At 69.6% G+C, this 54,554-nt stretch carries 55 protein-coding genes; 27 read left to right on the plus strand and 28 right to left on the minus strand.

The genetic code is table 11. The features are described 5' to 3' along the window. Together ABT304_RS28570 and ABT304_RS28575 are read left to right on the plus strand one after the other, a co-directional pair. A partial coding sequence (locus ABT304_RS28570; RefSeq protein WP_350720506.1) for an HNH endonuclease signature motif containing protein occupies positions 1 to 810 on the plus strand: 810 nt, incomplete at its 5' end. Between the two features lie 673 nt (positions 811 to 1,483). After that, positions 1,484 to 2,053: a Uma2 family endonuclease gene (locus ABT304_RS28575; protein ID WP_160024038.1), complete on the plus strand. Its 570-nt coding sequence runs from the start codon at positions 1,484 to 1,486 to the stop codon at positions 2,051 to 2,053. Here the strand turns inward: ABT304_RS28575 and betT are convergent. The 3 genes from betT to ABT304_RS28590 all read right to left on the minus strand — a co-directional run bounded on the left by betT (position 2,034) and on the right by ABT304_RS28590 (position 7,497). Then, complete coding sequence (gene betT, locus ABT304_RS28580) at positions 2,034 to 4,181, minus strand: choline BCCT transporter BetT (RefSeq protein WP_350720508.1); 2,148 nt, start codon at positions 4,179 to 4,181, stop codon at positions 2,034 to 2,036. The genes ABT304_RS28575 and betT overlap by 20 nt on opposite strands. Positions 4,182 to 4,252: 71 nt before the next feature. Beyond that, positions 4,253 to 5,989, minus strand: a complete 1,737-nt coding sequence (betA, locus tag ABT304_RS28585) for a choline dehydrogenase (protein ID WP_350720510.1) — start codon at positions 5,987 to 5,989, stop codon at positions 4,253 to 4,255. 5 nt (positions 5,990 to 5,994) lie between these two features. Further along, positions 5,995 to 7,497, minus strand: coding sequence for an aldehyde dehydrogenase family protein (locus ABT304_RS28590; protein ID WP_350720512.1), 1,503 nt, complete (start codon positions 7,495 to 7,497; stop codon positions 5,995 to 5,997). Positions 7,498 to 7,664: 167 nt separating this feature from the next. Between ABT304_RS28590 and ABT304_RS28595 the strand changes: the two genes are divergently transcribed. The 5 genes from ABT304_RS28595 (at position 7,665) to ABT304_RS28615 (ending at position 13,702) form a co-directional block, all read left to right on the plus strand. Beyond that, positions 7,665 to 8,237, plus strand: coding sequence for a TetR family transcriptional regulator (locus ABT304_RS28595; protein ID WP_350720514.1), 573 nt, complete (start codon positions 7,665 to 7,667; stop codon positions 8,235 to 8,237). 150 nt (positions 8,238 to 8,387) lie between these two features. Continuing rightward, a complete protein-coding gene (locus ABT304_RS28600) occupies positions 8,388 to 10,400 on the plus strand; it encodes a family 20 glycosylhydrolase (protein WP_350720597.1) in 2,013 nt (670 codons plus the stop codon). Between the two features lie 98 nt (positions 10,401 to 10,498). Beyond that, positions 10,499 to 11,698 (plus strand): NAD(P)/FAD-dependent oxidoreductase, encoded by a 1,200-nt coding sequence (locus ABT304_RS28605; protein WP_350720516.1) that lies wholly within the window; start codon positions 10,499 to 10,501, stop codon positions 11,696 to 11,698. A 117-nt stretch (positions 11,699 to 11,815) separates the two neighbouring features. Beyond that, positions 11,816 to 12,673: a phosphatidylinositol-specific phospholipase C/glycerophosphodiester phosphodiesterase family protein gene (locus tag ABT304_RS28610; protein WP_350720518.1), complete on the plus strand. Its 858-nt coding sequence runs from the start codon at positions 11,816 to 11,818 to the stop codon at positions 12,671 to 12,673. Positions 12,674 to 12,754: 81 nt separating this feature from the next. Beyond that, positions 12,755 to 13,702: an RNA polymerase sigma-70 factor gene (locus ABT304_RS28615; RefSeq protein WP_350720520.1), complete on the plus strand. Its 948-nt coding sequence runs from the start codon at positions 12,755 to 12,757 to the stop codon at positions 13,700 to 13,702. A gap of 160 nt (positions 13,703 to 13,862) precedes the next feature. Here the strand turns inward: ABT304_RS28615 and ABT304_RS28620 are convergent, their stop codons facing one another. The 3 genes from ABT304_RS28620 to ABT304_RS28630 form a co-directional block, all read right to left on the minus strand. Beyond that, on the minus strand, positions 13,863 to 15,194 hold the full coding sequence (locus ABT304_RS28620; RefSeq protein ID WP_350720521.1) for an MFS transporter: 1,332 nt from the start codon (positions 15,192 to 15,194) through the stop codon (positions 13,863 to 13,865). Between the two features lie 85 nt (positions 15,195 to 15,279). Beyond that, the gene (locus ABT304_RS28625; protein WP_350720523.1) at positions 15,280 to 16,140 is read right to left on the minus strand and encodes a shikimate dehydrogenase; all 861 of its coding nucleotides are present in this window, start codon (positions 16,138 to 16,140) and stop codon (positions 15,280 to 15,282) included. Between the two features lie 133 nt (positions 16,141 to 16,273). Continuing rightward, complete coding sequence (locus ABT304_RS28630; protein WP_160024052.1) at positions 16,274 to 16,897, minus strand: TetR/AcrR family transcriptional regulator; 624 nt, start codon at positions 16,895 to 16,897, stop codon at positions 16,274 to 16,276. Between the two features lie 83 nt (positions 16,898 to 16,980). Between ABT304_RS28630 and ABT304_RS28635 the strand changes: the two genes are divergently transcribed. Next, positions 16,981 to 18,765, plus strand: a complete 1,785-nt coding sequence (locus ABT304_RS28635; protein WP_350720525.1) for a bifunctional sugar phosphate isomerase/epimerase/4-hydroxyphenylpyruvate dioxygenase family protein — start codon at positions 16,981 to 16,983, stop codon at positions 18,763 to 18,765. Between the two features lie 171 nt (positions 18,766 to 18,936). Here the strand turns inward: ABT304_RS28635 and hppD are convergent, their stop codons facing one another. After that, positions 18,937 to 20,142, minus strand: coding sequence for a 4-hydroxyphenylpyruvate dioxygenase (gene hppD / locus ABT304_RS28640; RefSeq protein ID WP_160024054.1), 1,206 nt, complete (start codon positions 20,140 to 20,142; stop codon positions 18,937 to 18,939). Positions 20,143 to 20,261: 119 nt separating this feature from the next. Here hppD and ABT304_RS28645 point away from each other — a divergent pair, with 119 nt between their 5' ends. Continuing rightward, positions 20,262 to 20,732 (plus strand): Lrp/AsnC family transcriptional regulator, encoded by a 471-nt coding sequence (locus tag ABT304_RS28645; protein WP_160024055.1) that lies wholly within the window; start codon positions 20,262 to 20,264, stop codon positions 20,730 to 20,732. An 8-nt stretch (positions 20,733 to 20,740) separates the two neighbouring features. Here the strand turns inward: ABT304_RS28645 and ABT304_RS28650 are convergent, their stop codons facing one another. Continuing rightward, complete coding sequence (locus ABT304_RS28650; RefSeq protein WP_350720527.1) at positions 20,741 to 21,826, minus strand: sensor histidine kinase; 1,086 nt, start codon at positions 21,824 to 21,826, stop codon at positions 20,741 to 20,743. A gap of 10 nt (positions 21,827 to 21,836) precedes the next feature. Beyond that, on the minus strand, positions 21,837 to 22,502 hold the full coding sequence (locus ABT304_RS28655; RefSeq protein ID WP_350720529.1) for a response regulator transcription factor: 666 nt from the start codon (positions 22,500 to 22,502) through the stop codon (positions 21,837 to 21,839). 85 nt (positions 22,503 to 22,587) lie between these two features. Between ABT304_RS28655 and ABT304_RS28660 the strand changes: the two genes are divergently transcribed. Both ABT304_RS28660 and ABT304_RS28665 read left to right on the plus strand, forming a co-directional pair. Next, positions 22,588 to 23,718 carry a lipid II:glycine glycyltransferase FemX gene (locus ABT304_RS28660; RefSeq protein WP_350720531.1) on the plus strand — a complete coding sequence of 377 codons (1,131 nt, stop codon included), beginning with the start codon at positions 22,588 to 22,590 and terminating at the stop codon, positions 23,716 to 23,718. A gap of 37 nt (positions 23,719 to 23,755) precedes the next feature. Then, positions 23,756 to 24,331: a VanZ family protein gene (locus ABT304_RS28665; protein ID WP_350720533.1), complete on the plus strand. Its 576-nt coding sequence runs from the start codon at positions 23,756 to 23,758 to the stop codon at positions 24,329 to 24,331. A 39-nt stretch (positions 24,332 to 24,370) separates the two neighbouring features. Here the strand turns inward: ABT304_RS28665 and ABT304_RS28670 are convergent, their stop codons facing one another. Further along, positions 24,371 to 24,850: a DUF6194 family protein gene (locus ABT304_RS28670; RefSeq protein ID WP_350720535.1), complete on the minus strand. Its 480-nt coding sequence runs from the start codon at positions 24,848 to 24,850 to the stop codon at positions 24,371 to 24,373. A gap of 39 nt (positions 24,851 to 24,889) precedes the next feature. On the opposite strand from ABT304_RS28670, the gene ABT304_RS28675 reads away from it, so the two are divergent. Further along, positions 24,890 to 25,663: a MerR family transcriptional regulator gene (locus tag ABT304_RS28675; protein ID WP_350720537.1), complete on the plus strand. Its 774-nt coding sequence runs from the start codon at positions 24,890 to 24,892 to the stop codon at positions 25,661 to 25,663. On the opposite strand, the gene ABT304_RS28680 is transcribed toward ABT304_RS28675, so the two are convergent. Beyond that, complete coding sequence (locus ABT304_RS28680; protein WP_350720539.1) at positions 25,613 to 26,947, minus strand: UDP-N-acetylmuramoyl-tripeptide--D-alanyl-D-alanine ligase; 1,335 nt, start codon at positions 26,945 to 26,947, stop codon at positions 25,613 to 25,615. The genes ABT304_RS28675 and ABT304_RS28680 overlap by 51 nt on opposite strands. A gap of 196 nt (positions 26,948 to 27,143) precedes the next feature. Here ABT304_RS28680 and ABT304_RS28685 point away from each other — a divergent pair, with 196 nt between their 5' ends. Genes ABT304_RS28685 through vanX form a run of 3 tightly spaced genes read left to right on the plus strand, consistent with a single transcriptional unit; the run spans position 27,144 to position 29,798 of the window. After that, entirely contained in the window at positions 27,144 to 28,139 is a 996-nt protein-coding gene (locus ABT304_RS28685; protein WP_502890449.1) for a D-isomer specific 2-hydroxyacid dehydrogenase family protein, read from the plus strand. After that, positions 28,132 to 29,187 (plus strand): D-alanine--(R)-lactate ligase, encoded by a 1,056-nt coding sequence (vanA, locus tag ABT304_RS28690; protein ID WP_350720541.1) that lies wholly within the window; start codon positions 28,132 to 28,134, stop codon positions 29,185 to 29,187. The genes ABT304_RS28685 and vanA overlap by 8 nt, the downstream gene beginning before the upstream one ends. Then, entirely contained in the window at positions 29,184 to 29,798 is a 615-nt protein-coding gene (vanX, locus tag ABT304_RS28695) for a D-Ala-D-Ala dipeptidase VanX (RefSeq protein WP_350720543.1), read from the plus strand. The genes vanA and vanX overlap by 4 nt, the downstream gene beginning before the upstream one ends. Positions 29,799 to 29,815: 17 nt before the next feature. Here the strand turns inward: vanX and ABT304_RS28700 are convergent, their stop codons facing one another. Together ABT304_RS28700 and ABT304_RS28705 are read right to left on the minus strand one after the other, a co-directional pair. Then, entirely contained in the window at positions 29,816 to 30,658 is an 843-nt protein-coding gene (locus ABT304_RS28700; protein ID WP_350720545.1) for a CHAD domain-containing protein, read from the minus strand. A 10-nt stretch (positions 30,659 to 30,668) separates the two neighbouring features. Next, positions 30,669 to 31,664 (minus strand): hypothetical protein, encoded by a 996-nt coding sequence (locus tag ABT304_RS28705; protein ID WP_350720546.1) that lies wholly within the window; start codon positions 31,662 to 31,664, stop codon positions 30,669 to 30,671. A gap of 114 nt (positions 31,665 to 31,778) precedes the next feature. Between ABT304_RS28705 and ABT304_RS28710 the strand changes: the two genes are divergently transcribed. Then, positions 31,779 to 32,405 (plus strand): TetR/AcrR family transcriptional regulator, encoded by a 627-nt coding sequence (locus ABT304_RS28710; protein WP_350720548.1) that lies wholly within the window; start codon positions 31,779 to 31,781, stop codon positions 32,403 to 32,405. Here the strand turns inward: ABT304_RS28710 and ABT304_RS28715 are convergent. From ABT304_RS28715 to ABT304_RS28730, 4 genes are all read right to left on the minus strand, one after another. After that, positions 32,381 to 32,875, minus strand: coding sequence for a class III extradiol ring-cleavage dioxygenase family protein (locus ABT304_RS28715; protein ID WP_350720549.1), 495 nt, complete (start codon positions 32,873 to 32,875; stop codon positions 32,381 to 32,383). The genes ABT304_RS28710 and ABT304_RS28715 overlap by 25 nt on opposite strands. Then, positions 32,872 to 33,732 (minus strand): dihydropteroate synthase, encoded by an 861-nt coding sequence (folP, locus tag ABT304_RS28720; protein ID WP_350720551.1) that lies wholly within the window; start codon positions 33,730 to 33,732, stop codon positions 32,872 to 32,874. Before folP ends, ABT304_RS28715 begins: the two co-directional genes overlap by 4 nt. After that, positions 33,732 to 34,646 (minus strand): glucosyl-3-phosphoglycerate synthase, encoded by a 915-nt coding sequence (locus tag ABT304_RS28725; RefSeq protein ID WP_350720553.1) that lies wholly within the window; start codon positions 34,644 to 34,646, stop codon positions 33,732 to 33,734. The genes folP and ABT304_RS28725 overlap by 1 nt, the downstream gene beginning before the upstream one ends. A gap of 103 nt (positions 34,647 to 34,749) precedes the next feature. Then, positions 34,750 to 35,454: an SGNH/GDSL hydrolase family protein gene (locus ABT304_RS28730; RefSeq protein ID WP_350720555.1), complete on the minus strand. Its 705-nt coding sequence runs from the start codon at positions 35,452 to 35,454 to the stop codon at positions 34,750 to 34,752. A 66-nt stretch (positions 35,455 to 35,520) separates the two neighbouring features. On the opposite strand from ABT304_RS28730, the gene ABT304_RS28735 reads away from it, so the two are divergent. Further along, positions 35,521 to 36,132, plus strand: coding sequence for a TetR/AcrR family transcriptional regulator (locus ABT304_RS28735; protein ID WP_350720557.1), 612 nt, complete (start codon positions 35,521 to 35,523; stop codon positions 36,130 to 36,132). A gap of 53 nt (positions 36,133 to 36,185) precedes the next feature. Here the strand turns inward: ABT304_RS28735 and ABT304_RS28740 are convergent, their stop codons facing one another. Genes ABT304_RS28740 through ABT304_RS28750 form a run of 3 tightly spaced genes read right to left on the minus strand, consistent with a single transcriptional unit; the run spans position 36,186 to position 39,150 of the window. Then, a complete protein-coding gene (locus ABT304_RS28740) occupies positions 36,186 to 36,698 on the minus strand; it encodes a DUF3830 family protein (RefSeq protein ID WP_350720559.1) in 513 nt (170 codons plus the stop codon). Beyond that, positions 36,695 to 38,158 carry an amidase gene (locus ABT304_RS28745; RefSeq protein WP_350720561.1) on the minus strand — a complete coding sequence of 488 codons (1,464 nt, stop codon included), beginning with the start codon at positions 38,156 to 38,158 and terminating at the stop codon, positions 36,695 to 36,697. The genes ABT304_RS28740 and ABT304_RS28745 overlap by 4 nt, the downstream gene beginning before the upstream one ends. Then, complete coding sequence (locus tag ABT304_RS28750; protein ID WP_350720563.1) at positions 38,155 to 39,150, minus strand: D-2-hydroxyacid dehydrogenase; 996 nt, start codon at positions 39,148 to 39,150, stop codon at positions 38,155 to 38,157. Before ABT304_RS28750 ends, ABT304_RS28745 begins: the two co-directional genes overlap by 4 nt. Positions 39,151 to 39,244: 94 nt before the next feature. Here ABT304_RS28750 and ABT304_RS28755 point away from each other — a divergent pair, with 94 nt between their 5' ends. From ABT304_RS28755 to ABT304_RS28770, 4 genes are all read left to right on the plus strand, one after another. Further along, on the plus strand, positions 39,245 to 39,955 hold the full coding sequence (locus tag ABT304_RS28755; RefSeq protein ID WP_350720564.1) for a maleate cis-trans isomerase family protein: 711 nt from the start codon (positions 39,245 to 39,247) through the stop codon (positions 39,953 to 39,955). Further along, a complete protein-coding gene (locus ABT304_RS28760) occupies positions 39,952 to 40,671 on the plus strand; it encodes a maleate cis-trans isomerase family protein (RefSeq protein ID WP_350720566.1) in 720 nt (239 codons plus the stop codon). Before ABT304_RS28755 ends, ABT304_RS28760 begins: the two co-directional genes overlap by 4 nt. 170 nt (positions 40,672 to 40,841) lie before the next feature. Then, positions 40,842 to 42,215 carry an MFS transporter gene (locus tag ABT304_RS28765; protein ID WP_350720568.1) on the plus strand — a complete coding sequence of 458 codons (1,374 nt, stop codon included), beginning with the start codon at positions 40,842 to 40,844 and terminating at the stop codon, positions 42,213 to 42,215. Positions 42,216 to 42,378: 163 nt separating this feature from the next. Beyond that, positions 42,379 to 43,035, plus strand: coding sequence for a GntR family transcriptional regulator (locus tag ABT304_RS28770; RefSeq protein ID WP_350720570.1), 657 nt, complete (start codon positions 42,379 to 42,381; stop codon positions 43,033 to 43,035). Positions 43,036 to 43,048: 13 nt separating this feature from the next. On the opposite strand, the gene ABT304_RS28775 is transcribed toward ABT304_RS28770, so the two are convergent. Next, positions 43,049 to 44,515 carry an NAD-dependent succinate-semialdehyde dehydrogenase gene (locus tag ABT304_RS28775; RefSeq protein ID WP_350720572.1) on the minus strand — a complete coding sequence of 489 codons (1,467 nt, stop codon included), beginning with the start codon at positions 44,513 to 44,515 and terminating at the stop codon, positions 43,049 to 43,051. Between the two features lie 104 nt (positions 44,516 to 44,619). Here ABT304_RS28775 and ABT304_RS28780 point away from each other — a divergent pair, with 104 nt between their 5' ends. From ABT304_RS28780 to ABT304_RS28790, 3 genes are read left to right on the plus strand one after another with little or no spacing between them, the layout of a single operon-like run. Next, on the plus strand, positions 44,620 to 45,876 hold the full coding sequence (locus tag ABT304_RS28780) for an aspartate aminotransferase family protein (RefSeq protein ID WP_350720574.1): 1,257 nt from the start codon (positions 44,620 to 44,622) through the stop codon (positions 45,874 to 45,876). 17 nt (positions 45,877 to 45,893) lie between these two features. Further along, complete coding sequence (locus ABT304_RS28785) at positions 45,894 to 46,079, plus strand: hypothetical protein (protein ID WP_160024081.1); 186 nt, start codon at positions 45,894 to 45,896, stop codon at positions 46,077 to 46,079. 43 nt (positions 46,080 to 46,122) lie between these two features. Then, entirely contained in the window at positions 46,123 to 46,770 is a 648-nt protein-coding gene (locus ABT304_RS28790) for a GNAT family N-acetyltransferase (RefSeq protein WP_350720576.1), read from the plus strand. Between the two features lie 6 nt (positions 46,771 to 46,776). Here the strand turns inward: ABT304_RS28790 and ABT304_RS28795 are convergent, their stop codons facing one another. The 3 genes from ABT304_RS28795 to ABT304_RS28805 form a co-directional block, all read right to left on the minus strand. After that, positions 46,777 to 47,529 carry a DoxX family protein gene (locus ABT304_RS28795; RefSeq protein ID WP_350720578.1) on the minus strand — a complete coding sequence of 251 codons (753 nt, stop codon included), beginning with the start codon at positions 47,527 to 47,529 and terminating at the stop codon, positions 46,777 to 46,779. Between the two features lie 33 nt (positions 47,530 to 47,562). Next, positions 47,563 to 48,657: an FAD-dependent oxidoreductase gene (locus tag ABT304_RS28800; RefSeq protein ID WP_350720580.1), complete on the minus strand. Its 1,095-nt coding sequence runs from the start codon at positions 48,655 to 48,657 to the stop codon at positions 47,563 to 47,565. A 93-nt stretch (positions 48,658 to 48,750) separates the two neighbouring features. Continuing rightward, positions 48,751 to 49,473: a polysaccharide deacetylase family protein gene (locus tag ABT304_RS28805; protein ID WP_350720582.1), complete on the minus strand. Its 723-nt coding sequence runs from the start codon at positions 49,471 to 49,473 to the stop codon at positions 48,751 to 48,753. Positions 49,474 to 49,604: 131 nt separating this feature from the next. Here ABT304_RS28805 and ABT304_RS28810 point away from each other — a divergent pair, with 131 nt between their 5' ends. Genes ABT304_RS28810 through ABT304_RS28820 form a run of 3 tightly spaced genes read left to right on the plus strand, consistent with a single transcriptional unit; the run spans position 49,605 to position 50,455 of the window. Continuing rightward, on the plus strand, positions 49,605 to 49,904 hold the full coding sequence (locus ABT304_RS28810; RefSeq protein WP_350720584.1) for a hypothetical protein: 300 nt from the start codon (positions 49,605 to 49,607) through the stop codon (positions 49,902 to 49,904). After that, positions 49,877 to 50,020, plus strand: coding sequence for a hypothetical protein (locus ABT304_RS28815; RefSeq protein ID WP_350720586.1), 144 nt, complete (start codon positions 49,877 to 49,879; stop codon positions 50,018 to 50,020). Before ABT304_RS28810 ends, ABT304_RS28815 begins: the two co-directional genes overlap by 28 nt. Positions 50,021 to 50,068: 48 nt before the next feature. Further along, positions 50,069 to 50,455 carry a nuclear transport factor 2 family protein gene (locus ABT304_RS28820; protein ID WP_350720588.1) on the plus strand — a complete coding sequence of 129 codons (387 nt, stop codon included), beginning with the start codon at positions 50,069 to 50,071 and terminating at the stop codon, positions 50,453 to 50,455. Positions 50,456 to 50,460: 5 nt separating this feature from the next. On the opposite strand, the gene ABT304_RS28825 is transcribed toward ABT304_RS28820, so the two are convergent. From ABT304_RS28825 to ABT304_RS28840, 4 genes are all read right to left on the minus strand, one after another. Continuing rightward, positions 50,461 to 50,772, minus strand: coding sequence for a hypothetical protein (locus tag ABT304_RS28825; RefSeq protein ID WP_350720590.1), 312 nt, complete (start codon positions 50,770 to 50,772; stop codon positions 50,461 to 50,463). 36 nt (positions 50,773 to 50,808) lie between these two features. Beyond that, positions 50,809 to 52,077 (minus strand): extracellular catalytic domain type 1 short-chain-length polyhydroxyalkanoate depolymerase, encoded by a 1,269-nt coding sequence (locus ABT304_RS28830; RefSeq protein WP_350720591.1) that lies wholly within the window; start codon positions 52,075 to 52,077, stop codon positions 50,809 to 50,811. A gap of 131 nt (positions 52,078 to 52,208) precedes the next feature. Continuing rightward, entirely contained in the window at positions 52,209 to 52,832 is a 624-nt protein-coding gene (locus ABT304_RS28835; protein ID WP_350720593.1) for a flavin reductase family protein, read from the minus strand. A 55-nt stretch (positions 52,833 to 52,887) separates the two neighbouring features. After that, positions 52,888 to 54,162, minus strand: a complete 1,275-nt coding sequence (locus tag ABT304_RS28840; RefSeq protein WP_350720595.1) for an HNH endonuclease signature motif containing protein — start codon at positions 54,160 to 54,162, stop codon at positions 52,888 to 52,890. Positions 54,163 to 54,554: the final 392 nt, after the last annotated feature.

Here is a 54,554-nt window from a genome sequence, read left to right on the forward strand (position 1 = left end):
GTCGACTACGCCTCTCGGCTGACCGCGAACGAACTCCGCATCGTCGGACGACGGATCCTGCGTGAGATCGACCCCGCCCGGTTCGACGACGCCGAGGCCAAAGCCCTCCTCGCCGAAGAGGAACGGGCCCAGCAGAAGACCGCGTTGCGGGTCTGGGACAACCACGACGGCACCGTCGGCTTCGACGGCGTCCTGCCGACCTCGATCGGGATGCGGTTCAAGCGACTGGTCGAGGCCTGGGCCCAACCCCGCAAACAACAACTGGTCGCCAAGGGTGCCCCGCTGCCGCCGTGGGAACGACTCATGGGCCAGGGCTTCGCCCGACTCCTCGAGACCATCGACCCGGCCGCGCTGCCCCGCCACGGTGGCGACGCCACCACCATCAACGTGGTCATCAGCCTCGAGGAGCTCCGCAAAGACCTCGGCATCGCCACCCTGGGCTACGACGAGACCAACGGCACCACCATCACCGCGGCCGAGGCCCGCAAGTTGGCGTGCAACGCGACCATCATCCCCTGGGTACTGGGTGGTGACAGCGAGGTCCTCGACGCCGGCCGGGGCAGCAGGTTCTTCCAGCCCATCCAACGCAAAGCGCTCCGGCTCCAGCAGAAGTGCTGCCAAGCCGAAGGGTGTGACATGCCACCGGAATGGTGCGATGCCCACCATCTAGAACCCTGGGCCGCCGGCGGGAAGACAGATCTGAAGGACGGGGCGCTGCTCTGCCCCCATCATCATCGCTTGGCGCACAACGCGGCGTACGTTCATGAGCGACTACCCGACGGCACCATCAGGTTCACCCGCCGCCCCTAACCGGCCGGGCGGGGAATCCACTTCACCTGGTCCCGGCCGCGAGGCGAGGACCCCAACCGTCGACCGGTGTCGGCTCTTGCTGAAGGCGCCTGTCTGGTGCCCAGATGAGCGTTCCGGCCACCCTTCTCGACTCCACGCCCGCCGCTCCCCACTCACGGGGACGCTTCCCCACCGCAGCGAAGGTGGCCCACGCTCCGGGGTGCGGGGAAGCTCTGCGCCCGGGGGGGGGGGAACTCTCCGGATCAGTGGGGAACTGATGACCCGCCTTGACCGAACCCGACCCGGCCAGAGCGACGGCGACCTTGTGAACGATTCACAAGGTCGCGCCCACTGCCGTAGGCACCCACGAGGCACTCGGACTCCCGCGCACGGCCAGCTCACGACCCCAGGCCCGTGCCCAAACTAATCCGCTGCGCCAGACCCTGCCGCCGACCCGATAGCCAGCCAAAATTCTCGGCGGAGCCCGGTGTCAAGGATCGCCGAAGGCGACCGGCGAAGCCGGCGGCCGAAGGCCGTCCTTGACTCCGGGGTTCGGCGAGAACACCCTCCCATAACGGGTCGGCGGCAAACACCGAAACGAACCCACGGCAACCTTCGCGCGCCCGCCCGTGACCAAACCAAGACTCGGCAAAGCCCGACCCCCGACACCAGAAACAGGCGGTATCCTCGAAGCATGACCGCGTTGCCCGACTGGATGCACCCTCCCCGTGAGGAGGGTTGGTACTCCGAAGACCTCGACATGCTCGTCGAGGCGCCGCGTCATACCGAACTCATCGACGGAGCCCTGGTCTTCAATATGTCACCGCAGCGCCGCTGGCACAGTCGGCTCGTCACGGCCCTGACCAACGCGCTGACGGCGCAGGCGCCGGACGGGTTCGAGGTGGATCGGGAGCTGACGGTGGTGCTCGACAGGCGCAACCGGCCGGAGCCGGACGTGCTGGTGAGCACGGCACGGATCTCCGACCAGGCCTCGTTCTACGATGCTGATTCTGTCGTCCTGGTGGTCGAGGTGGTCTCGCCGGAGTCCGAGCACCGCGACCGGGCGGTGAAGCCGCAGAAGTACGCCGAGGCGGGGATCACCCACTACTGGCGCATCGAGAACGAGGACGGCGCGCCCGCGATCCATGTCTACGAGCGCGACGACCTCACCAACGCCTACGTCCCGATCGGGATCTTCCGCGACCGGCTCGACGTCCCGGTGCCGTTCCCGATCAAGATCGACCTCACCGACCTGCTCCGCTGACGTCCGTCGTCGGCACCTCGGGTACCTCGGCGGGCAGCTGCTCCTGCTGGACGAGGTGGAGGTAGGAGAGGTGGCGCTCGTACTGGTCGAGGACATCACCCATCAGCTGCTCGCGTGAGTAGCCGTTGACGTCGTAGCCCTGGGTGCCCTCGGCGAGGTGTACCTCGGCGCGGAAGTAGACGTCGCCGGTGACTCGGCCGACAGCGAAGGTCGGAGCGGGGCAGGGCATCGGGGTGACCTTGTAGACGAACGCAGGCGCATCCTCCAGATCGGTGTGGATCTGGACACCGGCGACGCCGCGTACGGCCTTGGTGTCGGTCACCACCGACGTCAGCCCGTGCGAGCAGAGCTCGGCGGCGACCTCGTCGAGGACCGGCTTCGCGACCGTGCCGATGAAGCGCTCGGTGTCCCTGGCGGTGGGATAGGTGACCGAGCGGCGCAACCGCTGCGCGAGCGAAGGACGTACGCCGCCCTCGCCCGCCCCGGCCAGGCGGGCCGAGGAGATCGCGCCCGGGAACGAGTAGCGTGCGCTCGCGGACTTGAACGACTCCAGCCGTAGCGAGCGGTGGAGTCCCACGGCGACCAGGGCGAGCACGACCGAGAACGGCAGGCCCATGATGATCGTCGCGTTGGTCAAGGTCGTCAGCCATGCATCACCGCCGGCGAACATCAACGCCAGGGTCAGCGCGCCGATCGCCACCGACCAGAAGATCCGCACCGGGATCGAGCAGTCGGCCATCGGGTGCGGCAGCCGCGAGGTGAAGTTGCCCATCACCAGCGCGCCGGAGTCGGCCGAGGTGACGTAGTAGAGGAACCCGGTCATGGTGGCGAGCGCGACCAGCGCGATCGCCCCCGGGTAGTTGTCGAGGAAGGCGTAGAAGCCCTGCGCGTAGTTGGCGCTGGTCAGCTCACCGAACTCGGCGTCGCCGCCGCGGATACGGCCGAGCGCGCTGTTGCCGAAGATCGAGACCCACAGCAGGATGAAGCCGAACGGGATCATCATCACGCCGACCAGGAACTGCCGGATCGTCCGCCCGCGCGAGATCCGCGCCAGGAACAGTCCGACGAACGGCGACCAGGCCACCCACCAGGCCCAGAAGAAGAGCGTCCACAGGTTCTTCCAGACGCCGACGTCCGGGTTCTCGACGGTGTCGTACGGCATCGTGTCGAAGCTCATCCCGGGTAGGTGCACGAGATAGTCGCCGAGGTTCATCACCAGCGAGTTGAGCAGGAACGCGGTGTTGTCGGAGAAGAGCACATAGAGCATCAGCGCCAGGGACAGCAGCACGTTGAGCTCGGAGAGCCGCCGGATGCCCTTGTCGACGCCGGAGACCGCCGAGATGGTGCCGAGCAGCACCGCGACCACGACCAGTCCGACCTGGGCGGCACGGCCCTCGGGGATGTCGAAGAGGACGTTGAGACCTGCGTTGAGCAGGGCGATCGAGATGCCGAGCGAGGTGGCGATGCCGAAGATGGTGCCGAGCACCGCGGCCATGTCGATGCCGTCGCCGAGCCGCCCGTGGACCCGCTTGCCGAAGATCGGATAGAGCGCGGAACGGATCGAGAGCGGCAGCCCGTGGCGGAAGGAGAAGTAGCCCAGCGCCATGCCCATGACGGCGTACATCGCCCAGCCGGACAGGCCGTAGTGGAACAGCGTCCAGCCCACCGCCTGCTCGGCGGCGGCGATGCTGCCGCCCTCGCCGGTCGGCGGGGTGAGGTACTGCGAGACCGGCTCGGCGACCGAGTAGAACATCAGGTCGGCGCCGATCCCGGCCGCGAAGAGCATCGCGGTCCAGGTGAACATCGAGTACTCCGGCCGGGACTCCTCCGGGCCGAGCCGGATCCGCCCGTAGCGGGACAGACAGATGAACAGCACGAACGCGATCAGCGCAGCGGCGAGCGCGAAGTACCACCAGCCGAAGTACGTCGAGATCCACCCCACGACGTGTCCGATCGCGGCGCCCGCGGTGTCCGGCGCGAGCAGTGTGAAGAGCGTGAACGCGACCACCACTCCGGCGGAGCCGAAGAAGACGGTCTTGTTCAGCTCGGGCTTCGCCGTAGGGATCTCGTCTGGATCTGCGGCGGGTTCCCCTAAGGGCGTACGCGGCGGGTCGATTGTCTCCGGCATGAGCTGTCTCCTCCGGTTGGGGTGCCCGGCAGGCTAGTCCGCCCGGCGCCGGCTTGGGTCACGATCGGGTTTCAGATCAGGTTCCGCGGGTCTCCAGCCGGCCACAGCGGCGAGTCGTCGCGGTGGCGGTAGTACGGGGCGTCCGAGGGTGCCAGGGGCGTGTTGCCCGCGATCAGGTCGGCCGCCTTCTCAGCGACCATCATCACCGGCGCGTAGATGTTGCCGTTGGTGACGTAGGGGAAGACGCTCGCGTCCACGACCCGCAGCCCCTCGGTGCCGTGCACCTTCATCGAGGTCGGGTCGGTCACCGACATCTCGCCGGTGCCCATCGCAGCCGTGCAGGACGGGTGCAGCGCGGTCTCGGCGTCCTTGCGGACCCACTCGAGGATCTCCTCGTCGGTCTCCACGCTCGGCCCCGGCGACATCTCGCCGGCGTTGAACGGCGCGAAGGCGGGCTGGTTGAGGATGTTGCGCGCTACCCGGACGGCCTCCACCCATTCCTTGCGATCCGTCGGGGTGGAGAGGTAGTTGAAGAGCATCGAGGGGTGCTCGAAGGGGTCGTCGGACTTGATCCGGACGTGGCCACGGGTGTCGGCGTACATCGGGCCGATGTGCACCTGGTAACCGTGCTGGCCCTTCTCCTGGCCGGGAGCCATGGACCCGTCGTAGCGGATCGCGATCGGCAGGAAGTGGAACATCAGGTTGGGCCAGTCCACGTCCTCGTTGGACCGCGCGAACCCGCCGCCCTCGAAGTGGTTGGTCGCACCCAGGCCCTTCTTCTGGAAGAGCCACTGCCAGGCGATCTTGGGCCGCTGGTGCCACACCAGACCGGGCGCGATCGAGACGGGCTGCTTGGAGGCGTACTGGATGTAGACCTCGAGGTGGTCCTGGAGGTTCTCCCCCACGCCGGGAAGGTTGTGCACGACGTCGATCCCGTGCTGCCGCAGCAGCGACTCCTCCCCCACACCGGAGAGCTGGAGGAGCTGGGGCGTGTTGATCGCGCCGCCGCAGCAGATCACCTCGCCGGCGTTGACGGTGTGCTCCCGGCGCGCCCGGCCGACACCGCGTACGTAGTCCACGCCGGTCGCCCGCGGGACGTCACCGGAGGTGTCGAAACGGATCTTGGTGGCGTACGCGAAGGTCTCGACGTCGAGGTTGGGACGGCTCATCACCGGGTGCAGGTAGGCGCGCGCGGCCGACCAGCGGCGGCCGTCCTTCACGTTGCGGTCGAAGGGGGCGAACCCCTCCTGGCGGTAGCCGTTGACGTCGTCGGTGAGCGGGTAGCCGGCCTCCTGGGCGGCCTCGAAGAAGGCCGAGAAGAGCGGGTTGGACGCGGGACCGCGCTCGAGGTGGAGCGGCCCTGAGCCACCGCGCCACTGGTCCGCGCCGGAGGTGCCGTCCTCGAGGAAGCGGCTCTCCATGCGCTTGAAGTAGGGCAGGCAGTGGCGGTAGTCCCAGGTCTCCATGCCGGGGTCGGCCGCCCAGCGCTCGTAGTCCATCGGGTTGCCGCGCTGGAAGATCATCCCGTTGATCGAGCTCGACCCGCCGAGCACCTTGCCGCGGGCGTGGTAGACCTTGCGGCCGCCCAGGTGAGGCTCGGGGTCGGTCTCGTAGCCCCAGTCGTAGAGCTTCGAGCCGATCGGGAACGGCAGCGCGGCCGGCATGTGGATGAACGGGTCGATCTTGAAGTCGCTGTGACCGGCCTCGAGGACCAGCACCTTCGTGGACGGGTCGGCGCTGAGCCGGTTGGCGAGAGCGGAGCCGGCCGAGCCGCCACCGACGATCACGTAGTCGTAGGTCTGGGTCATCGTCTTCACTTCTCCTCGGCGGTGCCGGTGTTCGGGGAGGTCGGGGCGAACCAGTGCTGCGGGCTGGGATCGATGTTGTGCCAGATGTGCTTGGTCTCGCGGTACTCCTCCAGCCCGGCCTGGCCGAGCTCGCGCCCGATCCCGGACTGCTTGTAGCCGCCCCACTCCGCCTGGGCGACGTAGGGGTGGTAGTCGTTGATCCAGACCGTGCCCATCCGGAGCTTCGCAGCGACCCGCTCGGCACGGCCGGCGTCGGAGGTCCACACCGCGCCGGCGAGGCCGTAGATGGAGTCGTTGGCGATGCGGACGGCGTTGTCCTCGTCGGTGAAGGTCTCCACGGTCAGGACCGGCCCGAAGGACTCGTCCTGGGTGACGGACATGTCGGTGGTGCAGTCGTCGAGGATCGTCGGCAGGTAGTAGAAGCCGTCGGCGAGCGCGGGGTCGTCGGGGCGCCTGCCACCGGTGCGGAGGGTGGCCCCCTCGGCGAGACCCTTCGCGACGTACGCCTCCACCTTGTCGCGGTGGGCGCTGCTGGTCAGCGGGCCGGTCTCGGCCCCCTCGTCGAAGGGGCCGCCGAGACGGATCTGCTCGGCCCGGGCGACGAGCTCGTCGACGAAGCTCTCCTTGATCGACTCCTCGATGATCAGCCGCGCGCCGGCGGAGCAGACCTGGCCGGAGTGCAGGAAGACGGCGGTCAGCGCGAAGTCGAGCGCGGTCTCGCGGTCGGAGTCGGCGAAGACGATGTTGGGGTTCTTGCCGCCGAGCTCGAGGGCGACCTTCTTGACCGTCGCGGCGGCGTTGGCCATCAGCCGCTTGCCGGTGGCGAGGCCACCGGTGAAGGAGACCAGGTCGATGCGGGGATCCTCGGACAGCGGTGCGCCCGCGGTCGGCCCCTCACCGAGCACCAGGTTGCCGACGCCCGCGGGGAGACCGGCCTCCTCGAGCACCTTCATCAGGTGGATCGCACTGTGCGGCGTGATCTCGCTGGGCTTCAGCACGAACGTGTTGCCCGCGGCCAGGCACGGCGCGACCTTCCACGCCACCTGAAGCAGCGGGTAGTTCCACGGGGTGATCAGGCCGCAGACTCCTACCGGCTCGTGCACGATCCGGCTCTTCACGGCGGCGTTCCCGGTGTCGATGACGCGGCCGGCGTCCTCGGCGGCGACGTGCCCGAAGTGACGGAACACCGAGACCACGTCGGCGACGTCGTACTCGCTCTCCACCAGCCGCTTCCCGGTGTCGAGCGACTCCGCCCGGGCGATGATCGCGGTGTCGCGCTCGAGCAGGTCGGCGACCTTCAGCAGCAGGTCACCCCGCTCCCGCGCAGGCGTCGCCGGCCACCCGCCGCTGTCGAAGGCGTTCCGCGCCGCGGCGATCGCGGCGCGGGTGTCCTCCGCTCCAGCCTCTGCAACGGTCCCGACGACCGCACCGTCTGCCGGACAGCGGATCTCCCGCTGCTCGCCCGACTGCGCAGGCAACCAGCGCCCGTCGATGTAGATCTGGCTCATGCAACCTCCAGCGTCGGGTTGCCGAACAGGCAACCGCAGGTGAATTGCAAATGATCCTGCGCCGACGCGAAGGGCCAGGTCAAGGGCTGGAAGGACAAAATTGTTGCAGGTGGTACAAATTTGTTGCAGCTGATACAAAAGCCTGCGGCAGTTGTTACAGTCGCCGCATGACGACCGCTGGGACCGCGCCTGCGAAAGATCCACAACGCCGCGCTGCCTGGGCCGAGCTGGCGACCGACTACGTCCACGAGCACGGTCTGATCGGCCTGAGCCTGCGCCCGCTGGCGGCCGAGCTGGGCACCAGCAACCGCGTCCTGCTCTACCACTTCGGCACCAAGGACCAGCTGGTCGCCGACGTCCTCCGCACATCCAACGAGCGGTCTGTCGCCGGAGTCGCCGCGCTCGAGCCCTCCAAGGACCTGCGTTCGGCTGTCCATGACCTCTGGTCGGTGATGGAGGGCGACCGGTGCAGCTGGATCTATGTGGAGGCGGCCGCGCTCGGTCTCTTCGGCAGGGAGCCGTACGTCTCGGCGGTCCGCGAGGCCAACGCACTGTGGATGGCCGGTCTCATCGCGCACCTGGACAAGTCCGGTGTGGATCCCGCCGTCGCCGAACGGGCAGCCCACGTCATCGACGCCGCCTTCATGGGCTTCCAGCTCAGCCAGGGCCCCGACGGCCACCTCCCGGAGCGTGCCCGGTCCGTCGATGACCTGGCGGACGCCGTCGCCGGGCTGGCCTGATCCACCGCGATCGCTGATTTCCACGACGTGCGGCGCCAGCGCCGCTACCCTCGATGGTTGACCGAGTTCGCCATCGCTGGAGGCATGCGCATGATTCGTTCAGGCACCATCCAAATTATCACCACGGCGTTGGCAGTCGGCCTCGCCACGATGCTCATCGCCGCGTCGACTACGTCACCCGCCACGGCTCGATCCCGGACAGAGGACCCGAGCAGGGCGGAGACACCGGTGCCCGGTCTGGTGCCAAAGCCGCTCCAGGTGAGCGCGAAAGGCGGGCCCGGTTTCGTTCTGACCGAGCGGACCCGGATCGTCGTCCGTGGTGCTGACGCCGACGAGGTCGGCGACCTCATGGCCGCCGAGCTGCGCCCGGCGACCGGCTTCGACCTCCCGGTCGTCGCCGGCGGGCCGACTCGTCGCGATGTCGTCCTGACCATCGATCCCCAGGCAGGCTTCGGCGAGGTCGAGGACAACCCGGAGGCGTACAAGATCTCCTCGACGGCCCACGGGGTCAAGGTCACCGGAGCGAGTCGCCACGGGCTGTTCAACGGCACCCAGACGCTGCGTCAGCTGCTGCCGGCGTTTGCCTCGTCGACCGTCCGGGTGAACACCGACTGGACGGTGCCAGCCGTCTCGATCCTGGACGCGCCGCGGTTCAGCTATCGCGGGATCATGCTCGACGTCGCTCGCTCCTTCCTCGAGGTCGACGAGGTCAAGCAAGTCATCGACGCCGCCTCAGCGGCCAAGATCTCGGTGCTGCACATGCACCTGGCCGACGACCAGGGGTGGCGGATCGAGATCACCAACTCCGGACGAGCGCCCGGTGACGACATCGACTACACGGCGCTGACCCGGGTCTCGGGTGCGACCGCGGTGCTCGGCAACCCGTACCAGAGCGCCGACGGTCACACCGGGTTCTACACGCAGGACGACTACCGCTCGCTGGTAAGGTATGCCGCCGAGCGTGAGATCGAGATCATCCCCGAGATCGACATTCCCGGCCACACGAATGCCGCCCTGGCCGCGATCCCGCAGCTCAACACCGCCGGGTCGAGCCACCCAGCGACCGAGGACGAGCCGGTGGCGCCGCACAACGGAACCATCGACGTCGGCTACTCCTATCTCGATCCGAACTCCGAGGTGACCTACACGTTCATCGAGCACGTCTTCTCGCAGCTCGCTGCGCTCACGCCGTCCGAGTTCCTGCACGTCGGCGGCGACGAGTCGCATGCGATGACTCAGCGCTACGGTCACGAAGGCTACGTGGCGTTCGTCGAGCGTGCGCTCGCGATCGTCCACGGGCTCGGGAAGAAGACGATCGGCTGGAACGAGTACGCCGAGTCCGGGCTCAGCGCCGGTGATGGTGTTCAGTACTGGGCCGGCACGACCGAGCACGCGAAGCGCGCCGTCGTCGAGGACGGTGCCAAGCTGCTCGTATCGCCGGGCAACACGTCCTACCTCGACATGAAGTATCACCCGAAGACGCCGATCGGGCTCTCGTGGGCGTGCTCGGGCGACTGCGACGTCGCGCACTACTACGACTGGAGCCCACAGGAGGTCATCGCGGGCGTCGGGGACGAGCACATCCTCGGCACCGAGGCGCCGCTGTGGTCCGAGACGATCCGAGGCGTCGACCAGGCCGAGTTCATGATCTTCCCGCGCGTCCTCGCGCACGGCGAGACCGGCTGGACCGCCGAGTCGCTGCGCTCTCCGTCGGACTTCGCGGCCCGGCTCGCCTCGGTCGGTCCGCGACTGGCTGCCGCCGGCACCAACTTCTACGACGGGCCGCAGATCGCCTGGTCGACGGAGCTGGCCGGAACCGATGCTGCGGTGTCGGCTGGATCGGTCGCATCGGTGTCGGTCGGACTGCTCGCCGCCCCCGGGACCAAGACGGACGGCACCGCGGTCACCGTCGATGACGTCGACGACGCGGACAGCACCGGTGGCTCGTCCCTGACCGCACCGCTCACCGCGACAGTCGACTTCGGAGACGGATCCGTTCCGGCCCCCGCACGGTTCGCCGCGTCTGTACCCCGGGATTCGCTCCATGCTGCCGGGGTCTACGCGGTGACGGCTGACCATGCGTACGACTCCCCGGGGACGTATCGCGGCACGATCACCGCCTCCGACGGCTCGACGGCGACGTTCACCATCACGGTCTCCTGACCGTGCCGAGGGGGTGTGAAGCTGAGAGTGGCCTGTGGCTCGCTCTCAGCTTCACACCCCCGGTGTCACAAACCTCGCGGGGCCGGTGTCCTTGGGGTATGAGCAACCAAGAAACGATCAGCAGGAGCCGGGTCGTGGTCGTCGGCGGTGGGTACGCCGGCGTGATGGCCGCCAACCGGCTCACCAAGCGCGACGACATCGCGATCACCCTCGTCAACCCGCGCGACCACTTCGTGGAGCGGATTCGTCTGCACCAGCTGGTCGGCGGGACCTCGGAGGCCGTGGTGGCCTACGCCGACGTGCTCAGCCCGCGGGTGCGGCTGCTCGTCGGCACCGTGTCCTCGATCTCGCCGGCAGCGCGGACGGTCGCTCTCGAGGACGGGAGCGAGGTGGCGTACGACTATCTGGTCTACGCCGTCGGCAGCACCGGTACGACGTCGGTGCCGGGGGCCGAGGAGCATGCCTTCGGGATCGCCACCTTCGAGGAGTCGACCCGACTGCGGGCCGTGCTCGACGCGACGCCGGCCGACGCGCCGGTGGTCGTCGTCGGCGGCGGGCCGACCGGCATCGAGGTCTCCTCCGAGCTCGCCGAGGCAGGCCGGAACGTGGCTCTGATCTGCGGAGACCGGCTCGGTCCGTGGCTGCACGAGAAGGGCCGCGCCGATGCCGAGCGCGCTCTGCGGCGGCTCGGCGTCGGCATCGTCGAGGGCGCCCGGGTGGCGGAGGTGCTGGATGGCCGCGTACGCCTCGACAACGGCCGCGAGCTGACCAGCTCGGTGACGATCTGGACCGCCGGATTCACCACGCCGGACCTGGCGCGCAGCAGCGGGCTGTCCACCGACGAGGCCGGCCGACTGGTCACCGACGAGACCCTGACCAGCGTCGACGACGACCGGGTCGTCGCGACCGGGGACGCGGCGGCGCCGTCGCGGATGGCGTACCGGATGAGCTGCCAGGCCGCCAACCAGCTCGGGCCGCTGGCCGCCGAGACGGTGCTCGCGCGCCTCTCGGGCGCGAGGCCGAAGCCGGTGAGCATCGGCTTCGTGGGTCAGTGCATCAGCATCGGCCGCGGTCTCGGCCTGGTGAACTTCGCCCGCCGCGACGACTCCGCCGTGGGTGCCCGCCTCCGTGGCGTGCCCGCGGCGAAGGTGAAGGAGCTCGTCTGCCGCAGCACGATCTGGGCCCTGGGGATGGAGGCCCGTCACCCGGGCTCCGCGATCGGCTTCAAGGACAGGTCGCGCGCCGCACGCGTCCAGGCAGCAGCGGTCACCCCGCTGGTCCGGGAGCCCAGCGTGTGAGTCTCGCCGTCGGGGTGGCTCACTTCGGGAGGAGTTCAGGCAGGGGACGTACGGCGGTCGCCACGGGATCACGCGACTCGGCCAGGTTGAGGGGCACCCTCACCGAAAGAGATCCTGATGCGTACCTTCGTCCGGTCGCTGACCGCGGTGCTCGCCGCGGCCGCGTTCCTCTCCCCCACCGCCGCCACGGCGAGCTCGACCGACTCCGCGCGCCCCTCCGCCGACCTCGGTACGCCGCACGCGCAGGCGCATGCCCACAACGACTACGAGCACCAGCGTCCGCTGCTCGACGCGCTGGGGCACGGCTTCACGAGCGTCGAGGCCGACGTGTGGCTGGTCGACGGCGAGCTCCTGGTGGCGCACGACGCTGAGGATCTCGACCCGGCGCGAACGCTGGAGGGCCTCTACCTCGCCCCGCTCAAGAAGCTCGTCAGGGGCAAGGGACGCGATGTCTACCCCGGCTACGACGGCACCTTCCAGCTCCTGATCGACATCAAGAACACCGGTGAGGCGACGTACGCGGCGATCGAGAAGGAGCTCGGAGACTACGAGGAGCTCTTCACCCGCTACGAGAACGGCATCGTCAAGGACGGTCCGGTCGAGGCGGTCATCAGTGGTGACCGGCCGCTGGAGACGATGCGGAGGGCGAACGAGCGGTTCAGCTTCTACGACGGCCGGATGAACGACCTCCATTCCGGCATGCCGGCCTCGCTGATGCCGCTGGTCAGCGACAACTGGACCAAGGTCTTCGCCTGGCAGGGCATCGGCCCGATGCCGGAGACCGAGCGCCGCAAGCTCCACGAGATCGTCGACCACGCTCATGCCCAGGGCTACCGGGTGCGCTTCTGGGCGACGCCGGACAACGACGGCCCCGCCCGTGAGGCGGTCTGGTCCGAGCTCCTCGCTGCCGGCGTCGATCACATCAACACCGACGACCTCGAGGATCTGGACGCCTTCCTGACCGCCAACGGCTAGGCCCCTCCCACGGTCGATGTCACAGTCCGGGGCGCCGTCTCGTCCCGTGGGTGGAAGATGTTGACCCGAGGGAGGACCACCGTGACACCTGAGACCGAGATCGAGTTCGAGGAGCTGCGCCCACTGCTGTTCTCGATCGCCTACCGGATCCTCGGCAGCGTGAGCGAGGCGGAGGACGCGGTGCAGGAGACGTGGCTCCGGCTGGAGACGACCTCGACCGAGCCCGACTCGCTCAAGGCCTACCTGTCGACGGTGGTCACCCGGATCTCCCTCGACGTGCTGCGCTCCGCGCGCGTGCGGCGGGAGACGTACGTCGGGCCGTGGTTCCCCGAGCCGCTGCCGACCGACACCCACGTCGACGAGCATGCGGGCCTCTACGCCAGCCCGGAACGCGCGACGGAGCTGGCCGACTCGGTGTCGATGGCGGCGCTGCTGCTGCTCGAGCGGCTCAGCCCGCTGGAGCGGGCGGTCTTCGTGCTGCGCGAGGTCTTCCACTTCGGCTTCGCCGACATCGCCACGGCGGTCGACCGTTCCGAGGCCGCCTGCCGTCAGCTCGCCTCCCGGGCACGGCGGCACATGGACGAGGGCAAGCCGCGGTTCGAGGCCGACCGGCGCAAGCGGGTCGAGCTGTCGGACCGGTTCTTCGAGGCACTGCGCGACGGTGACGTCGACCGACTCCAGGCGCTGCTGGCGGCCGATGTGGAGACGGTCAACGACGGTGGTGGTGTCGCCGGTGGCGTCGGCGGCCGGTTCGGTGCGGAGAAGGCCGCGCGCATCCTGGTCGCGGCCGTGCCGCCGCTGCTCGCCATCGGTGCCCGCCTGGAGCAGCGCGAGCTCAACGGCGAGCCGGGCGCCATCCTGCACGACGCCGACGGCGCCATCCTCGGCACCTGGACCCTCGACATCCTCGATGGCCAGATCCAGCGGATCCGGTCGGTCACCAACCCCGAGAAGCTGGGCCACCTGGGCCCGGTCGCCGACCTCAAGGACGTCGTACGCCGCCGCAACCGCCACCGCCGCGGGCGGTGACCCGCCGGTCGAGCCGCCCCGCTGGTCGAGCCGCCGGAGCCGCTAGGCGAAGGCGTGTCGAGACCAACACGGTCCGATCGAGCGCCGATGGGACTGACTGTGTTGGTCTCGACACGCTCGGCCGTAGCCGGCCTCGCGGCTCGACCAGCGGGGGGAACGGTCAGGCCGCCGCGCCCTGCGGTGACCGGGTCGGCCGCAGGCCGAGGTCGGCGGTGCGTACGTCCTTGGTCTCGCGGGCGGTCAGGGCCGCGACCGACGCGACGAGGCAGACGACCGCCGTGTAGCCCGCGGTGACGACCCAGCCACCCTCCTGCACGCCACCGAGAGCGGTGACGATCGACGGGGTGAACCCGGCCAGCATGAAGCCGATCTGGGTGCCGATCGCGACGCCGGAGAAACGCACCGGGGTCGAGAACATCTCGCCGTAGAACGACGGCCAGGTCGCGTTCGCGGCCGCGTAGCCGAAGGAGAAGGTGACGATCGCGAGCGCGAAGACGAGCAGCTCGTTGCCCTGGCTCATCGAGAGCAGGTAGAAGGGCATCATCACCGCACTGGCCACGGCGCCGTAGATGAAGACGGGCTTGCGCCCGATCCGGTCCGCGAGCCGGCCGAACATCGGCTGGGTGAACAGCGCGACGACGTTGGCTGCGACGACCAGCCACAGCGTGATCGAGTCGACCATGCCGACCTCGACACCGTAGGCGATGGCCAGGTTGCCGAAGACCGTGGAGACGGCCGCGATGAAGGCACAGCAGATGACGCGCAGCACGTCGACCCAGTGGTCACGCAGCAGCACCGCGAGGGGCAGCTTCGCGACCTCGTTGTTGGCCTTGGCCTCCTCGAACTCCGGGGTCTCGTTGAGGCGGCTACGGATGAAGAAGGCCACCACGACCACGATCGCGGAGAGCCAGAACGGGATCCGCCAGCCGATGCCGTACTTGATGTCGTCGGGCAGCGCCACGACCGGGATGAAGACGAGCGCGGCCAGGATCTGGCCGCCCTGGGTGCCGGTGAGCGTCCAGGACGTGTAGAACGAGCGCTTGTCGTCGGGGGCGTGCTCGAGCGTGAGCGAGCTGGCGCCGGCCTGCTCGCCCGCGGCCGAGAGCCCCTGCAGCAGCCGGCAGAAGACCAGCAATGCCGGCGCGATCCAGCCGGCCTGGTCGTACGTCGGCAGACAGCCGATCAGGAACGTGCCGCCACCCATCAGCAGGAGGGTGAACAGCAGCACCTTCCGGCGGCCGATCCGGTCACCGAAGTGACCGACGAAGACCGCGCCGACCGGGCGGGCGACGTACGCGAAGGCGAACGTCGCGAACGACATCACCAGCGCGGCGTCGCCGGTGCTGGGGAAGAAGACGTGCGGAAAGATCAGCGCCGCGGCAGAGCCGAAGACGAAGAAGTCGTAGTACTCGACGGCACTGCCCATGAAGCTGGCCAGCGCGGCCCGTACCGGGGTCTTGCCTTCTTGGTTCTCGGTGTCAGGTCCCGCCATCGGGTCCTCCTCGGGTAGGCCCGCGGTTCCTGACCGCGGACGGGTGGGGGGGTGGTGTTTTCTGGCTCTTCGAATCTCTGGGGGGTCAGCCGGCCGCGGCCAGCTCGCGCAGGTGGGCGAGCATCCGCTCGGCATCGGGTTCGATGCCGGTGATCAGCCGGAAGGCGTCGACGGCCTGGTAGACCGCCATGTGGCCTCCGTGCAGCGTCCGGCAGCCGGCCTCACGCGCCGCCTGCAGCAGCGCGGTGTCCAGAGGCCGGTAGACGATGTCCGCCACCCACAGCTCGGGGCGCAGGAGGCTCGTCTCCAGCGGCGTACCGGGGTGGTCGGCCATGCCGACCGGGGTGCAGTTGACCAGTCCGTCGGCGTCGGGCAGGAGCGCCGGCAGCTTGTCGACGTGGCTCGCCTCGACGGTGCTCTCCGGGTGGTGACGCCGGATCTCCTCGACCCGCGCCTGGGCACGGTCGAGGTCCATGTCGGCGATGACCAGGTTGTCGACGCCCTGGCTCACGAGTGCGTGAGCGACGGCCGAGCCCGCCCCTCCCGCGCCGAGCTGCACGACGGTGCCGAGCGGGGCGCCCGGCATCCCGGTACGCAGCGCGTGGCCGAAGCCGGTCGTGTCGGTGTTGTAGCCGACCGCCCCCTCATCGGTGAAGACGACGGTGTTGACCGCACCGAGCCGGGCCGCGGTCTCGTCGAGCCGGTCGAGGTGCTCGATCACGAGCTCCTTGCACGGGTGGGTGATGTTGAGCGCGTCGAAGCCGAGTCGCCGCGCCTCCTTCACCAGGTCGCCCACGCCTTCGGCCGGGATCCCCAGCTCGGTGATGTCGAGCGTCTTGTAGACGTACGACAACCCGTGCTCGAACCCTTCGCGCATGTGCAGCGCCGGACTCAGCGAGGGTCCGACGCCCGCGCCGATCAGGCCGACAAGAAACGAAGACTTCATCTAGGCGATCCTTAATGTACGAACTAGTACGTTACGAGAGTGAAGGGGATCACATCCGGCCCCGCGTCGTCAACCCCCGCACGTCAAAGAGCCCGTCTCCGCGGCGCGGGGACGGGCTCTTGAGGGGTGTGCGTCAGCGAGCGGTGAGCCAGCCGACGACGATGTCGCCCAGGATGCGCCGATGGCGCTCGCGTACGTCGGGCGCGAGCATGTCGCGGCCGAAGAGGTAGCCGAAGGTGGCGCTGTTGGCGACCTGGAAGACACAGTAGGAGCTGATCATCATGTGCACGTCGATGGCGTCGACGTCGGCGCGCAGCTCACCGGAGGCGCGGCCGCGGGCGAGGACCTCGTCGAGGACGGTGGCGGCCGGGGCGCCGAGCTCGCGCAGCGACTCGACCTTCTCCAGGTGCCGGCCACGGTGGATGTTCTCGACGGACACGAGGCGGATGAAGTCGGGATGGTTGACGTGGTGGTCGAAGGTGAGCTCGGCGATACGACGGATCGCGTCGACCGGCTCGAGATCACCGGCGTGCAGGCTCTGCTCGAGCTCTCGGATCCGGCGGTAGGCAGCCTCGAGCACAGCCAGGAAGAGCCCCTCCTTACCGCCGAAGTAGTAGTAGATCATCCGCTTCGTGGTGCGGGTGCGCTCGGCGATCTCGTCGACCCGGGCCCCCGAGTAGCCCTGCTCCGAGAAGATCTCGGTCGCGACGTCGAGCAGCTCGGACCGGGTGCGTTCGGCATCACGCGACTGAACCATGCCCCGAGCCTAGAGCACGACCCGGCTTCCCAACGCGGACCAATGTATGTACCGTTTCGTACATTAGCGACGAACGGAGAACCATGCGCACCTCGATCGCCACGGTCTGCCTCAGCGGCGGACTGGTCCAGAAGATGTACGCCGCGGCCGAAGCCGGCTTCGACGCGATCGAGATCTTCGAGCCCGACCTCATCGCCGCACCCCAGTCCCCCGAGGAGATCCGGGCGCTCGCCGACCGGCTCGGGCTCACCCTCGACCTCTACCAGCCGTTCCGCGACGCCGAGGGAGTCGACGAGACCACCTTCGGCGACGTGCTGCACCGCGCCGAGGCGAAGTTCCGGCTGATGAACCGGCTCGGCATCGACCTGATGCTGGTCTGCAGCAACGTCGGCACCGCGACCGTCGACGACGACGAGGTCTCCGCGGGACAGCTGCGGCGACTGGGTGATCTGGCTGCGACGTACGACATCCGGCTCGCCTACGAGGCGCTGGCCTGGGGCCGGTTCGTCGACGACTACCGGCGCTCGTGGCGGATCGTCGAGCTGGCCGACCACCCCAACGTGGGAGTCTGCCTGGACAGCTTCCACATCCTCTCCCGCGGTCACGACCCCAAGCAGATCGAGGAGATCCCGGCCGAGAAGATCTTCTTCCTGCAGCTCGCCGACGCTCCGGCGCTCAGCATGGACGTGCTCTCCTGGAGCCGTCACCACCGGCTCTTTCCCGGCGAGGGCAGCTTCGACCTGCCGGCCTTCCTCGGTCACGTGCTGCGCGCGGGCTACGACGGCCCGCTGTCGCTGGAGGTCTTCAACGACACCTTCCGCCAGACCGATCCGGTACGCACCGCCCGCCAGGCCCAGCGCTCGCTGCGCTGGCTTGCCGACCGCACCGCCGACCTGCTCGGCGACGAGGCCGGCCGCGACGTGCGCCCGCTCCCCCGCCTGCCCCGGGTGGCCGCGCCCGAGGCCTTCGACTTCGTCGAGATCAAGGCACCGGACACCTCCGGCGTCGAAGTGCTGCTCGAGCAGCTCGGCTTCGACTTCGGTGGCCGCCACCGCAGCAAGCAGGTGCGCCTGTGGACCTGGGGCGCGGCGCGTGTCGTGTGCAACGACGTGCCCAGCGCCTCCGCCGAGCCGCGCATCGCGGCCGTCGGCTTCGACGTCGCCGACTCGGACCCGGCCGCCGAGCGCGCCGCCCGGCTGATGGCGCCGCCGGTCCACCGCCGGACGTACGCCGGCGAGCAGGCCCTGCGCGCGTTCACCTCCCCCGACGGCACCGAGGTCTTCCTCTCGCACGCGGAGGACTGGATCGGCGAGTTCGACGGCGGGGTGTCGAGCTCCGGACACGGCGCCCGGATCGACCACGTCAACCTGGTCCAGCCCTGGCACAGCTTCGACGAGGCGGTCCTCTTCTACACCAGCGTGCTGTCACTGACGCCTCAGCCGACCCAGGAGGTCGCCGGCCCCTCCGGTCTCGTCCGCAGCCAGGTGATGAGCTCGCCGGCCGGGGGCGTACGCCTTCCGCTCAACCTGCTCCCGACCGGGCAGCAGGGCCAGGCACAGCACATCGCGCTCGCCTGTCCCGACATCATCGGCGTCGTCGCGGCCGCCCGCGAGCGCGGGCTGCGGCCGCTGAAGGTGCCGGGCAACTACTACGACGACCTCGTCGCCCGCTTCGGCCTGCCCGACGACCTCGTGGCCACCCTGCGCGACCTCGATCTCCTCTACGACCGCGACGCCGACGGCGAGTACCTGCACTGCTACACCGAGACCGTCGGCGAAGTCTTCTTCGAGCTCGTCGAGCGCCGCGAGCGCTACGACGGCTACGGCGCCGGCAACGCCCCGGTCCGCCTCGTCAGCCAGGCGAGCTGACCCGTCGCCCGAGCCACCCCGTCGACCGAGCCACCCGTCGGTCGAGCCGCGAGGCCGCCTGCGGCCGAGCGTGTCGAGACCAACACCGTCCCCTCGGCGCTCGATAGGACCGTGTTGGTCTCGACACGGATTCGCTCGTTCCTCACGAATCCGGCTCGACCAGCGAGCGACTCAGAAGTTGCCGCGGCGCTCCTGCTCGCGCTCGATGGCCTCGAAGAGGGCCTTGAAGTTGCCCTTGCCGAAGCCGAGGGAGCCGTGGCGCTCGATCAGCTCGAAGAAGACCGTCGGGCGGTCACCGATCGGCTTGGTGAAGATCTGCAGCAGGTAGCCGTCCTCGTCGCGGTCGACCAGGATGCCCCGCTTCTGCAGCTCCTCGATCGGCACCCGCACCTCACCGATCCGGGCGCGCAGCTCGGGGTCCTCGTAGTAGGAGTCGGGGGTGTTGAGGAACTCGATCCCGGCGTCGCGCAGCGCGTCGACGGTGGCCAGGATGTCGCCGGTGGCCAGCGCGAGGTGCTGGGCGCCGGGGCCCTGGTAGAACTCCAGGTACTCGTCGATCTGCGACTTCTTCTTGGCGATCGCCGGCTCGTTGAGCGGGAACTTCACCCGGTGGTTGCCGTTGGCCACGACCTTCGACATCAGCGCGGAGTAGTCGGTGGCGATGTCGTCGCCGATGAACTCGGCCATGTTGGTGAAGCCCATGACGCGACCGTAGAAGTCGACCCACTCGTCCATCTTGCCGAGCTCGACGTTGCCGACAACGTGGTCGAGCGCCTGGAAGAGGCGCTTGGGGGCGCCCTCGGGCTTCTTCAGCGTCGAGGTGCGGGTGACGTAGCCGGGCAGGTAGGGGCCGTCGTAGCCGGAGCGGTCGACCAGCGTGTGGCGGGTTTCGCCGTAGGTGGCGATGGCGGCGACGCGTACGGTGCCGTGCTCGTCGCTCACGTCGTGGGGCTCCTCCAGGACGCGGGCGCCCTGCTTGCGGGCGTGCTCGATGCAGCGGTCGACGTCGGGCACCTCGAGGGCGATGTCGATGACCCCGTCGCCGTGGCGGGCGTGGTGGGCGATGATCTCGCTCCCGGGCGCGACGCCGCCCTTGATCACGAACCGCACGCCCCCGCTGCGCAGCACGTAGGAGTGGTGGTCGCGGTTGCCGGTCTCGGGACCGGAGTAGGCGACCAGCTCCATACCGAAGGCGCTCTGGAAGAAGTGGGCGGTCTGGGTGGCGTTGCCGACAGCCCACACGACCGCGTCCCAGCCGGTGACCGGGAAGGGGTCGGAGGTGTCGTCGTAGGCCACCAGGCCGACGAGCTGCTCCAGCTCGGCCAGCCCGAGTCCGGCGAGCTTCTCTTGGTTGGTCAGGGTGTCTGCAAGCGTCATGCGGGCAAGTCAAGTGGGCCGAGTCACACCAAACAAGTTGACCACCGAGCACTGGTCAATCTGTCAGATCGGACCAGGCTCAACCACACGTTGCTAGGCAATCTGACTACCATCGAGCCATGAACCTCGATGACCTCGACGTCACCCTGCTGGAGACCCTGCACGCCCACCCGCGAGTCGGCGACCTCGAGCTCTCCCGGGTCGCCGGCGTCGCCCGCGCCACCGTGCAGAGCCGGCTGCGCAAGATGACCGAGGCCGGCGTGATCCGCGACTGGGCACCGACGATCGACCCGTCCGCCGCCGGCCACACGGTGCAGGCGTTCGTCACCCTGGAGATCTCCCAGGGAGCCCTCGAGGACGTACGTCGCGACCTCGCCGAGATCCCCGAGGTGCTGGAGGCGTACGTCACCACGGGCTCCTTCGACGTCTTCTGCAAGGTGGCGACGGGGTCGCACGCGAAGCTCCAGGAGGTGCTCGTCCGCATCGACCAGTCCCACGCCGTCGTCCGCTCGACCAGCGTGGTCACCCTCTCCACCCTGATCGAGCCGCGCACCCTCGATCTGCTGCGCACGGGAGCCGAACCGCGCTGACCGGTGGTTCAGGAAGCCCTGGGCAGCTCGACCGAGACCCGGAGCCCACCGCCGGAACGGGCGAGGACGGCGAGGTTGCCGTCGTGGGCCCGGGTGATGCTCTTGACGATCGCCAGGCCCAGGCCGACGCCGGCGTGGTCGCCGTGGATGCGCTGGGTGCCTCGCTGGAACGGCTCGGTGAGCGTGGCGACGAGCTCGCGGGAGAGCTCCTCGCCGGTGTTGGCGACGGTGAGGACCACGCTCCGCTCGTTGGCGGCGATGGTGACCGACACCGACCCGTCCTCGGGCAGGTTGTGCACGATCGCGTTGTGGATCAGGTTGGTCGCGACCTGCAGCAACAGCGCCGGCGAGCCTGTGACCGACGCCTGGTCCCCGGAGGTCTCGATCCGCACGCCCCGCTGCTCGGCGAGTGGCAGCAGCGTCTCGACCGCCTCCTCCGCGACCAGCGACAGGTCGACCGGCTCACGGACGAAGGAGCGCTGGTCGGCTCGGCTGAGCACGAGCAGGGCCTCGGTGAGGTCGATCGCGCGGGAGTTGATCAGGCGCAGCCTGCCGAGGAGCTCGTCGACGTCGCGGTTCGGATCCTTGCTCGCCACGTCGAGGAGCGTCTGGGTGATCGCGAGCGGGGTGCGCAGCTCGTGGGAGGCGTTGGCCGCGAACCGCTGCTGCTCGGCGACCTGCGACTCGAGCTTCGCGAGCATGTCGTCGAAGCCGTCGGCGAGCTCACGGAACTCGTCGCCGGGGCCCTCGAGCTCGATCCGGTGCGAGAGCGATCCGCCGCCCGCCGTGCGCGTGGCATCGGTGATCTTCCGCAGCGGCGCCAGCATCCGCCCCGCCAGGATCCAGCCTCCGACCAGCCCGAACACGACCAGGAAGCCCATCATCGTGGCCGCCCGCGGGGCGAACGCGCGCTCCAGGTCCGAGCGGTTCGGCACGAAGGGAGCACTCGGCCTCCCTGGCTCCTGCGGCCACTGCATCCACACCCCGTCAGGGACGTAGCGCAGCAGGAAGACCCACACCACCGCGAGCATCAGCACCCCGGTGACCACGATGACCCCGGCATAGCTGAGCGTCAGCTTGAGCCTGACGCTCATCCCGGGACGTCTAGGAATCGACATCGATCCGGTATCCGACACCCGGCACGGTCGCGATGATCGCGGGCTCGCCGAGCCGCTTGCGCAGCGCGGAGACGGTGATGCGTACGGCATTGGTGAACGGGTCGGCGTTCTCGTCCCAGGCCCGCTCCAGCAGCTCCTCGGCGCTGACCACGCCACCCTCGGCGGCGGCGAGGACCTCGAGCACCGCGAACTGCTTGCGGGTCAGCGCCACGTAGCGGCCCTCGCGGTAGACCTCCCGACGGAACGGGTCGACCCGCAGGCCGGCGATCTCCCGCACCGGCGGCCGGTTGTAGGCCCGCCGCCGGTCGAGCGCCCGCAGCCGCAGCACCAGCTCACGCAGCTCGAACGGCTTGGTCAGGTAGTCGTCGGCGCCGAGCTCGAAGCCGGAGGCCTTGTCGTCGAGGCGGTCGGCCGCGGTGAGCATCAGGATCGGCATCCCGGTGCCGGAGGCGACGATGCGCTTGGCGACCTCGTCGCCGGAGGGCCCGGGGATGTCCCGGTCGAGCACGGCGATGTCGTAGGCGTTGATGCTCAACAGCTCCAGCGCCGTGTCGCCGTCACCGGCGATGTCGGCGGCGATCGCCTCCAGCCGCAACCCGTCACGGATCGCTCCAGCCATCAACGGCTCGTCCTCGACCACCAGCACCCGCATGCTCTGATCCTAGGTCGATGACATATCGCCGACGTATCCGAAATGCCATACGCCCTGGCGACATCCGCGCGGGTTGACTGGCACGGTGACCTTCACTGTCCGACCGATCAGCCCCGCCGAGCACCTCGACCATGTCAGGTCGCGGCGGTCGGTCAGCTTCCTGCAGACCCCGGCCTGGGCCGACGTGAAGACCGAGTGGCGCAGCGAGTCGCTGGGTTGGTACGCCGGCGACCGGCTCGCCGGGACCGGGCTGGTGCTGCACCGGCCGGTGCCGCGGCTGGGCTACACGCTGGCGTACCTGCCGTGGGGCCCCGACATCGACTGGGCCGGCGGGCTCACCGTCTGGTTCCCACCGCTGGTCTCCTACCTACGCTCGCAGGGCGCGTTCGCGATCCGGGTCGCTCCGCCGGTGCCCACCGACACCTGGAGCGCCGCACAGGTCAAGGACGGCATCGCCGACCCCGAGGTCGGGCGGCTCACCGACGTCCCCGGCCGGTCCGACCCGGTCGGCGCCGAGGTGACCCGCTATCTCCGCGACTCGGGCTGGATCCCGCAGAACCCCGAGGACGGGTTCGGAGCGGGGCAGCCACAGTTCACGTACGAGATCCCGCTGCGCCACCCCGACGGAACCGCCCGGTCCGAGGACGAGGTGCTCGCCGGGATGAACCAGCTCTGGCGACGCAACATCAAGAAGGCCGCCAAGGCCGGCGTGGAGGTCACCACCTCCGCCGGCGGCGAGGACCTGAAGGCGTTCCACGACCTGTACGTCCACACCGCCGAGCGTGACGGGTTCACGCCACGACCGCTGGCCTACTTCGAGAAGATGTTCGCGGCGCTCGCCGCGGAGGATGACGAACGCATCAAGCTCTACCTCGCCCGTCACGACGGCGACCTGGTGGCCGCGACGATCTACGTCCGTGTCGGCGCCCACGCCTGGTACGTCTACGGCGCCTCGTCCACCGAGAAGCGCGACGTACGCGGCTCCAACGCCTGCCAGTGGGCGATGATCCGCGACTCGCTGGCCGCCGGCTGTGACGTCTACGACCTGCGCGGGATCACCCCCACGCTGTCCACCGACGACGCCCACGTCGGCCTGATCCAGTTCAAGGTCGGCACCGGCGGGCGGGCAGTCAGGTACGTCGGCGAGTGGGACCTGCCGCTGCGGCCGATCGTCTACCGGGCCTTCGACCTCTACATGAGGCGGCGGGGGCGATGAAGGTGTCGGTCAGGAAGATCAAGGAAGGGAACCTCGGATGATCGTGAACGAATCAGGCTCGCTGACGGAGACCGGCGTCGTGGTGCTGACCATGCTGGCTCTTCCGGTGGCCGTGCTGGCAGTGCCGGTGCTGGCGGTGCTGCGCCGGGTCTTCGGGGTGGCCTGGCCGCGGGCATGGCGTCACTCGCTGGCGGAGGTCGCCATCGTCTACGGCACGGTGCCGGGTGTGCTGCTGACCCTGTTGCCCGGCAACAACGGCATCCTGTCGGGCAACGTGAGCATGGTGCCCTTCGAGGACATGTCGACCATGGGCCCCATCGGGCTGATCGGCAACCTGCTGATCTTCGCCGCGCTGGGCTTCTTCGGCCCCATCCGCTTCCCGGCACTCCGCTCGGTGTGGCGGGTCCTGATCCTGGCGGGCGCGGCCTCGGTGTCGATCGAGGTCCTACAGCACCTGCTGCCGCTCGGCCGGGTCTCCTCGGTCGACGACGTCATCCTCAACGCGGGCGGCGCCACCGCCGCCGCGATCCTGTCGTGGCCGTGGTGGCGCCGCCGGCGCTCCTCGCCCCCGCCGAGCCCGGCTCCCCGCAAGGAGCTCGTGCGGTCTCTGTGACCGCCGCCAGGCCGCCACGCCTTGGACCGAGAGGGGGCGTCACGGAGACTCTCCCGCGCGACGGTTGCGGCGCTCCGTGCGACGCTTGGCATCCTCGTGTGCTCCGCGAAGGAGCTGGGCTGCCAGCTCCTGAGTGGCGGCGGCAGGGTTGACGATCGACACCCAGCCCTGTGCGCGGTAGATCGGGTGCGGAAGCACGGTGTCGGTGAGGGTGTCGTCCCGGGGCGCTGCCTCAGCCCGGGGCTGCTCGCCGGTGAGCTCGACGAACGCGTCCGTCCCAACGTGGATGTTCAGCCGCCAGCGATCGGGATGGTCGAGGTCGGACAGGGTGTCGTCGGGGTAGTTCTTGTTCACGATGGTGGCGTACGGCTGCTCGCGCTGGGGCACGTGGCCGTCAGGGGAGAAGTAGAAGAAGTGATCGCCCCAAGCGATCTCTGGGAAGCCGCTGCCCTCGGTGGGTGCGAGTTCGAGGACGCCGTCGAAAGCTCGGATCGTCTGAAGGATGTCATCCATACTCATGGTTCAAGTGTGAGGTTGAAGTGCTTGTGGAGGGTTCCGATGAACAGAGCGACCGATTCGTCCCGATACATGAACACCGCCGCCGTCGCCGCTGCGTCTGGATACTCGGTGCAGCAGGTGCGCGATCTGGAGGCGCAGGGCGTGATCCCGGCTGCATCCAGGTCAGCGAACGGGTATCGACGGTTCTCCGCCGCGCACGTCAGCGCGCTTCGTGCCTACCGAGGTCTCGCGGAGGCGGTAGGGCCCGTCGCCGCCCGCAAGGCGATGCGGGATCTCCGCACCGTGCCGGCCGAGCAGGGGGCGGCGTTGATCTGCGGGTTCCACGCAAGGCTCAACGACGAGCGCGAGCTGGCACTTGCGGCCCGTCATGCTCTGGAGACCATCCATTCCGAGGCGACCACAGAGGCGGAACCTGTCGAGGGTGACTCGATGACCATCACGGAGCTGTCCCAGGCTTTGGGCGTCAGGGCGTCAACGCTCCGCTTCTGGGAGGAGGCTGGTCTGGTGGCCCCCGAGCGGGTCGCCACGCGGGCAGGCACCGCGCGACGCTACCCGCTCACCGCCATCCGCGAAGCACGTATCACCGCTGCCCTTCGAGCGGGTGGCTACCGCATCCCAGACGTACAGACGGCGATCACAGCGGTCCGAGAGTTCAACGAGGTGAGCCAGACGATCACGGCGCTCGAGGCGCGACTCGCGAACATCGCACGGCGCACGCTCGCCCTTCTCCGGGCAGGAACACTGCTGGCGGGGATCATCGATTCATCCCGAGACGAGGGCCGCGGCGACCTGGTCGAGGCAGGCTCCGCGTGAGGCTTTGACGAGCACCACGTCGCCGGGCGCGAGATGGCGTCGCAGCCAGTCGATCGCCGCTGCGTTGTCGGGCAGCGCGAGCGCCCGCTCTCCCGCGCCGTCCGCAATGACGGTGGCCGCCTCGCCGACGGTGAGGACCAGATCGGCCCTCGTGGCGGCGTACGTCCCGATCTCGTGGTGCGCGTCGCGGCTCGCCTCGCCGAGCTCGAGCATCTCGCCTAGCACGGCGATGCGGCGCCTGGCGTCGATCGAGGCGAGCGCGTCCAGACCGGCGCGAGTGGATTCGGGGTTGGCGTTGTAGGAGTCGTTGAGGAGGGTCGCACCGCTGGCGAGGGCGCGCAGCTCCATGCGCCACTTCGAGATCGAGGCGGTGTTCAGCGCGGTCGCGGCCTGCTCGAGCGGGACGCCGGCGGCCAGCCCCGCCGCCGCGGCGGCCGCGGCGTTGAGCGTCCAGTGGGCACCGACGAACGGGAGCCTGACCACGGCCTCGGCGTCCGCGTGCTGAAGGCTGAACGTGGGCCGGCCGAGCCGGTCCAGGGCGAGGTCGCGCACGCGTACGCTCGCTCGCTCGCCGGCTCCGAAGGCCAGCACCGGACCGTCGGTGAGCTCGCCCATCGCAAGCACCCGCGGGTCGTCGGCATGGAGCACCGCCGTGCCGCCGGGCGCCAGCCCCCGCACCAGCTCGCTCTTGGCCACAGCGATCGCCTCGCGCGACCCGAACTCACCCAGGTGGGCCTGGCCGACGTTGGTCACCACGGCGATGTCCGGCGCGACCAGGCCGGTCAGCTCAGCGATGTCGCCGATGTGCCGGGCCCCCATCTCCAGGACGAGGAACCTCGTGGTCGCATCGGCGCGCAGCATGGTGAGCGGTACGCCGAGCTCGTTGTTGAACGAGCCCGAGGTCGCGACGGTCGGAGCCGCGCTCGCCAGCACCGCCTCGATCATGTCCTTGGTGCTGGTCTTGCCCTGGGAGCCGGTGACTGCGACGACAATCATCTCCTCGCGCAGCAGCGCGACGACGTGGGCGGCCAGCCGCTGCAGCGCGGCCTGCGCGTCGTCGACGACGACCGTCGGGAGCGCCGTCGGGCGGGAGCCGAGCACGGCGACGGCACCGGCCTCGGCGGCCTGTGGTGCATACTCGTGGCCGTCGGTGTGCTCACCCGCGAACGCGACGAAGAGGCCGCCCGGGTCTGCCTCGCGGCCGTCGATCACTGCCGGCGCACTCACGGTCACCGAGCCTTCGCCGACGACCTTCCCGCCGACCAACGAGGCGATTTCGTCCAAGCTGAGGGGAATCATCCCATCAGTCTTCGATATCACCCGTAGTGGCCGCGTATGCGCTAATCGATATGCGGACGATAACTCCACGCCGACCTATCGTCGGCATATCGGAAATTCCATACGGGGTCGCAACCGTTCCTGGGGTTTGCTGGCGTCGATGATCTACCACGAGCCGACCCTGACGGCGCCGACCGAGCCGATGGAGCAGACCGTGATCTCGCCGACCGTCGGGATCACGGTCTACGGCTGCGCCCCTGATGAGAGCCTCCTTTTCGACTCCTTGGCGCCCACGCTCGGAGTCTCGCTGAGGACCACGCCCGAGCCCGTCACCGAGGAGAATGCCGCCCTCGCGATCGGAGACCGGTGCATCAGCGTCAGCCACAAGTCGCCGATATCGAACGAGACACTTCTCGCTCTGCACAAGAGCGGCGTCCGGTATATCTCGACGCGAAGCGTCGGTTTCAACCACATCGATGTCGACTTCGCGGCGAGCATCGGGATAACGGTCGGAAACGTCTCCTATTCACCCGATTCCGTGGCCGACTACACGTTGATGCTGATGCTCATGTCGGTGCGCCAGGCGAAGGCGACGATCCGGCGCACCGACGCCCACGACTACCGCCCGGCGGCCACGCGTGGCCGCGAGCTGCGCGACCTGACCGTCGGCGTGGTCGGGACCGGGCGGATCGGCGCGGCGGTCATCGACCGGCTGCGAGGCTTCGGCTGCGACGTACTCGCCTATGACATCCGGCCCCGGCCGGCGGCCGAGGGGGTGGAGCACGTCGATCTGGACACGCTGGTCGAGCGCAGCGACATCGTCACCCTGCATGCGCCGCTCAGCGCGGAGTCGCACCATCTCCTCGACCGCCGCCGCATCGACCGGATGCGCCCCGGCGCGTACGTCATCAACACCGGTCGCGGCGCACTCGTCGAGACGCCGGCGCTCATCACCGCGCTCGAGGAGGGCCGGCTGGGCGGTGCGGCGCTGGACGTCATCGAGGGCGAGGAAAGCATCTTCTACGCCGATCTCCGGGGGCGGGACATCCCCAACGGCTGGCTGGCACGGCTCCAGGAGATGCCGAATGTGCTGGTCAGCCCCCATATCGCCTACTTCACCGACCATGCCCTCATGGACACGGTCGAGAACTCCATCGTGAACTGTCGTGAATTCGAAAGCAGGTTTCCGCATGTCTAAGCTCAAGGTCGGCATCATCTTCGGTGGCGTCTTCGAGGAGCACCCCGTCTCGGTGAAGTCGGCGCAGGAGGTTGCCAAGAACCTCGATGCCGACAGGTACGAGGCCTACTGGATCGGCATCACCAAGAGCGGTGACTGGCGCCTGTGCGACGGCCCGGAGGCGAGCTGGGAGGACGGCGCACACCGCCCCGTCGTGCTCTCCCCCGACCGCAGCGTCCACGGCTTGCTCGTCCTCGATGAGGGCAGCTACGAGACGATCCGTCTCGACGTCGTGCTCCCCGTCCTGCACGGCAAGCTCGGCGAGGACGGCGCGATCCAAGGGCTCTTCGAGCTCTCCGGGATCCCGTACGTCGGCTGCGACGTGCAGAGCTCGGCGCTGTGCATGGACAAGTCGCTGGCCTACACGGTCGTCGGCGAGGCCGGCATCCCGACGCCGAACTTCTGGATCCTCGGGCCCGGCGACGAGATCGATCCCGGCGTACTCCCCTATCCGGTCTTCGTGAAGCCGGCCCGCTCCGGGTCCTCGTTCGGGGTCAGCAAGGTGACCTCGGCCGAGGAGCTGGCCGAGGCGGTAACGACGGCGCGGCAGTACGACGAGAAGGTGCTGGTCGAGGAGGGGGTCGTCGCCGAGGAGATCGGCTGCGCGATCCTCGGCAACGGTGCCGAGCTGGTCACCGGAGAGGTCGACCACGTCGCGCTCTCGCACGGCTTCTTCAAGATCCACCAGGAGGACGCGCCCGAGACCGGCTCGGAGAACGCCACCTTCATCGTGCCCGCCGACATCCCGGCCGAGGCGCAGGAGCTGGTCAAGGCCGAGGCGCAGCGAGTCTACCGGGCGCTGGGCTGCCGCGGGCTGGCGCGGGTCGACATGTTCCTCAAGGCGGACGGCACCGTGGTGCTCAACGAGGTCAACACCCTGCCCGGGCTCACCTCGTACAGCCGCTACCCGCGGATGATGGCCGCGGCAGGGATCTCGATGACCGAGTTCCTCGACCGCGCGGTCTCCCTCGCGCTGGAGACTGCGCCCATGGAGACGGGGCAGCGATGAGGGACGGCTTCGCCTTCGTCGACGAGCTGGCGCCGGGCATCCGCTGGGACAGCAAGTACGCCACCTGGGACAACTTCACCGGCAAGCCGGTCGACGGCTACCTGGTCAACCGCATCGTCGGGACCCACGAGCTGTGTGCAGCACTCGCCCAGGCGCGGGACGAGGCCGCCGCCCTCGGGTTCGGGATCCTGCTGTGGGACGGCTACCGCCCCCAGCGCGCCGTCGACGCGTTCCTGCGCTGGGCCGAGGAGCCCGCGCCGGACGATGACGAGCGCAAACGCGTGCACTACCCCTCGATCACCCGCCCGGAGATGTTCGAGAGGGGGTACGTCGCCACGAAGTCCGGCCACAGCCGCGGCAGCACCGTCGACCTGACTCTCTTCTCCTTGGCCACGGGGGCGCTGCTGGACATGGGTGGCGATCACGACCTGATGGACGAGATCTCCCACCACGGCGCGGCCGGGGTCTCCGAGGTGGCGGCGCGCAACCGGTCGCACCTGTGCTCGGTGATGGAGTCGTGCGGGTTCAGCCGCTACGAGAACGAGTGGTGGCACTACTCGCTGATCGAGGAGCCTTACCCCGACACGTACTTCGACTTTCCCGTCGGATAGAGCCCGACCGACCCGGCTCAGGAATCCAGCCAGCCGTGAACCTTCGAGCGGTTCGCCTTCTTCCAGACGGAGGCGAACCGCTCCTCGGCGTCTTCGGCGGCGGCCTCCTCGACCTGGAACAGCTCGCGGACCGCGTCGTCCGGCTCGGGGACCAGTCCGATCGTCATGATCATGACGACGGCGTCGTTGAGGTCGCCGAGGGTCGACTGGACCGACTTGGCGGCCTTGGCGAGGCGCTCGGCGTCCTTGCCGAAGACCCCGCCCAGCGACTCGGCCGTGTAGCGGACCCGCTTGGCCTTCTTGCGCACCTCATGGAGCCGCCGACGACGCTCTTCCGTGTCCTCCGTCTCCCCGACCGCGTCGGCCGCGACCACCAGCCGCCGCCAGCTGCGGCGGAGCCGCTTGCGCAGTTCCTTCTTGCGCGGGTACGCCCCTGACCAGCGCAGACCATCGGCGAGACCGGCGATCATCTCGCGGTAGCGGTCGCCGTCCAACTCCGGCAGCAGCCGGGCTCGCCCCTGGGCCTGGCGCTCGGCCAGCGCCACCCGCAGCGCGTCGACACCGGTCGGTCCCGGACCGTGCTCGGCTGCCCAGCGCCGCAGGCGTCTGCGGAGCACCTCCGCGTCTCGTACGTCTCCGAGGAGGCCGGCGATCCACTTCAGCTCCGCCCGGAGCGGCTCGCTCCACTCCGTGTCGAGGAGCGGGCGGTACGTTGCCAGAACGCTGCGCAGCCTGCGTACGGTCACCCGCATCTGGTGGACCGAGTCGTCCTCGTCACGCAGCACGAGCCGGCCCCAGCGGTGGAGCGCGGTCACCTGGTCGCGCCACCACTCGCCGACCGGCTCGTGTGGATGACTCATCCCTACTGTTCTACCGTGCCGCGGGGTCCAGGTCACGCTCGGTTCGCCCGGCTGCTGCCTCCTCGGCACCGCCCTTCTCACGGTGCGGAAGCACGGTGAGGAGCAGGCCGACCCCGGCCCAGCAGGCGAGGACGATCAGCGGCACGGTGGTCCCGGCGCCGTCGAAGAACGAGAACCCGCGCAGCGCCGACCCCGCCGCACCCGGGGGCATCAGCTGGCCGAGCCAGCCGAACGGCACCATCTCCGGGGCGGAGGTGATTCCGGAGAGCGGGTTGCCGACGAGCAGGATCAGCAGCGCGACGATGCCGACGCCGGCCGGGCCGATGAGGTGGCGCAGGCCGATGATCGGGAGGGCGACCGCGAGGATGCCGAGAGCGACGACTCCGGCGTTGGCCAGGTAGCTGCCCTCCAGGGCGCCGAGCCACCCCTGGACGACGCCGGTCATCGCGAGACCGCCGCCGATCGCGATCAGGAAGGCGGCCGCGACCCGGTCACGGGTGCGGGTCAGCACCAGGGAGGTGATGGCGCCGGCCATGATGCCGCCGATCACCAGCGGCAGCGCGGACGCGCCGAAGACGACGCCGCGCGGATCGTCCTCCGCGCTCGCGACGACGTCGGTCACCTGGGGCTGTGAGCCCGTCTCGGCACCCATGGCGGTGGCCATCTGGGTGAGCTGCTGAGCGACGTTGGCGCTGGCCGCGGAGGCGACCAGGAACTCCGGGCCCTGGGGACCGACGACGATCGCGCCGTACGCCTCCCGGTCCTCGATCGCCTCGACCGCCTTGTCGCGGTCCGCGACGGCGGTGATCTCGAAGGCGTCCTCCCCCGCGTTGGCGGCGAGCTGGGTCTCGATCTGGGTGACCGCTGCCTCGGGGCCGGCGGCGGCCAGCGGCAGCGATCTGGGCTCCAGCTCGCTGGTGGGCCAGGCGAACGCGGAGATGAGCAACGTGAGCAGGGTGACCAGACCGAGACTGACCCCGATCACGGCTTTCACTGACTGGGACATGGTGGGTTCCTTCCCCAAAAAACGAATGTTCATTCTCTTTGACAGACACTCTCCTCTGTCACGTCGGATTTATCAAGAATGAATGTTCGTTTTTCTTTGAGGTATGCTTCCGGCATGCCGAAGATCAGCGAGGAGCACCGCGCCGAGAAGCGCCAGCAGATCATCGCGGCGACGCTGCGCTGCGTGGAGCGCGACGGCTTCCACAAGACGACGATGGCCGCGGTGGTCAAGGAGTCCGGCCTGTCCGCCGGCTCGGTCTACACCTACTTCCGCGGGAAGAGCGACATCATCCGCGTGATCGCCGAGTCGGGCCTGACGACCATTGCCGAGGCCATCACCAGCTTCACCCCTGACCCGAGCTCCGGTGAGGCCGCTCCCCCGCCCGAGCGCGCGATCGAGGCGGCGACGCAGCACCTTCTCGAGCTCTCCGCCGAGCTCGGCGTCGACCTCTCCCGGATCGCGCTGCAGACCTGGGCCGAGGCCGCCCGTGACCCGGAGGTCCGCGAGCTGATGGCCCCCGAGGCCCGCCGCATCCGGGCCGCTTGGCGCACCTACGCCGAAGACGCCATCGAAGCCGGCCGGTTCCACCCGGACGCCGATCCCGAACGGATCGCGATGGTCCTCACCGGCCTGCTGCCCGGCTTCATCCTGCAGCGGCTCATGCTGGGTGACGTCACCCCGAAGATCTACGCGGCGGGGCTCACCGACCTGCTCGGCTACTCCCAGCGAGCGACCCAGTAACGCACCCCGTAGGGGTCGCCGTCGTAGTCGACCGCCACCGTCGCGACGCTGCGCAGCAGGTCGGCCGCCTCGACGATCGGGCCGATGTCGGCCCAGAGCTCATCGGCCAGCCCGAGATCGAGCGCGCCGAGCGCCTCGGGGTCGGGCGCGACCAGCGCCTTGCCGAGCGCCTCGTCGAACCCGGCGGCCCGCGGGTCGAGGTGGCCCGGAGCCTTCTCGCTGCGGCAGGCCGAGCCGTTGCCGACGATGAGGTACGCCGTCTCGCCGCTGGTCACCGGAGCCGCACCGACCTCGGCCAGCAGCGAGGAGGCCACCCGGGCACCCTGCGCACCGGCGATCACGCGTACGTCCTCGCCCAGCCAGGCCACCGCGGCCAAGCAGGCGGAGCGGAGCTCGTCGACCGGGTCGTCGAGCGAGGCGTACTCCGGCAGCAGGGCCAGGCATCCCGGAACCAGCGCCACTCGAGTCACTGCAGTCCCCTGATCGCTCGCTTCGGACGTCGCCGGCCGGCGATCGTCCAGACCATGTCGACGGTCTGCCGGGTCTCCGGGACCTGGTGGACGCGGTAGATGCGGGCACCGGCCAGCGCGCACACCGAGGTCGCGGCCAGGGTGCCGAGGAGGCGCTCGCCGACCGGCAGGTCGAGCGTCTCACCCACGAAGTCCTTGTTGGAGAGGGAGACCAGCACCGGCCAGCCGGTCGCGACCATCTCGCCGAGCCGGCGGGTGATCTCGAGGGAGTGGAAGGTGTTCTTCCCGAAGTCGTGGGCCGGGTCGATCACGATCGAGTCCTTCGCCACGCCGGCGTCCAGGGCTCGCTGGGCGTAGCCGAGGGTCGAGTCGATCGCATCGCGCACCACGTCGTCGTACTCGATCCGGTAGGGACGCGTCCGCGGCGTCACGCCGCCGGTGTGGGTGCACACGATCGCGGCACCGTGGGCGGCGGCGACGTCGACGAGCTCCGGATCGGCCCCGCCCCAGGCGTCGTTGATGAGGTCGGCGCCGGCCGCGCACACCGCGTCACCCACCTCGGCGCGCCAGGTGTCCACCGAGATCACCAGCGCCGGGAACTCCTCACGTACCCGGGCGACGAAGTCGACCACGCGGGCCTTCTCCTCCGCGGCGCCGATCTCGGCGCCTGGTGCCGCCTTGATCCCGCCGATGTCGATGATCTCGGCGCCCTGGGACGCCACCAGGCGTACGCGCTCGAAGGCCGCGTCCTCGGCCCAGGTCGCTCCCTTATCGAAGAACGAGTCGGGGGTGCGGTTGACGATCGCCATCATCAGCGCGTCGTCGTCACCGAAGGAATGTCGTCCCAGGCGCAGCATCAGGCGACCATACCGCCAGGGACGTCGCGCACCGGCGGCCGCTCCAGCAGGCTCACGGAGCGGTCGACAACCTTGGTCGAGCCGTCGATCGGGATGTACTGCCGCATCTCGACGTCGTCGCCCGACGGACCGGTGCCAAGGCGGCGTGACATCATGCCCACGATCTGGGTCGCCATCAGGCCGAGGTCGAAGAGATCCTGGTGACTGTGGTCGCGCTGGCCGAGATCGACCTGGGCGATCGCATCCATCCCTCGCGTGTCCAGGGTGTCGACGAGGGCGGCGAGCTCCACGCCGTAGCCGGTCGGGACCCGCAGCCGCTCGAACAGCGAGCGCCGGATCGACCACTCCCCCGCTAGCGGCTGGATCAGATCGCGCAGTGGCCTGCGGTGGAGGGCCAGCAGCGGGCGGGCGACGAGCTCGGTGACCCGGCCGCCGTCGAGTCCGTGCTCCCCCGGGCGCCGGTAGAAGCCCTTGACCAGCTCGATCGTCGGATTGTTGACAAGAGGGCCGACCAGGCCGCGTACGAAATGGGTGTCCCAGTCGGTCAGGTCGGCGTCCATGAAGACGATCAGCTCGCCGGTGGTCACGAACTGTGACTTCCACATCGCCTCGCCCTTGCCCGGGTGGGAGCCGAGCTCGGGCCGGATCGCGGCCGAGGCGTAGACGTCGGCGCCGGCGTCGGCGGCGATCCGCGCGGTGTCGTCGGAGGAGTCGGAGTCGATGACGACGAGCTCGTCGACCAGATCCGAGGTCTCCATCAGGCTGGTCCGCAGCCTGTCGACCAGGCCGCCGACGGTCGCGGCCTCGTTGCGCGCCGGGACCACGAGGCTCACCCGCTGCCCCTGCTTGGCTGCCACGAGATCGGCCAGCGACCAGTCGTCCCAGTGATAGGTGTTGCGCTCGGACCAAGACATGTTCAAACCCTACGGGCCGACTTCGAACAGCAGCCATCGCCCATGCGGCCACGACCGTCTGAAGCCTCCGCGGTAGGTGGGCCGGCCGGGCCTGCCCGCGGGCTCAGCGAAGCCAGTCGGGCACGGCCCGATAGGCCGAGAGATGACGTACGACGTTCGCGAAGGCGATCGCCTGCCCGCGGGCGTTCGCGTGGATCCTATCCGCCGAGTAGATCGCCGGGTCCCGCCCGGCCGCGATCCGCCGGGCCCCCAGATGTATCCCGCCGACGCCTTCGACGACGTGACGCTGCACGCTGTCGACCTCATCGAGCCTGAGCGCGGTCTGGGTCGCCGTCTCGGCGGGAAGCAGCCCCGAGTGAGCCCAGTCGTAGAGCCCGATCGTCGCGACGGTGGCGCCCGCCGAAGCCAACGGCCGCAACAGCGCGTCGAGGTCCGCGGTGAACCGCTCGACGTCGAAACCACGCGAGAAGGCGTCGTTCCCGCCGGCACTGACAACGACCAGGTCCGGCTCGAAAGCCAGCGCATCGGAGAGGAACTTCTCCCGGATCTCGGCGGTCCGCAGGAACGGCTGCGCGAGCGTACGGTGCCTGAACTCCGACCGCGTCTCGGCCAGCGCCTCCGCGAGCCGCTCCCCCGCCGAGAGGTCCCGATAGCCCTCCAGAGGATCACGTACGCCGGCGGCGACGCTGTCGCCGAGGATCACCAGCCGGTGCCAGCGTCCGTTGTCGAGCACGGCTTGCGCGAGGCCCGGATCGAGGCAGTCGCGGTCCGCAGCCTCGGCGGGGTAGAGCTGAGCAAAGGTCGTCATGACTCCGTTTTAGAGTACGATCGTTCGTACGTCAATAGAATACGACCGTGCGCTATAGTCGTCGGCATGGCGGGACGCGCATCAGCTCAGGCAGCCCTCGACACCCGGCAGTCGATCCTCAAGGAGGCCGCCGACCTGGCCTCGATCGAGGGCCTGGACACGATCTCGATCGGCCGCCTCGCCACCCGGCTGGGGATGAGCAAGTCGGGCGTGATCGGCCAGTTCGGCAGCAAGGAGAACCTCCAGCTGGCCGCGGTCGAGTACACCCAACAGCGCTTCGTCGAGCTCGTCTGGACACCGGTCGCACACCACGAACCCGGGCTCGTACGCCTCCGTGCGCTGTGCCGCTCCTGGGTCGACTACGCCGTCAACCCGCCCTATCCCGGCGGATGCGCGGTGGAACAGATGACCTTCGACTTCGACGGCCGCGACGGCCCCGTGCACGACCTCCTCGCCAGCGGCTCCGCCCGGTGGCGCAAGACGCTGCGTCGCGAGATCGCCACTGCGATCGACGCCGGCGACCTCCCCCAGAGTCTCGATCCCGACCAGGCGGCGTTCGCGATCAAGGCCATCGCGTCGGGCATCACGCCCTCTCTCCAGATGGAGGTGGGCGCGCCGGTCAGCACCTGGGCGCTGACGGCGATGAGCGCCGTCCTCGGTCTGCCCCCGCAGGAGTAGGCGGCCGCCATCGGCACCTGTGGTCCTCGCCCGGGTCCGGTGTCGTGTGTCGGCTACTGCGCGTCGTCGTGCGAGCGCGCGAAGGTGAGGACCTCGTCGGTGGCGCCGTTCATCCAGACGTCCTGGCAGGCCTGCGCCATCTCCTCGAGGCCGTCGACGACCGTGCCGAAGACGTTGCCCGGCACCCATCCCTGGTCGCCGTTGATGAGCAGGTTGTTGCGGCCGTAGAAGAGGGCGAGGTCGACGATCTCGGTCATCTCCCCCGGCCCGCGGTCCTCCGGGTAGCCGTAGGAGGGGTTGCCGAGGTCGTCGGAGGAGAAGGCGAAGTAGCACAGGTCGCCGGGGATCGGGGTGACCGTGGTGTTCTCCTTGCCTGGCTCCTTCGCGGCGAAGGCGGGCACCAGGTGGTAGATCTCGTTGCGGGCGTACTTGCCGTGGAAGACCTGGCCGCTGAGCGGCAGTGCGTCCCACACGGCGCCGGCGGTGCGTGGCGCCTCCTCATCGAGGAGGCGGGCGAGGCAGGAGACGCCGCGGCGCTCCAAGGTGACGGTGATGTAGCGGCTCATCGGGCTCCTCGAGAATTGTCGACAGGTCGGACGAACAGCTCACCGCTGGCCCGCTCGTACGCTCGCGCCGCGCGCAGCACCCGGGCGTCGTCGTGGCGGGCGCCGACGATCTGGAGGCCGACGGGCAGCCCCGCGCCGGTGGTGCCGCAGGGCACGCTCGCCGCCGGCTGCTGGGTCATGTTGAACGGGTAGGTGTAGGGCGTCCAGCTCGGCCACCACTGCGAGGGCCAGCCCATGGGCGCCTGCAGCCCTCGCTCGAAGGCGGTGATCGGCATGGTCGGGGTGACCAGCAGGTCGTACGTCTCGTGGAACCGCCCCATCAACCGGCCGAGGTCCATCCGGACCGCGGTGGCGTCCAGGTAGTCGGCCGCGGACCCGCGGCCCTTGGTCTCGATGCCCTCGCGCAGCAGCGGGTCGATCTTGTCGATCGCGCCAGGAGGATAGGCGTCGAGCACCTTCGACGCTCCGCAGAACCAGAGCACCTCGAACGCCTCGACCGGGTCGGTGAAACCGGGATCGACCTCCTCGACCTGGGCGCCCTCGGACTCGAGCACGGCGACCGCCTCGCGGACCAGCCGTTCGACCTCGGGGTCGTTCTCGACGTACCCGAGCGTGGGCGAGAACCCGATCCTCAGCCCTTCGACGCCGTCGTCCAGGCCTGCCAGGAAGGAGGCTCCCGGTGTCGGCATCGCCGACCAGTCGCGGGAGTCGAAGCCGGCGATCACGTCGAGCAGCGCCGCGGCGTCGGTGACGGTCCTGGTCATCGGGCCGGCGTGCGAGAGGGTGCCGAAGGGGCTGGCGGGATAGAGCGGAATCAGACCGTAGGTCGGCTTGATCGTCACCGTGCCGGTAAAGGACGCCGGGATCCGGACCGAGCCGCCGCCGTCGGTGCCGAGCGCCCACGGGCCCATACCGAGACCGACCGCCGCCGCAGCGCCGCCGCTGGAGCCGCCCGAGGTCAGGCCCGGATCCCAAGGATTGCCGGTGGAGCCGTGGCGGAGCGAGTCGGTGACGCCCTTCCAGGCGAACTCGGGAGTCGTCGTCTTCCCGATGATCACGGCGCCTGCCTCGCGCAGACGCGCAACCGCGGGAGCGTCCTCGGGCCACGGGCCCGGCTCGTCGATGAGCCAGGTGCCGCGGATTGTCGGCAATCCGGCGGTCCACAGGATGTCCTTGACCGAGGTCGGTACGCCGTCGGCGCTGCCGAGCGGATGCCCGGCCCGCCATCTCTCGGTGGACGCGGTCGCCTGCGCCAGCGCGCCGTCGGGATCGACCCGGACGAACGCGTTCACCGCGGGGTCACGCTCGTCGATCGTGTCGAGCACCGACCGCGTCGCGTCGAGCGGGGTGAAGGCGCCCGCGCGGTACCCGGCCAAGAGCTCGGCGGCGGTCAAGGCGCTGAGGTCGGACCCGGACGCGGTCATCGGGTCCGGCATCTGGTCGGTCATCGGCTCGGTCATGACCTCTCCCCCTGCTCCGCGACGACGAAGCCGCGCTGCTTGTCGACGACGTTCAGCAGCGGATCGCCGCTCAGCCAGCGCCGGGCGTTGTCGACGAACTGGTCCGCCAGCGCCTCCCGCCACCCCTCGTAGTCGCCGGACATGTGTGCCGAGACCGCCACCCCCGGCATGGTCCACAACGGACTCTCGGCCGGCAGCGGCTCGACCTCGAAGACGTCCAGCGACGCCGCCTCGACCGGGCCGTCGCGGAGCGCGGAGACGAGCGCGGCCTCGTCGACGATCTGCCCGCGGCCGACATTGACCAGATGGCTGCCCGGCTTCATCGCCGCGAGCACGTCTTCGCTGATCAGGCCACGGGTCTCGTCGGTCAGCGGGGCCGTGACGACGACGTGGTCGGCCCAGCCGACGTGTGCGGTGAGGTCGGCGCTGGCGACGACCTCACCGAAGTCGGGATCGCCACTGCGGGCGGTGCGGCCGGCGCCGCGTACGTCCATCCCGGCCGCGCGCAGCAGCCTGCCCGTCTCGCGACCGATCGCGCCGGTGCCGACGACGAGCGCGGTCTCGGCGCTGATCAGCCGAGTCTCGCGGCGCAGCCACTTCCGGGCCGACTGCAGGTCATGGCTGAGGTGGATGTCCTTGGCCACGGCCAGGATCGAGCCGAGCACGAACTCCGCCATCGCCCGGTCGAAGATCCCGCGGGCGTTGGTGACGACGACCTCGGAGGCGACCAGCTCCGGGAACAGCAGCTTGTCGACCCCGGCGGCCGCGACGTGGAGCCAGCGCAGCGATCCGGCGCTCGGCCAGGCATCGCGGACGGCCTCGGAGAAGTAGTCCCACAGCAGCAGTGCCTCGGCGCCCCGAAGCGCGTCGGCCAGGCCCGCGGCATCGGTGTAGATGAGCTCGGCATCCGCCTCGAGGCGCTCCATGCCGGCGGGTCTGCCGCCGTCAGGCGGGCAGAGGATCGTGATCGCGGGGCGCCGGGACGTCTCCAAGAAATCCTCCGTCGCACTCGACACACCTCGGCAACAATCCGAGACTACGCTAGGAGGGCAGATTGAAGATTGTCAACAATCCTAGCGAGGTGCGATGTCCCCGACGGTACGCATCGCCGTGGTCGTTCCCCATGACATGGTGCTCGACCACGAGCTGTGGCGGTGGGCCCCGCCCGACACCAGCCTGCTCTTCAATCGGACGCCCTTCACCGACCGTGCGGTCACCCTCGAGATGGCCGAGGAGATCAGCGAGACCGCGGTCGTCGAGCAGGCCGTGCGCGACCTCGCGGCCGCCGAACCCCACCTCTACGTCTACGCCTGCACCTCCGGCAGCTTCGTCCACGGCCGGCATGGCGAGCGGCGGCTGGCCGCCGCGATGAGCCGGGTCGGCGGCGCACCCGCGATCACCACCTCCGGCGCGGTGCTGGAGTCGCTCTCCGCTCTCGGCGTCTCCCGGGTCGCGGTCGCGACCCCCTACGACGTCGCGCTCGCCGGCCGGTTCGGCCGCTTCCTGGCCGAGGCCGAGATCACCGTCGTGAGCACCGGCGACCTCGGGCTGGGCCACCACATCTGGGAGGTTCCGTACGAGACCACGCTCGACCTGGTGCGAGCCGCCGACACCGATGCCGCCGAGGCGGTCGTCGTCTCGTGCACGAACTTGGCGACGTACGACATCATCGGCCGCCTCGAGGCCGAGCTCGGCAAGCCGGTGATCTCCGCGAACCGGGCGACCATGGAGGCCGCGCTCCGGATGGTCGGGCGCACCCCACCGGTCGCCGAGGATCTGTTGGGGCAGGTCTCATGACCCGCCCACCGGTCATCGGGCTGCTCTATCCCGGATACGCGGCTGAGGACGACTTCCCTGCGCTCGAGAACGCGCTCGGCGGCGCGATCTGGCTGCCGCTGGTACACACCTCCATGGGCCGCGACGAGCACACCGTCGAGGCTCTCCTCGACACCGGCTCCGCGGCCCGGCTCGCGCAGGGGGCCGACGCGATCGCGGCCCACTCCCCCGACGCGGTGATGTGGGCGTGCACGTCGGGCAGCTTCGTCTACGGCCGGGACGGCGCCGCGGCCCAGGCGGCCGCGATCAGCGAGCGGCTGGGCGTCCCCGCCTCGTCGACCTCGATCGCCTTCGTCGAGGCGGCGCGTGCGCTCGGGCTCGAGAAGGTCGCCGTCGCCGCCTCCTACCCCGAGGAGCTGGCCGGACACTTCAGCACCTTCCTCGAGGCAGGTGGGGTCGAGGTGGTCTCCTTCGGCGCCAGCGGGATCTTCACCGCCGTCGACGCCGGCCGTCTCGGCCCGGACGCGGTCCTCGAGATGACCTTGGCGGTCGACGTTCCCGAGGCCGAGGCCGTCCTCGTCCCCGACACCGCTCTGCACACGCTGACCTGCATCGATACGTTGGAGAAAGCCCTCGGAAAACCCGTGCTGACTGCCAACCAGGTGACCGTCTGGGAGGGCCTGCGACTCGCCGGGACGCCCCGCCCCCTACCTCGGCTCGGCACCCTCTTCAGGTAGCGTCGCGGCTTTACATAAACCTCCCGTCCCACCCCGCGCCACCTTCAGCGCGCCCTAGCCAAGGCGCACAGACAGCGCTAACGTGGCGCAGATTGTTGACAAACCTACAGTCAGCACTGCGGGTCAAAAGCGGTCCCCAGCCATCAATCACACCGAGCAGGTGAGAAGAAATGTCAGGAACCCCAACCATCCCCTCCGCCGAGGCACAACCCGACAAATCGAAGCTCCGAAGAGCCATCACCGGCTCAGCGGTCGGCAATGCGACAGAGTGGTTCGACTACGGCGCCTTCGCCTATGTCGCGACCGAGATCACTGCCAACTTCTTCCCGGAGTACGGCTTCGCCGGCACAGCTCTGACCTTTGCGATCTCGTTCATCCTGCGACCGCTCGGCGGCCTCTTCTGGGGCCCCCTCGGTGACCGCATCGGGCGCCAGCGCGTCCTCGCGATGACGATCATCCTGATGGCCGGCGCGACCTTCCTGGTCGGCTGCCTGCCGACGTACGACTCGGTCGGCATCTGGGCCGTGGTCCTGCTCGTGCTGCTCCGGGTGATCCAGGGATTCTCGACCGGCGGTGAGTACGGCGGCGCCGCGACCTACATGGCCGAGTGCGCACCCGACAAGAAGCGTGGGTTCTACGGCAGCTTCCTGGAGTTCGGCACCATCGTCGGCTTCACCGCCGCCATCGCCGTCGTGTTCATCACGGAGAAGAGCATCGGCCAGGAAGCGATGACCGAGTGGGGCTGGCGTATCCCGTTCCTCATCGGTGGCCCGATCGGCCTCATCGGCCTCTACATCCGGACCAAGCTCGAGGAGACGCCGGTCTTCCAGGAGCTCGAGACGCAGGACGCCGTGGAGGGCGGCGCCGGGGCCGCACTGAAGGATCTCTTCGCGCTGTTCTGGAAGCCGATCCTCACCCTGATCGGCCTGGTCGCCGCGCTCAACATCGCCAACTACACCCTGCTGGCCTACATGGCGACCTACCTGCAGGAGGAGGCCGGCTTCAGCAGCTCCGACGCCGACCTGCTGGTCATCTTCGGACAGGTCGCGATGCTGGTCTTCCTGCCGATCGCCGGATCGCTCTCGGACAAGGTCGGCCGCAAGCCGATGTGGGGCGGCTCCTTCATCGGGCTGATCGTGCTGTCGGTCCCGATGTTCCTGCTGATCGGCCAGGGCTTCTGGCCGGCGGTCCTCGGGTTCACCGTGCTGGGCATCGTCTACGTCGCCCAGCTCGCGACGATCTCGGCGACCTTCCCGGCGATGTTCCCCTCGCAGGTGCGCTACGGCGGCATGGCGATCGGCTACAACATCTCCACCGCAGCCTTCGGTGGCACGGCGCTGTACGTCAACAACGCACTGATCGGCGCCACCGGAGACGTGCTGATGCCGGCGTACTACATGATCGCCGGATCCGTGGTCGGCCTGATCGCGCTGTTCTTCGTCGTCGAGACGGCGGGCAAGTCGATCCGAGGCACCGAGATCCCGGGTACGCCGGAGTCCGAGGCGGAGCTCGCCGAGCTCGACAGTCTCGACAAGACGGTCTGACCGACGTCTGCGAACGAGCGTGCCGGGTGCGGATCCGCGTACCCGGCACGCTCGGTCGATCCGCTCACTGCCGGACCGGCCACATGCAATGATTGTCAACAATCAAACTCTTCTCGGTAGTCCATCGGAGACCACGTTGACAGTGACATCGAGCTTCGAACCCGTGCACAGGGAGTCGACGGCCTCGGTCATCGCTCGCCAGCTGCGTACGGCGATCATGGAGCGCACCCTGCAGCCCGGTGCACAGCTGAGCGAGACCGCGCTCTCGGCCCAGTTCGGCGTCAGCCGCGGCCCGCTGCGCGAGGCGATGCAGCGCCTGGTCCAGGAGGGCCTGCTCCGCAGCGAGCCCAACCGCGGGCTCTTCGTGATCGAGCTCGACGAGGCCGACATCCGAGACATCTACGTGGCCAGGGCAGCCGTCGAGGGCGCCGCCGCGACGATGATCGCCAAGGCACGGGTCCCCGCGGCTCTGCGCGAGCTCCGCGCCGCCTGCGACGCGATGACCAAGTCGCTCGAGCTCGGCGACCCGGCGAAGCTGAGCGATGCCGACTTCCGCTTCCACGACGTGCTCGTGCAGTGTTCCGGGAGCCGGCGCCTGGCCCGCATGCACCAGACCCTGATCGTCGAGACGCGGATGTGCCTGACCGCGCTCGAGGGCACCTACCAACAGCCGCTCGAACTGGTCGAGGAGCACATCCAGATCGTCGACGCCATCGAGGCCGGCGACGTGAAGCTGACCCTCAAGCGCGTCGAGCTGCACATGGACGAGGCGCTACGGCGCCTCATCCATGCCGACGACAACGACGAGGGCTACGTCTGATCCAGCGCCTGGGTCACATCGCGATCCCGACGTACTTGGTCTCGAGGAACTCCTCGATCCCGGTACGCCCGCCCTCCCGCCCCAGTCCCGAGGCCTTGACGCCACCGAAGGGCGCGGCGGGGTTGGAGACCACGCCCTGGTTCAGCCCGACCATCCCGGACTCGAGCGCCTCGGCGACCCGTAGGCCGCGGCGCAGGTCGTTGGTGAAGACGTAGTTGACCAGGCCGTACTCGGTGTCGTTGACCGCCTCGACCACCTCGTCCTCGGTGTCGAACGGGGTCAGCGGCGCGACCGGCCCGAAGATCTCCTCGCTGCCCATCTTCGCGGACGCGGGCACCCCGGTGAGCACGGTCGGAGGGTAGAAGTAGCCGGGGCCATCGGGGGCGGTGCCGCCGGTCAGCACCCGGGCACCACCGGCGACCGCGTCGTCGACGAGGGTCTGCACCTTCTCCCGGGCCGCCTCGTCGATGAGCGGCCCGACGCGTACGCCCTCCTCGACACCACGACCCACGGGCAGCTCGGACATCGCCTTGGCGAGCCGGTCGCCGAACTCCTCGATGACCGAGCGCTGCACGAAGATCCGGTTGGCGGCCGTGCACGCCTCCCCCGTGTTGCGCATCTTCGCGGCCATCGCACCGGCGACGGCCTCGTCGATGTCGGCGTCCTCGAAGACGACGAAGCCGGCGTTGCCGCCGAGTTCCATGGACGTACGCAGCACCTGCTCCGCGCTCTGGGCGAGCAGCACGCGCCCGACGGCCGTGGATCCGGTGAAGGAGAGCTTGCGGATCACGCCGGAGCGCAGCAGCGGCTCGGTCAGCTCACCGGGCCTGGTCGTCGGCAGAATGTTGACGACGCCCTCGGGCACGCCGGCCTCACGCAGGATCTCCCCCAGGGCCAGCATCGAGAGCGGCGTCTGCTGGGCGGGCTTGACGATGCTGGTGCAGCCGGCCGCGATCGCCGGCCCGATCTTGCGGGTCCCCATCGCCATCGGGAAGTTCCACGGCGTGATCAGCAGGGCCGGCCCGACCGGCTGCTTCGTGATCAGGAAGCGGGAGCCGCCGGCGGGCGCGGTCTGGTAGCCACCCTCGATCCGCACCGCCTCCTCGGCGAAGTGGCGGAAGAACTCCGCGGCGTACGCGATCTCGCCTCGCGCCTCGGCCAGCGGCTTGCCCATCTCGAGCGTCATCAGCAGCGCGAGGTCGTCGATCCGCTCGTGCAGGAGGTCGAAGGCGGCCATCAGCATGTCGGCGCGGTCGCGGGGCGCGGTCGCGGCGAACTCCTTCTGCGCGCCCGCGGCGGCGTCGAGCGCGCGGCGGCCGTCCTCGGGGGTCGCGTCGGCGACCGCACAGAGCACCTCCCCCGTCGACGGGTCGAGCACGTCGAAGGTCGCTCCGTCGCCGGCATCCACCCACTGACCTGCGACAAGAAGCCCCTTCGGGACCTCTGCCACGACCCGTGCCTCGTTCGGTTCTCCGCCCATCACGCATCTGCCTCCAAGGTCAGCATCCGGCCGTCCGGCTGACAGCCGGCCAACGCTGGCCTAGTGTAGTAGCGGGTCGGATTGTCAACAATCGACAGGAGTTCATGGTGGCCAAGCTCTCCCCCATCCTCAAGCAGGCAACCCCGGTCGTGGCGGCTCGCGGCGAAGGCGTCCAGCTCTTCGATGAGGACGGCCGTCGCTATCTCGACTTCACCGCCGGCATCGGCGTGACCAGCACCGGCCACAGCCACCCGAAGATCGTCGAGGCCACCCAGCGCCAGATCGCCAACCTGGTCCACGGGCAGTACACGACGGTCAGACACCGCCCGCTCCTCGACCTGGTCGACCGCCTCGGCCCCGTCCTCCCCGCCGGCCTCGACAGCCTCTTCTTCGCCAACTCCGGCTCGGAGGCCGCCGAGGCCGCGATCCGGCTCGCCCGCCAGGCCACCGGCCGCCCCAACATCGTCGTCTTCCACGGTGGCTTCCACGGACGGACCGTCGCGGCCGCCTCGATGACCACCTCGGGCACCAAGTTCCGTGCCGGCTTCAGCCCGCTGATGGCCGGCGTCGTGGTCTCCCCCTTCCCCGACGCCCCTCACTTCGGCTGGCCGCAGAAACAGGCGACCGAGTTCGCGCTGCGCCAGCTCGACTACACGCTGCAGACCCAGAGCGCGCCGGCCGACACGGCCGCGTTCCTCGTCGAGCCGGTCCTCGGCGAGGGCGGCTACGTGCCTGCCGACCGGGCCTTCCTCGACGGCCTGCGCGAGCGCGCCGACCGGCACGGCATCCTGCTCATCATCGACGAGGTCCAGACCGGCTTCGGCCGCACCGGCGAGTTCTGGGGACACGACCACTTCGGCTCCCGTCCCGACATCATCATGACCGCCAAGGGCCTGGCCTCGGGGTTCCCGCTGTCCGCGATCGCGGCGAGCGAGGCACTGATGTCGAAGGCCTGGCCCGGCTCGCAGGGCGGCACCTACGGCGCCAACGCCGTCGCCTGCGCCGCGGCCCTGGCGACCCTCGACGTCATCGAGGAGGAGGGCCTGGTGAAGAACGCCGCCGAGCGCGGCGCCGAGCTCCGCTCCGCCCTCAAGCAGGTCGCGAGCAAGCACGACGCGATCACCGACGTACGCGGCCTCGGGCTCATGCTCGGCAACGAGTTCCGCACCCCGGACGGCGAGCCCGACGGCGCCACCGCCGCCGCGGCCCAGCAGGAGGCCGCCCGGCGCGGCCTGCTGCTGCTCACCTGCGGCGCCTGGGGCCAGGTCGTGCGGTTCATCCCCGCCCTCGTCGTCGATTCCGCGGCCATCGACGAGGCCGCCGGCCTCTGGGCCCAGTCCGTCGACGCCGTCCTCGGCTGAGCGCCGGGTCCCGCACGATGACAGACGATCTCGAGCGACTGCTCCGCTGGGAGGAGGCCGGCGCTACCTGGGAGGCGATCTGGCCGCGCGACGGTGAGGTGACCATCGTGCTGTGCACCTGCGACAGCGGCGAGGAGGTCGACCGCTACACCTCGGCGGCAGCCGACCTGCTCGACCACGTGCGGAGTCACTCCGCGGGGTGATATCCGGTTGCTCACGGCGTACGCGTTCTCGAATGATGGCCGGATGACTCCGACCGAGGTGTGGCCGCTGTTCGGCCTGGTGATCCGGACCCCGCGCCTGGAGCTGCGGCTTCCGACCGACGTCGAGCTCGCGCGCTTGGCGCAGGTGGCGGCCGACGGCGTGCACGAGCCGACGCAGCGGCCGTTCCTGACCCCGTGGGCGGAGCGGCCACCGCTGGAGCGAGCCCGCCACGTGATGCGCGGCGCCTGGTCCAGCCGGGGCGACTGGAAGCCCGAGGACTGGAGCCTGGGGCTGGCCGCCTTCCTAGACGGCGATCCCATCGGCGTCGTGTGGGTCTCGGCGAGCGAGTTCGCCACCCGACGCGAGGTCAGCACCGCGTCCTGGCTCGGCCTGCGACACCACCGCCGCGGCCTGGGCACCGAGGCCCGCCTGGGCGCCCTCACCCTGGTCTTCGACCACCTCGGCGGCGCCTACGCCACCTCCGAGGCGTTCCCCGACAACGCCGCCTCTGTCGGGGTCTCGACGAAGCTCGGCTACGAGCCCGACGGCATCTCCCGCGACGTACGCGACGGTGAGGTGCTGGTCTCCCACCGCCTCCGGCTCGGCCGGGAACGGTGGGAGCTCAACGACCGCAGCCGAATCGAGGTCAGCGGCCTGGAGCCGTGCCTGCCCCTGTTCGGAGCGGCGTAGACCGGATCAGCGCAGGAAGCAGAAGACGAAGACGGCCACGCACAGCACCAGCGACAACGTGGCGTTGAGGGCGAGATTGCGGCCGAAGTCGCGGGCCCGGATGTGTGCCGAGACGGCACACACGAAGTAGACCACCAGCGCCGCGCTGGTCAGCGCCCCGACGTACGGCACCCACAACCCGGCGACGAGGCCGGCGGTGGCAGCGACCTTGACCCACGGCATCACCGGCCACAGCGCCCGCGGCAGCCCGACGTCGGTGAAGCACTGGGCGATGAAGCTGACCGGCTTGAAGCACATCGCCGCATCGCCGATCTGGATCACCGCGAGCACCACGACCGGCCACCACGGGTCCGGACGCTCATTGACGTGCGCCGCGACGACCCCGCCGAGGTCCTCCTGCGCCGCCGCGTACATCCCGGTGACCACGAGCGTGGCCAGCGACAGCACGAGGCCGACCCCGGCACGGCCCAGTCTCCGGTCCCCCATCCGCAGGTGCGCCCCGATCGCGAGCACGAAGAAGACCACGAACCCGGCTGCGGCGACGATCCCGACCGCCGGGACCGCGAGCCCGACGAGCAGCCCCAGGAAGCCCAGCGCGTAGGACGCCCCGATCGGGAACCTCAGCCATTCCAGCGGCACCGAGAGCCGTTGGGCCTCGGTCACCGGTATCCGATGTCCGGTCAGGTTGAGCACCGCCCCGCCGAGAGCGGCGATCGAGGCGACGAGGGTCACGGTGAGATAGGTAGCCGTCATGGTCATCCAGACACCGCTGCCCCGTCACCTGTGACGGTGTTACCTGCTCAGCAGCCCCGCGACCGCCCCGAGCCCGGCGAGGCCCGCGTCCCGGACCGCCACCACAGTGCCGCTCTCGACCTGGCCGAGCACCCCGACCAGCCGAGACGCCCGCACCAGGCGGGAGGTCGCGGGACGCCGGGTCCGGTCGTACGCCACCAGCGCACTCTCGACGCGGGCGTGGCCGGCGAGCTGCGCGGCTAGGACGGCGGCGTCCTCGATCGCGGCACAGGCGCCCTGCCCGAGGTTGGGGGTCGTCGCGTGCGCGGCGTCGCCGAGGAGGACGACCCGGCCGTGGTCGAACCGCTTCAGCGGCAGCCGCAGGTCGCAGATGTCTCCGCGGAGGACGGCGCTCGGTGGCGTCGCCGCCAGCAGCTGCGGGATCGGCTCGTGCCAGTCGCCGACCAGCGCGGTGACGTCGGCATGGTGGTCCCCGCCGGTCTCCCCCGCCGGCCGGTTGGCGGTCACGAACCAGTACGTCCGGCCATCCACCAGCGGGGCGTAGCCGACGCGAACCCCGGTCCCCCAGGTCTCGCCTCCCGTGGTCGACGCGTCACCCGGCACCGGCTCCGCGGTCACACCGCGGTAGGCGGTGTAGCCGGCATAACGTACGTCCTCGCGCTGATGCAGCTCTTTCCTGATCGTGCTGCGGATCCCGTCGGCGGCGACCACCACGTCGGCGTCGTCGAGCTCAGCCAGGCTGGTGACGGTCACGCCGGTGCGTACCTCGATCCCGTCGCGCGTCTCCAGCTCGCTCACCAGCGCCTCGTGCAGCCGGGCCCGGTGCACCATCACCGGGGTCCGCTCGGCGGCGTCGACGCCCACCTTCGCCAGCCAGCGCCCGTCGGGCCGCCGCAACCCCGCCTGGATCGCCGGCCGGGTGCCGTCCACGAGCCGATCCGCGACCCCGAGATCGTCGAGGATCTTCCACGCCCGCGGCCAGATCGAGAGCCCGGCGCCGACCTCGCCCAGCTCCGGCGCGCGCTCCAGCACGGTGACCTGCCAACCGACCCGGGACAGCGCGAGCGCCGTCGTGAGCCCTCCGATCCCCGCGCCGACCACCAGGGCACTCCGGCTGCTCATCGATCCACTCACGACGCGCAATCTAGCCGACGTCGACCTCAGCCCGGGCCGACGAGCTCGTACGTCACAACCGCACCCTGCTCTCGCACCCGTCGGTCGAGGCGGTCACCTCCTGGGTGTCCAGTCCGTGCCCGGGATGCCGCCCTGCGGCAGGGTGAAGGTGTATCCCTCGGCCAGCTTCTCCGGGAGCACCGTCTCGACCGCGTCGACGGTGTTCTCGCGGTTGCCACCACCGTCGTGGGCGAGGGCGACCGCGCCGGGGCGGATCGCCGCCCGGAGGTTGCTCGCCAGCGTCTCCGCGGACAGGTCGTTGCCGTCCCAGTCGAAGATCACGTTGCCCAGCCCGAGCGGCTGCATGCCGAGGGATGCGGCGACCTCTCCGGTGTTGCCCCAGCTCCCGTTGGGAGCCCGGAAGTAGGGCACCTGCTGAGCCGGGTCTCGCAGCACCTCGCGGATCGTGGCCAGGTTGGCCTTGAGATCCCGCTCGACCTGGGCGCGCGACCAGCTGCCCATGTCGGCGTAGGACGTGGAGTGGTTGCACAGCGTGTGGCCCGCGGCGACGATGCGTCCCAGGATCTCGCTGCCGCCGGGCGCGGTGATGTTCTGGCCGATGACACAGAACACCGCGGTGACCTCGTGAGCGGCCAGGATCTCCAGCAAGCGATCCGTCTCGCCGGGGTTCGGGCCGTCGTCGAAGGTGAGAGCGGCAACCTTGCCCGTGCCCCTGGCGGCGGCGAGCGGCGTCGAGGTCGGACGGAGCGCGCCTCCCGGCACGAACCCGGGGTCCGAGCGGAGCTGCCAGTCGCCGCTCGTGCTCCAGACAGTCATGACAGACTCCTTCGACATCGTTGTCGAACACAATCAAGGCGCAGCTGATCCGTGTCAAGGACCGAGTCGTTCCCACAAGTCTGAGTACTCACGCTCATGCGCGCCGCGGCCCGATCAGAGAGTCTGGAGACATGAAGCTTCTCGTACGCCTCGCCGTGATCCTCGGCGGCAGCCTCCTGTTCTCGACCGTGATGACCAACCTCTTCCCGACCGAGGACGCGAACATCGGCGCAGGCCTGATCTACTTCGCGCTGCTGCTCACCGTCTCGGGGATCTGGGGGCTGTGGGACGGCCACCATGCGGCGACCCTTCCGCCCGTCTTCGTACGCTGGGCGCTGATCGCCGGCGTGGTCGGACTCAGCGGCCGGTCCGGATCTGGTTCGAGGAGGGTCGCGACTTCGACGTGCTGTGGAGCGATCTGTGGAACCTGACCCCGTTCCTCGCCGGTCTCGTCCTCGCTCCCGCGGCGGTCGGGATCGGCATCGGCTACGCCCTCAACAGCGGCCGGAGGATCGCGCGGAGCACGCCGCACCAGCCGTCCCTCTAGGCTCTCCCCAGCAACCGACCTCCCAGCAGTCGACCCAGAGGAGCCAAGATGACCACCTTCCGCGAGGCGATCGAGGCCAAGGACATGGACGCCGTGGAGGCGATGCTCGCCGAGGACGTCGTGTTCACCAGCCCGGTCGCGTTCAAGCCCTACCCTGGCCGGGCGATCACGGCCGCGATCCTGCGCGCCGTGGTGAAGGTGTTCGAGGACTTCACCTACGTGCGCGAGATCCACGACGGCGTCCACCACGCCTACGAGTTCACCGCCACGGTCGACGGCCTCGACCTCAACGGCTGCGACTTCCTCACCTACGACGACGAGGGGAAGATCGTCGACTTCAAGGTGATGGTCCGTCCGCTGCGTGCCGCCGAGGCTCTCGCCGCCCGGATGGGCGAGCAGTTCGAGGAGATCAAGGCCGCCGCGATGCGCGGCTGAGGCCGTCAGTCGACGGGTCGCCCCTGCCGGCGCTCCTCGAGCCGCTGCTGCGCCTCGGGCAGGAACTTCAGGCACGGCGCGTCCGACTCGGGATGCTTCTGCGTCAGGTGGAAGATCCACCGGTCCATCGCCGCCATGAACCCGTTGTCCTCACCGGCACGGTAGGTCGCCCACTTGATCCTGTCCCTGACGACGCACTCCGTGCAGGTGATCTTGTAGACGAACTGCTCCTGCGCGTCGAGGTCGATCCTCACCGTGGCCAGGGGCCCGGCCTGCGAGGCTGCCTTCCGCTCACGAGCGGACCTGCTCGCTGTCATGCTGCACCTCGTTCTGGTCGGGAGACGAAGCCTACGTCAGCAGGTCGTCACCACGTCGAAGCGGCCGCCCGCGGACTCCTGCAGGGTCGTCACGGTGGCGTCGCCCTGCCCCAGGTAGTCCTCCGAGACGTTCGCGTAGAACGGGTTGTAGGGGTTGGTGCCGTAGGAGTGCGCGCGCCCGGCGGCCTCGTGCTGGGCGTTGGTCGCAGCGCCGCAGTAGAGGCCGGGCTCGGTCGGCGGGTCGGTGGGCTCCTCGGTCGGCGGGTCGGTCGGCTCGGTGCCCCGCTCGACCCGGCGGTTGTTGTCGAAGAAGAAGTCGGTGACGTACGCCGGGTAGTCGATCGAGTTCGTCGTGACGTACGAGCCACCGGGGCCACCGCCGGCCGGCCAGTTGTGTCCCATGCCGGTGTTCTGGATCAGGGACACGCGCGGGCCGGTGCCGTCCGACCACAGCGTGCCGGAGCCGGCGGTGTTGTTGCCGGCGAGGCCCGCCAGGGAGAAGGACGACTGCGATCCGGCACTGTAGATCCCGGCCATGACCTGGGCGTTCAGGGTGTTGTAGCCGGGCGCGACAGTGGTGTCGTTGGAGCCGTAGATCACCGATGTGAGCTGGCTGCCGAACCCCGACGAGGCGGTGCCGGCGAACGTACGGCAGGTGTTGGTGACCTGCGACTGGGTCACCGCCACCGAGCCGATCTGCCCCGAGGTCGTCCCGACCGAAGGGCCGGCGTTGATCCCGATCCCGGCGAAGACGTCGGGCGCGAGGCAGCCCATCACCATCGTCTCGCCGCCGCCCGAGGACAGCCCGGACAGATAGACCTGGTCGGGGTCGATGTCCAGGGCCGGATCGGCGAGCAGGTCGCTGACCAGCTGGAGAAGGTTGTCGTCGTGCCTCCCCGGCGAGGTCCGGGAGTGGTTGCCGTCGTAATAGTCCCAGCAGCCGAGGAGTACGCCGCCGTTCGGTGCCGCGGGGATCGCCACGACCATGCCGCGCGCGTCCGCGGTCGCGGCCCAGTTGCCGCCATCGCGCAGGGCGGCCGAGGTCTGCACGCAGCCGTGCAGGTTGACCATGAGCGCACGCCCGGTGCCGAGCGTCGGAGCGGTGCTGGGGACGTACAGCTGGGTCGTCATCCCGCCCGCCGTCCGAGCCGTCCACGTGCCCGCCGCGGCCGTGGAGGGCTCGGCGGGTGCGACCGCGACGGCCGCACCACCGGCCAGCACCAGCCCGAGGCCGACGAGCGCGGCACCGACTCGTTGCTGCCGAAGCTGCCGAAACCGGGACGAGATCCGAAACCCGAGACGCATGACCGATCCTCCTGAGCGAGACCAGCCCGCCGCCTCCCGGCAGGCAGACCGACCGTAGATGTGACGCCCGCCACAGGTCTATGTCGACGCGGACCACAATCCGACGCTCGGACGTGTCGATCCGGCGTCGCTCACCGATAGAGCTCCTCGTCGATGCTCGCCAGCCGCGACGGATGGACCCGCTCCCCCAGGCCGTAGAACTGCTGGAAGCTCATCACCAGCGGCCGCCAGCGATCAGGATCGATCCGGTGGGCGTGACCATCCAGACGCAGCTCCGGGGCGACCCGCACCGCAGTCACCGCGACCTCGACGGCCAACAGCTTCGGCTCACCGAGCTCATGGAGCGCCGCGACCGTCCCCTCGATGTGCACCGGGCACTCCGCCACCGACGTCGGCAGCACCGTGTCGGATCCGTACGCCGTCAGCCCGGCATGGGCGTACTTGTCGGACACATGCACGTACCCGCGCTCGGCCTTCGCCGCCGACATCGCCGCGTTGCCCGTTGTCAGCGCGAGCCGGTCGACCTGGGTCACGAGGTCGACGCTGGGAAGGTTGAGCACGATCTCCGGCCGCTCCCTCAGATTCCGCGCCGTCTGCGATGACGCGCCGATCCCGAGAACAGCCGTACGTCCCAGCCAGAAGACCGACGACATCGGCATCAGGTTCGTGGTGCCGTCCTCGTTGACCGTGGAGAGCAGTACCACCGGCGTGCCGAAGTAGAGGATGGCCGGATCGATGTCGACATGCGTACCCATGCCTCGAACCTAAGCCGCCCCACCGGCGACTTCCGGCGGGTATCCGACAGGGCAGTCACGGACGACGGGTGAACCGGATCGTGCCATCCGGTAGCCGCTCATGGACGTACGCCGCGTTGTGCGCGAGGCGGTGATGGTGGGGACACAACAACGCCCCGTCCTTGAGGTTTGTCTTCCCGCCAGCGGCCCAGGGGTCGAGGTGGTGGGCGTCGCACCATTCCGGTGGCATGTCGCAGCCCTCGGCCTGGCAGCTTTTCTGCTGCAGCCGGAGTGCCTTGCGCTGGATCGGTTGGAAGAACCGGCTGCCCCTACCCGCGTCGAGGACCTCACTGTCGCCACCGAGGACCCAGGGGATGATGGTGGCGTTGCACGCCATCCGCCTCGCCTCCGCCGCGGAGATGATGGTGCCGTTGGTCTCGTCATAGCCCAGGGTCGCGATGCCAAGGTCCTTGCGGAGCTCCTTGAGGGAGATGACCACGTTGATGGTCGTCGCATCCCCACCATGCCTTGGCAACGCGGCCGGGTCGACGGTCTCGAGGAGCCGGGTGAAGCCTTGGCCCATCAACCGCTCCCACGGCGGCAGCGGAGCGCCCTTGGCGACGAGTTGCTGTTTGCGGGGTTGGGCCCAGGCCTCGACCAGCCGCTTGAACCGCATCCCCATCGAGGTCGGCAGCACCCCGTCGAACCCGACGGTCCCGTCGTGGTTGTCCCACACCCGCAACGCGGTCTTCTGCTGAGCACGCTCCTCCTCAGCCAGGAGGGCTTTGGCCTCGGCGTCTTCGAACCGGGCCGGGTCGATCTCGGCCAGGATCCGTCTCCCGACGATGCGGAGCTCGTTCGCGGTCAACCGAGAGGCGTAGTCAACCAACAGCTTCTCGGCCAACACCAAGTCCTCGGCACTGGCGGCAGGGTCGGTCTCGATCTTGTCGAGCGCTTGGGTGATCACTCGCGCTTTGTCCTGGGACACCACGCCCTCGGCTAGGCCGGTGGCGACGAGGTCGTACTTGGTCACCGCCGCCGCGAGCTTCACCTGCGAGCGAGCCACGGCTTTGTCGACGAGGAGCTCGGTCCGCATCCACCCGGCCGCGTCTTTCGCACCGGTCTCCTCGGCGATGTCACCGGCCGTGGCGAGCACTCGCATCTTCAAGGCGGCTTGTTGGGCTTGGAGCTTCTCCAACCGCTCCAGCAGGTCCTTCTTCTGGCTCGTGCGCCAGTAGGCGGGATCGGTGGCCAGCAACTCTTGGAGGGCGGTCGCGATGGCCTGCAACGCAGCGTCGATCGCGTCGCCGGGGTTGGTGCCCCAGGGGTCGATCGAGCGGCCGAGACTCATCGCTGCCCTCTCCTTCAGAGGTGTGCTGTGATGGGTCTGATTCTACGCTCACCACCCCTGTCTGGCCATCTATTTTCCCTGGTCAGGGCCAATTTTCGCGGTGAGCGAACGACCTCGCTTCTGTGGATGGTAAGTGGCCCGAAGGGCCACCCTCACGCCCCATCAACATCACCTATCCGAAGCAGGATTCCGCTGCGCCACACCCGGGCCGCCGCCCCGATAGCCAGCCAAGTTTTCTCGATCTGGTCCGGAGTCCAGGACCGCCGTAGGCGGCCGGCGAAGCCGGCGCCCGAAGGGCGTCCCGTAGTGCCTCATGTCAAGATGCCCGCGAAAGGTGGTCGGTGCCTCAGTTAGGAATGCCCGCGAGGATCTAGCCGACGGCATCGACGCCC

This window comes from Nocardioides sp. NPDC000445, from assembly GCF_040300245.1.
Lineage (GTDB): Bacteria > Actinomycetota > Actinomycetes > Propionibacteriales > Nocardioidaceae > Nocardioides.

Excerpts from the sequence above, each read along its gene's own strand:
- ABT304_RS28805 (WP_350720582.1), bottom strand. The coding sequence starts at position 49,473 with ATGACTGTCTGGAGCACGAGCGGCGACTGGCAGCTCCGCTCGGACCCC.
- ABT304_RS28600 (WP_350720597.1), top strand. The coding sequence starts at position 8,388 with ATGCTCATCGCCGCGTCGACTACGTCACCCGCCACGGCTCGATCCCGG.
- ABT304_RS28740 (WP_350720559.1), bottom strand. The coding sequence starts at position 36,698 with ATGAGCCGCTACATCACCGTCACCTTGGAGCGCCGCGGCGTCTCCTGC.
- ABT304_RS28830 (WP_350720591.1), bottom strand. The coding sequence starts at position 52,077 with ATGCGTCTCGGGTTTCGGATCTCGTCCCGGTTTCGGCAGCTTCGGCAG.
- ABT304_RS28835 (WP_350720593.1), bottom strand. The coding sequence starts at position 52,832 with ATGGGTACGCATGTCGACATCGATCCGGCCATCCTCTACTTCGGCACG.
- ABT304_RS28575 (WP_160024038.1), top strand. The coding sequence starts at position 1,484 with ATGACCGCGTTGCCCGACTGGATGCACCCTCCCCGTGAGGAGGGTTGG.
- ABT304_RS28645 (WP_160024055.1), top strand. The coding sequence starts at position 20,262 with ATGAACCTCGATGACCTCGACGTCACCCTGCTGGAGACCCTGCACGCC.
- ABT304_RS28765 (WP_350720568.1), top strand. The coding sequence starts at position 40,842 with ATGTCAGGAACCCCAACCATCCCCTCCGCCGAGGCACAACCCGACAAA.
- ABT304_RS28700 (WP_350720545.1), bottom strand. The coding sequence starts at position 30,658 with ATGAGTCATCCACACGAGCCGGTCGGCGAGTGGTGGCGCGACCAGGTG.
- ABT304_RS28760 (WP_350720566.1), top strand. The coding sequence starts at position 39,952 with ATGACCCGCCCACCGGTCATCGGGCTGCTCTATCCCGGATACGCGGCT.
- ABT304_RS28655 (WP_350720529.1), bottom strand. The coding sequence starts at position 22,502 with ATGCGGGTGCTGGTGGTCGAGGACGAGCCGTTGATGGCTGGAGCGATC.
- ABT304_RS28675 (WP_350720537.1), top strand. The coding sequence starts at position 24,890 with ATGAACAGAGCGACCGATTCGTCCCGATACATGAACACCGCCGCCGTC.
- ABT304_RS28670 (WP_350720535.1), bottom strand. The coding sequence starts at position 24,850 with ATGAGTATGGATGACATCCTTCAGACGATCCGAGCTTTCGACGGCGTC.
- ABT304_RS28820 (WP_350720588.1), top strand. The coding sequence starts at position 50,069 with ATGACCACCTTCCGCGAGGCGATCGAGGCCAAGGACATGGACGCCGTG.
- ABT304_RS28620 (WP_350720521.1), bottom strand. The coding sequence starts at position 15,194 with ATGGCGGGACCTGACACCGAGAACCAAGAAGGCAAGACCCCGGTACGG.
- ABT304_RS28785 (WP_160024081.1), top strand. The coding sequence starts at position 45,894 with ATGACAGACGATCTCGAGCGACTGCTCCGCTGGGAGGAGGCCGGCGCT.
- ABT304_RS28775 (WP_350720572.1), bottom strand. The coding sequence starts at position 44,515 with ATGGGCGGAGAACCGAACGAGGCACGGGTCGTGGCAGAGGTCCCGAAG.
- ABT304_RS28745 (WP_350720561.1), bottom strand. The coding sequence starts at position 38,158 with ATGACCGAGCCGATGACCGACCAGATGCCGGACCCGATGACCGCGTCC.
- ABT304_RS28810 (WP_350720584.1), top strand. The coding sequence starts at position 49,605 with ATGAAGCTTCTCGTACGCCTCGCCGTGATCCTCGGCGGCAGCCTCCTG.
- ABT304_RS28840 (WP_350720595.1), bottom strand. The coding sequence starts at position 54,162 with ATGAGTCTCGGCCGCTCGATCGACCCCTGGGGCACCAACCCCGGCGAC.
- ABT304_RS28780 (WP_350720574.1), top strand. The coding sequence starts at position 44,620 with ATGGTGGCCAAGCTCTCCCCCATCCTCAAGCAGGCAACCCCGGTCGTG.
- ABT304_RS28755 (WP_350720564.1), top strand. The coding sequence starts at position 39,245 with ATGTCCCCGACGGTACGCATCGCCGTGGTCGTTCCCCATGACATGGTG.
- ABT304_RS28710 (WP_350720548.1), top strand. The coding sequence starts at position 31,779 with ATGCCGAAGATCAGCGAGGAGCACCGCGCCGAGAAGCGCCAGCAGATC.
- ABT304_RS28825 (WP_350720590.1), bottom strand. The coding sequence starts at position 50,772 with ATGACAGCGAGCAGGTCCGCTCGTGAGCGGAAGGCAGCCTCGCAGGCC.
- ABT304_RS28665 (WP_350720533.1), top strand. The coding sequence starts at position 23,756 with ATGATCGTGAACGAATCAGGCTCGCTGACGGAGACCGGCGTCGTGGTG.
- vanX (WP_350720543.1), top strand. The coding sequence starts at position 29,184 with ATGAGGGACGGCTTCGCCTTCGTCGACGAGCTGGCGCCGGGCATCCGC.
- ABT304_RS28795 (WP_350720578.1), bottom strand. The coding sequence starts at position 47,529 with ATGACCATGACGGCTACCTATCTCACCGTGACCCTCGTCGCCTCGATC.
- ABT304_RS28735 (WP_350720557.1), top strand. The coding sequence starts at position 35,521 with ATGGCGGGACGCGCATCAGCTCAGGCAGCCCTCGACACCCGGCAGTCG.
- ABT304_RS28630 (WP_160024052.1), bottom strand. The coding sequence starts at position 16,897 with ATGGTTCAGTCGCGTGATGCCGAACGCACCCGGTCCGAGCTGCTCGAC.
- ABT304_RS28635 (WP_350720525.1), top strand. The coding sequence starts at position 16,981 with ATGCGCACCTCGATCGCCACGGTCTGCCTCAGCGGCGGACTGGTCCAG.
- ABT304_RS28610 (WP_350720518.1), top strand. The coding sequence starts at position 11,816 with ATGCGTACCTTCGTCCGGTCGCTGACCGCGGTGCTCGCCGCGGCCGCG.
- betT (WP_350720508.1), bottom strand. The coding sequence starts at position 4,181 with ATGCCGGAGACAATCGACCCGCCGCGTACGCCCTTAGGGGAACCCGCC.
- ABT304_RS28625 (WP_350720523.1), bottom strand. The coding sequence starts at position 16,140 with ATGAAGTCTTCGTTTCTTGTCGGCCTGATCGGCGCGGGCGTCGGACCC.
- folP (WP_350720551.1), bottom strand. The coding sequence starts at position 33,732 with ATGCTGCGCCTGGGACGACATTCCTTCGGTGACGACGACGCGCTGATG.
- ABT304_RS28730 (WP_350720555.1), bottom strand. The coding sequence starts at position 35,454 with ATGACGACCTTTGCTCAGCTCTACCCCGCCGAGGCTGCGGACCGCGAC.
- betA (WP_350720510.1), bottom strand. The coding sequence starts at position 5,989 with ATGACCCAGACCTACGACTACGTGATCGTCGGTGGCGGCTCGGCCGGC.
- ABT304_RS28725 (WP_350720553.1), bottom strand. The coding sequence starts at position 34,646 with ATGTCTTGGTCCGAGCGCAACACCTATCACTGGGACGACTGGTCGCTG.
- vanA (WP_350720541.1), top strand. The coding sequence starts at position 28,132 with ATGTCTAAGCTCAAGGTCGGCATCATCTTCGGTGGCGTCTTCGAGGAG.
- ABT304_RS28705 (WP_350720546.1), bottom strand. The coding sequence starts at position 31,664 with ATGTCCCAGTCAGTGAAAGCCGTGATCGGGGTCAGTCTCGGTCTGGTC.
- ABT304_RS28590 (WP_350720512.1), bottom strand. The coding sequence starts at position 7,497 with ATGAGCCAGATCTACATCGACGGGCGCTGGTTGCCTGCGCAGTCGGGC.
- ABT304_RS28685 (WP_502890449.1), top strand. The coding sequence starts at position 27,144 with ATGGAGCAGACCGTGATCTCGCCGACCGTCGGGATCACGGTCTACGGC.
- ABT304_RS28605 (WP_350720516.1), top strand. The coding sequence starts at position 10,499 with ATGAGCAACCAAGAAACGATCAGCAGGAGCCGGGTCGTGGTCGTCGGC.
- hppD (WP_160024054.1), bottom strand. The coding sequence starts at position 20,142 with ATGACGCTTGCAGACACCCTGACCAACCAAGAGAAGCTCGCCGGACTC.
- ABT304_RS28650 (WP_350720527.1), bottom strand. The coding sequence starts at position 21,826 with ATGAGCGTCAGGCTCAAGCTGACGCTCAGCTATGCCGGGGTCATCGTG.
- ABT304_RS28790 (WP_350720576.1), top strand. The coding sequence starts at position 46,123 with ATGACTCCGACCGAGGTGTGGCCGCTGTTCGGCCTGGTGATCCGGACC.
- ABT304_RS28595 (WP_350720514.1), top strand. The coding sequence starts at position 7,665 with ATGACGACCGCTGGGACCGCGCCTGCGAAAGATCCACAACGCCGCGCT.